Here is a 57,671-nt window from a genome sequence, read left to right on the forward strand (position 1 = left end):
TGCAGAAAATCAAGTTCGCCGTCCCGGTTTACGAACTCCAACCCGTCTATTGTATCCATAATTCCAAGTTATGTGAACTTGGATAGCAATTTTCCGAGGGGATCAGAGGTATTGATTGCTTGCATGAGGGCGTTATCAGACACACGGGTATATATCTCAGTCGTCGCAATGCTGCTGTGGCCGAGAAGACGTTGAACGAAACGAATGTCGACCCCCTCTTCAATCAGAAAAGTTGCAGCTGAATGCCGGAACCGGTGAGGGGTTATCCGCGTGTCGAGTTTGCATTCCCCCGACAGGATTCTCAGTCTTCGTCTCAGAGCCTGCTCGCTGAGGCGCCGGAGATGTTGATTTAGCAGTAGGTAGTCACCGTCATGAGGGTTTTGGGACGCTTCCAATTTTATCCATTGTAACTCGGCGCGCAGATCGGGATTGCCGACATAAACATTGCGCTCCCGGTTACCCTTGCCCTGGATTCGAATGCGGCATCCGTCGTTAGAGATGCTGGGAAGCTTGATGCGAGTTAGCTCGCCAACCCGAACTCCTGTCGAAACCATGAGTTTGATGGCAAGAACGGTGGTACGTGCTTCAGCACGAAGGCGCTCGGTTCCCATTGCGGCTCGGGCACCATCGAACCTATCCATATCCCTTCGATACGCGAGCAAGGTGCGAACATCGACCCGATCCACAGGCCTCGGGAGGCGCTTGGGCGGCCTTAGATCCAGCTCCAGACCCACGAACGGATCGTCATTGGTTTTTTGCTGCTTCTGAAGCCATTTGCAATAAGCTCGTAGCGTCACCATCCGCCGCCGGATTGTCGATTGCTGGTGACGGCGGGTCTCGCGCAAATAGTTGAGATAGGCGACAACAAGAAGGTCGTTTAATTTCGTATCCCTCTGATACTCATGTCGGAAGCGAATGAAACAATCGATATCCTGCTCGTAGGCGGCAAGCGAGTTGGGGCTTAGGTTCCTAATGCCTCTGCAATGCTGCAGGTAGTTGTTCTTTTCGAAATCTAGAATTTCCGCGGTCATGCTGCTTCCCCCTAATGAATGGGGCATTGCTATATGCTTGTTATTAATGGTTTATGGCGAAGATCGGGTAGAGGTGCTTCGGAAAATATGACAGCAAGCATACGTGAAAAGTCATACGCCCACCTGTCCATCTGATTGCGCTAGCTCAAGAAAGAAAAGCGTACTTCATAGCTCGAACTGTCCGGATCTGGCCTGGTTCACAATCTGCTATCTCCAATTTGTATTTCGCTAGACGGTCGGCAACTGCGGCAATTGCCACGCCTGCATCCGGATCATTCATTCTCAAACCATATGCGGTCACGATTTCCTGCGCACGATCAAGGCCGGTTCGGTAGCCGTGGTCAAATAGGACACGATGTGAGAGCACGGTCGTTCCACAATGAGTCCGCATATCCAGGCTGAGCTGATCTTCTTTTGCACTGGCTTGCCTGCGTTTCGCAGAGTGCTCCGCCCTAAGGTGCCATAGTTCAGCGGCGATTTGATCCGCCGTCATGAGTACCGCTGAAATGGCTGAGTTTCTTTCCGGCCTTGCGATAGCATAGACCTCTATCGTGTGCTGGACATCGCGAAGTGCAAGGCGGTAACCGCGAAGGGTGACATAAACGACATCTTGTACCTGTCTATTTGGCTTTGAGCATTTTCTATTCCGGTAATCCTGCACCTGATCGCGAGCCGATTTTTGCGTGCAATTGCGTCGTCTTTGCGTCTCCTACAAGTGTTTCGCCGTCGAGCTTCATCGTCGCTCGCAGGCTGCAAAGGTCTGTAGGATGGACGTGCAACTAAACGGTGATACAGGCCCGCAGCACTCAAGGTTCCTCTCACGCGGCCGGTTCGCGAATTCTGGCCGCAATAGCTTGTGCTGTGACGAGCGTACCAGTTGTGATCTCATGGAAAAGGTCAGTGCATTGAGCGCTCAGACGCTCAATAGTGTCTGGGTTCTGCGATTGGGGGCCATCCAGCCACGCGTCTTCTGGTGGCCCTTTGCCGGTTTACCGCGATCGAGGTTAGGCTAATCCCACTATGCTTCAAAGCCAATAGGGCTGAGATAGCCTAGGTCGAGTGGCGGCGCTTCCGGTTATAGTAGCGTTCGATGTAATCGAACACATCCGCTCTGGCGTCATTGCTATCATTCCTCGTGCGATAAACCGGCAGCCGGCCGGTCTTACCGCCGCAGCATCTCGCTCAACCTCTCCGCGATGTCTCGTTCGCTGCTGAGCGTGCCCGCCTTCATCTGGTCAAGCACATCGTTGATGACACGCATTGTGCGCTCAATCCGAGGACCGGCTTTGCACCAGGGCGGCAGGGTTGCGCCTCGGGGCTTTGGCTGGCCAATAGCTGCCCAGGCGAGCCTTGTTGTCTTGAGCAGTTGGCGCTTGTTCAGGCGCTGGTAACGCATGATCTCCAGCACCATTCCCGTGGCTGACAGCTGAAAGCGCTCCGGCAGGTTGTTGTTGAGCAAGTTCGCGAAGACCTGTGAGGTGCTGCCCGCTGTTTCCTCGGCTGGCGCGTCTGCATCTTCCAGCAGCGGAGCTTCAGACAGTCGCTCGTCGAGCACTGACTGCATCAGTAATATGTCTCGCATCGTGACCCGGCGCCGAATGGATTTCAACTCATCCACGTCGACCGGACCCTTCAAGGACCAGCCTTTGTCTTCATCAATGACAATGTCGTCCGGGTGAGGGACAACCCATATCGGGTGAGCTCCTTTGTGAACCGCCTGCTCGAGGCGTTGTTGCAGCTGCTGCTTGATCCGTTTGCCCTCTGCCACTTCGTCCCGGATCAGCGCCTGATTAAGCGCCTGAGCGTCATTGATGTTGCGCAGCACGTGGCCCAGCGCATGCGGCGAGCCATTGGTTGCGACCTGGAACAGCTTACGAATGACGGCTTCTTCAAGTGTTGCTTCCTGGGCGTGGCCGTCGCTGCGAAGTGTGATCGTCCGGTTGGCCTCCTTGAGCAGGGATTTCTGGAACCGCGTCAGTTCCCGGTTCTCGCTCTTGTTCGGGCCGCCGGGGCGGTCTCCATTTTTTCGTGCCATCACCGACCTCCTTCTGTCGCCGCAACCATGGCGTTGTGGGAGACCGCCCCCCCAGGGGCACAGGTCGCCGTGGAGCCGTGACCAGAAATCGGGGCAGAGCCATTATCACTGCCGTGCGCGTCCTTCCGTTCGATGGCCACTTGCCCAAACGATGTTCCGCTCCCTGCCAGCCGCGCCGGTTCTCCGGTGACTCGCTCGAACCGTCGAATAATGGTGTCGCAATAGAGCGGATCAATCTCGATCAGACGGGCCACTCGACCGCACTGATCGGCGGCGATCAGTGTTGAGCCTGATCCGCCGAACACGTCGAGCACGACATCGCCGCGCTTCGAGCAATCGCGTATTGCATCCGCAATCAGGGCCACCGGTTTGACGGTCGGATGCATCGCCAGTTCTTCATCCCGATTGGCTCCGAGAGAACTGATGCCCGGATAGTCCCAGACATTTGTGCGGTAGCGACCCGTATCCCCCAGACCAAAATTGTTGATGTGGGGCGCATCTCCCTTCTTGAACACAAACACCAGTTCGTGCTTGGACCGATAGAACGATCCCATGCCGCCATTGGTCTTGTTCCAGACGCAGAGGTTCTTCAATTCATCAAAAACCGCATAGCCGGCATCCAGCACCTCGCGCATGTGGCGCCAGTCCATGCATACATAGGCAATGGCGCCATCCTTGAGCTGAGAAGATGCGGCTCCCAGGGACTCCTTGAGAAAAGCCGTAAACGAACTTTCGTCCATCTCGCCTGAGGCCAGGGCAAACTCGCGGTGCTTGATCCGGCCCAATCCGCTGACATGACCATCTATCGGCACATTGTAAGGCGGGTCGGTGAACAGCAGTGTGGCCGGCTTTCCATCACACAGGCGCGCGACATCCTCAGTTGATCGGGCATCTCCGCACAGAAGGCGATGCGGCCCGAGGTGCCAGAGGTCTCCTGCTCGCGTCACGCCAGGTCCTGATCCCCCTGGTTCAATCTGATCCAGGACATTGTCCGGTTTCGAAGAAGCTGTTTGCTCGCCGCCAATGGTCAGATCAATTTCGATTGTGGAAAAGCCCAAACCCTCGATATCGAACTCCAGTTCCATAAGGCCCTGCATTTCGATCGCCAGCAGATCGCGGTCCCAACCGGCATTCTCCGCTAGCTTGTTGTCGGCCAGGATGTAGGCGCGGACTTCATCCCGCGACAAATGTGAGAGCTTGCGAACCGGAACTTCCATCATTCCGATTAGCTTTGCCGCCTCGACGCGGCCGTGACCGGCAATGATCGTATTGTCATCTGCAATCAGAACCGGATTGCAAAACCCGAAGCGCCTTATGCTTTCGGCAATCTGCCGGACCTGCTTCTTCGAGTGCGTTCGGGCATTGTTGGCATAGGGCACGAGGCTGTCGATCGCGCGGGTTTGTTCAAGGCATGCGTCATCGCTTGGCGGATGCATCTGCATTCTCCATTTTCTCCGCCACACGGCGGATGAGGTGTTCGGGATTCTGGCTACGCTGGAACTGGGTGAACAATACCGGAACGTGACCTGACGCTGCAACGGGGTGTTATGCAGAAAGCAAAACTGTTTTCCCCACGCCCAGCTCCCCAATGGCGCTTGAAACAAACGGCCGCCCACGGGCTTTGAAGCCGGTTCGAAAACGATTTATTTTGCGGTGAAGAGTTTTGGACTGAATTGCGCCTAATCGAAATAGAATATTTTTCCAATTCTGCGTCTCTATCTCACAATTATTAGAACGCGGGATGCCGCATCGGGTTCGAGTTCGGGACCGAGACCTGCAGATCAACCATTGTTCCAGATAAGAAGCCGCGTTTTCAAAACGGGGATTCGCGGAGCAGCAAAGCTGCTCCATTCAACTGCAATAACGCGGGAAATCCGGGCTCCCATTGCGATTGCGATCCCGGGAAGTGCCAGACTAATCCCGCCAGCCACGATGCGATCCCACATAACAGCAATCGGATCCCACGTAGCGACAATCCGATCCCACACAACGGCAATTTCATCCCGCGTAGCTGCAAAGATGTCGCCGTGAATTCCCGCTCTACAGTACACAAACGCCGGTTTCCGACTCCAAAAGTTCACACCACATACCCAGGCCGCTCATGGGCATGACTTAGCAAGTCATTGAATTATAGCTTGTTTCGAGGCCTTCTCAACCTCGCGACGTCACGGATATTCTCCATTTCCGCCGTATGCCATCAGAGACCGGTTCGCCGAATAAAAAATGCACCACCAAATTTTTCCATCGTCACAACAGGCCGGATTCAACCACCACAAGTCTGGACTTGTCGCCACATAAGTGCGGATTCTATTGGAGACTACGGCTTTATGTTGAATTACCGCAGTCTGGAGATGAATAGCTGGATGCTTGCAGTGACTGCTTCTTGGCTCCGTTGAGCCTTTCTCTCGATAGTGTGTGGACTAAAAGGGCTGTGAGTGCCTGTGCGAGAGAAGTGAATAAAGGTATCAAGCGGGCGGGAAGCGGACTTGCGGTAGCTTACGCAAACTCATTGAAGTAATGGTGTGGAAGATTAAATTTGTCGACGCCACCAAACTCGACCCAACGCGACATGATTAATATGTTCGGGGCCACGTAAAATCCCAGATGATTGCCTTTTCAGGAAATGCTGCCTTATTGGAGAATGAATAGAATGGGGAAGTATTATTCAGAGGAAGACATCGAGCTTTTTATAGGGGAATGGCGCAAGCAGTTTCCGGAGGGGTTTGAAGAAGCGCTCTCAATCTTGCGCGAGGGTCACGGATTTAGCGACGATGAATTCGAACCAATCCAGAACAAGGCGTTCCGGGAAATACACCAGGTGGCGAAAGTGTTGCCGTTCTTCGCGACTTACAGAGAGAAAAATGGCGGGGGTGCCCAAAGCGATTTAATTTGGGACGTATATCAGCGCTTATTTAAGCTTGTTTCCCTAAAGCGAATATCTGGTGAATCCAAATAGTAGCGGGCCTGTTCATGAGCTGACGGTGTTGTCGACACCGGACTCATGTGGCGACCTGACTTCTGAATCCGCATTTATGTAGCGAGGAGTCCGAGAACCAAATAAGGCAAGCACCCAACTAGCCAATAAAATCAACGAATCAGAATCCGCCCTGATGCGGCGACGAACAAAATTTTTCCATCGCCGTATCAGTCCGATACGGTCTGGAGCCTGCCACGCGCGCTCCTTGTAGTGCCATGCCTGATGATGGCACGGGTCATGGCAACGACCAAGTGCGAACGGCGGGCTACTTGAACAGACCCGCGATTTCGAGCGCTGCGGCGCGACCAATCTTGGTGGGCAGGATCGGGTAGACGTGGATTGCACCCGGCTGCTCCACATATGTCACATCCACCCCTGCAGCTCTTGCCTTCTCGGCAAAGAGGCGGGTGTCGGGGGAGGTGATGTCGCGGGTGCCGGTATAGATCGACAGCGGTCCGAGTTGTCCGAGATCAGACAGGAGCGGGCTGACCAGCGGGTCGGTTGCCGGGAGATCCTTGCGCCAAATCTCGGCCGCACGCTTTGAGCCAGGCTGGGCCAGCCAGGGGTCGGTGGCCTCGACCTTGGCGATGTCAGGATTGGAAAATGTCAGATCCAGTGCCGGGGAAATCAGCACCGTTCGGGCCAATGGCGCAACGCCGCGGTCGCGCAACAGCAAAGCCGCCGAAGCAACGATTTGTCCGCCAGCGGAATCGCCCATGGCCGAGACATTGTCAGCCCCGTGGGTACTGATCAGATCTTCCAGCATTTCGGCAAACCGGGGTACGACGATATCGGCAGTGCCGATTGGCGCCAGCGGATAGATCGGCACAATCACCGTCGCGCCGCCCTGTTCCGCAACGGTCGCGCACAGGCCCCATTGCAACGGGTGAATCTCGTTGATCCAGGCGCCGCCATGGGCATAGACCACGTGATGTCCCGAGGCCCGTCCACGTGGCGTGATCTGGTACACCGGCCAGCCGCTGTCATAGGACACGGAAATGGTCACGCGGCGCTCAAGCTTCTTTGACGGGCCGAACGCGGGCGGGCGGATCATGCGATTTGCGACCAGCTTGTCGACTTCACCCGCATCTGAAAAGAGACGTTTTGATCCTCGTGCTGCCAGCAGTACTCTTACAAGCAGGTTTCCAATGTCGGGCATCGTCGTGTCCTTGTCCAAGATTTCCCGAATCAGCCGGGAGTTGGCTGGAGTGTGCTCATTCTGCCATGCTGAACAAGGGCACCAGCAACAAGAGCAGGACGCCGAGACAGGTTGGGCGCATTGGCGATGCTCGCCGTCCAGAGACATAAGTTGGTGGTTTACGAGGGGCGCGGCCGGATCCTGGATAGGGCGAGGCAGGGCGTTTTTCCGCTACCTTCTGCGCCATTCCCCCGGTGTCATGCCGTAGCGGTTGCGGAAGGCGCGGTGGAAATGGGAGGGGTCGGAGAATCCTGTCTGGGCGGCAATTGTTGCTGTCGGCAGGTGGGCGGAGCCGGAATGGCGCAGCATTCGCGTCGCGGTGGTGAGCCGTTCATGGATGAGGAATGTGCCGAAACTGTCTTCATCGGTTTGAAACAGGCGGTGGATGTAGCGTTCGGAGAGACCGGTCTCGCGGGCGCAGGCGGCGACCGAATAGCCCGGCGTGGTGCAGCGGGCGCGGATGATGCGTTTGACCCTGAGCAATTGGGCCGTGCAGCGAACGCTGTCTCTTTCGTTGGCAAGGGCATTGGCGCCAGCATCGTTTTGCGCGCTGGACTGCCCGCCCGTCAGGTTCAGCAGGGAAACGATCAGGGATTGAAGGGCCACCACATCGGCGTGGTTTCCGGCGGCGGTGGTGTCGACCAGCGTCTGCATGGCTTCCGTGATCAGCCGTCCATAGACCGGGTGGCGGGACAAAAGCTGCGGCGTCTTCCCTGGTTGATCCCCACCGGTCGTGCCGATGCTATCCTTGGGCAGCATCAGAGAGGCAACCTGCAATCGCGGGAAATTATCATGGTGCAGGTTGAAGTTCCGGGAGCTGTCGAACAGGCCAACCTCACCGGGCAGGAGCATGATGTCGGTGCCGTTCTGGGTGATCCGGCAATCGCCCGCGAGCTGGATATTGAGGTAGTAGCAATCCTCGGTGGAGGCGGCGATCTCGGCCCGTCCCCGTTGCACATGATGGGATTGGGCGGAGACCAGGTTCAGCGTGCTGGCGCCGATGCCGTAAGCGTAGTGCGTCGCCTGAAAGCCGTGTCTGAGCGAGCGATCAAGTTCTGGCCGAAGCGGCATGAAAGCAGAGCAGATGCCTTCGTGATAATAGTCGAAGGCCTCGCCCGGATCGACTTCCGTGGTGCGCCAGATACGCGGTCCGGTCACCTGTGCAGCTTCAGACAACGTCTGTTCACCCTGATCCATTGTTCAGAATTTCCCGCCTCGGTAGCGTTTTGATCTTAACGTCAACAGGAGGATTTGAAAATGGCGACCTATGTACTTGTTCATGGTGCGTGGCACACCGGAGAGCTGTTTGAGGATGTGGCCGCACCGATACGGGCCGAGGGCCACACGGTGCATTGCCCGACGCTTGCGGGCAATGGCCCGGGAGATCCGCGCACGATCGGGCTTGATGCGGCAATTGCTTCGCTTGCGGGCTATCTTGAGGACAATGATCTTTCGGAGGTTGTCCTGCTCGGCCATTCCTATGGCGGCATGGTGATTACCGGCACTGCCGACCGGGTGCCCGCGCGCATTCGCCGGCTTGTCTACTGGAACGCCTTCGTGCCCAACAATGGCGAATGCCTCAACGACATGGTGCCGCCGCATTATGTCGCTCTGTTCGACGCGGTCAGTTCGGGCACTACTGACAACAGTGTGATGCTGCCATTCCCGATCTGGCGTGAGGCGTTCATGAATGACGCCAGCCTTGAGCAAGCCGAGGTGGCGTTCAACAAACTCAATGCGCACCCCTACGCGACATTTACCGATGCGATCTCGCTGTCGAAAAACCCGGCCGAGATGGAAATTGCCAAATCCTACATCAACTGCACCGAAGACACGGCGTTGCCGCAAAGCCTCGGCTGGCATCCGCGCCTGTCGGAAAAGCTCGGCCTGTTCAGACTGGTGCAGTTGCCCGGCAGCCATGAACTCTGCTTCACAGATCCTGCGGCGCTGGCTGCGGCGATCATGAAAGCTGGCCGCGACTGAGGGATTCGGGCTCTTGCACGACGGTGTTGAGCGGGGGGAGTCGCGCTACACAGCCATAGGTGCTCGCTCTGTCGGGCGTCAACGAAGCCCGGCGTTGAAACTGACCGCGTGCGTGCAAAAGCACGCGGTCAAACTCCGTTCAGGCCTCTGGGCAGGGCACTTGCGTGGACCGTTTACGTGGACCACTTACTCAGGCGAACGGTTGAGAACGGAAACCGGGGCGACAAGGGTCCAGACCAGTCCTTCCGGGTGGTAATCGATCTCGGTCTTGCCGTTTGTTGATGCACTGAGGTGGCGATCGAGAATCTCTGTGCCAAAACTGCTCTTTTTGGGCGGGACAACCTGAGGTCCACCGGTTTCACGCCAGATGATCCGCAGCTGGTCCCCGGTTTCGCTCGGCAGAATGTCCCATTTCACCTCAACGATGCCGGTTTCCACGCCGAGCGCACCATATTTCGAGGCGTTGGTCGCCAGTTCATGGAAGGCCATGCCGAGGTTCTGAACCGCGTCGGAGCCGAGATGAAATTCGATGCCACTCATCCTGATATTGCTGCCGATGGTTCCAAATTTCTCAAGCTGGCTTCTGACGAGACTGTCCAATGTCACGGTCTTCCAGTTGCCGCTTGTCAGCAGGTCGATCGACTGTCCCAGCCCCGCGATCCGATTGCCGGTCACGGCCACAAGTTCCTTGGGTGACTGGACGTGTTTGGCGCTCTGCCGAACTATCGCCAGCACGATGGAGATCAGGTTCTTGGTCCTGTGGGCAAGCTCGCGCATGACGATGGTCAGCTGCTCTTCCTTGAGGCTGCGATCATAGGACGCGTTGGACAGTGCCCTGGCGATGACATCGAGTTCCCGAATGCGGGTTGTGGTTGGCGACACAATGCGGCCGGCGCCAAGTTCCTTGGCCATGCGAGAGATGTTCCTGACATCGCGTTGCAGTAGCCTTGACGCGACCATCACCACGAGGATGCAGACGCTGAGCAGCACCATTGTTCCGAATATCAGGAACTGCCATGTCTTCAGGATTGAAGCCTGCGCCGAGGCGAGGGGGCCCCATACAACGACCTTCCAGCTGGTGCCGTTGATGGGCGAGTAAGCCAGCACTTCCTCCTCGGGAGACTGAAAGTGCTTTATCTGCGACACTCCCCAAAACTCCGACGAGTCCACGCCCTCGGGCAGTACGTCCCCGCTGTTGCTGATGACCGACGTGTTTCCCTTGGCATCAAGCGCATTTTTCTTGCTGTCGACTATGATGGCCATCCAGCCATCGGATAGCTGCATTTCCGAAATGGCGGCGGCCACTTTTTCGACGTTCATGGTGATGAGCAGAACACGGGCCTTGGGCGACGCGGAGACATCCAGCGGCTTGATGACATTGAAAACCCACTTGCCGCTGGTCTTGCCCACGAAGAACTCGGATACCACAGGCAGACCGGTTTTCAGGGCCTTTTCAAAGCCATCGCGGTCGGAGATCGCTCCAAGGTCGGTGCCGTAATCGACACGCGTATTGAGCAACTGCTTTGCATTGTCATCGACGAGGATGACAAACTGGCCGGAATTGCGGAGCGCAAATTCGCTGCGGCGATGAAATGTCTCGAGATCGCCATTTGCCAGTTCCTCGGTAGAAGACAGCAGATTGACCGTGGTGATCATGCTTTGGATCACCGGTTCGATGGCGCGGGAAATGCTTTGTGCGGAACGCAGGGTTCGACGGTCCACCGCCTCCGCCTCGCTTGTCTGCAATTGCAGAGCGAGAAACCAGAGAAACACGCAGAAAGGCACGATGATGGCGAGCATCGCGGCAACGAGATATGTTGAAATGGAGTAGCGTCGGACCATCGAAAACCCTTGAGTAAAACCCTTGAGTAAAACTCTTTAGAAATTTAGCCCCTAGCGCGGCGCCTACATACACCACCGGTTAATGCTCGGTATACAACATATGTTAAGAACCGCGCCCCGATATGCCTGCTTTCCGGGCTTTCACGCGTGTCCAAAAGTTATGGTGCCCGCGCAACCCGTTACCGCAAGTACGCGGTCCATGCTGGCTGAGTGCGAGAGACCTGCACTTGCTGGTACAATGGCAGGCGTTCTTCAAGTCAAAGAAAGTTAAGTCGCCTGATGCGGTTCATGCGCAATAAGCGCTGTGCTAATCTCTTGAAAATGTTAGCTTTTTTCTTGCCGGTCAAGGCTGATGTGCGGTGCCGAAGGGCAGGACATTGACCTCTGTCTCAGTTTGTGTCGCATGGACACAGACCCTGTTTCGGCCCTGTTTCTTGGCTTTGTAAAGGGCTGCGTCCGCTGCTGCGATTATTGCGTCATGGGTTGGCTGCGAGCTCGCATCGCAGGAGACCAGGCCAATGCTTACTGTCTGGCGAGGTGGAGAGTTGGGGAGGGTGTCCAGATCGGTGAGCCAAACCGCGACGCGAACGCCTTCCGCCGTGATTTTGGCCTGTGCCAGGGTCTGGCCCGGCAAGATCACGACGAACTCCTCACCACCATATCGGGCGACGAGACTGCCGCTAACGGATATTGTGGCACTGATCGCCTTGGAAAGCTGTTGCAGGCACTCATCGCCGGACTGATGGCCATAGGTGTCATTGAACGATTTGAAGTGATCTACGTCGATCATCATCAGCGAGATCGGGGACCCATCCCGTTGAGCGGCTGCAAGGCTCTCGTCGAGGCAAAGGTCGAACTTGCGGCGGTTGGCCAGGCCGGTCAGCGAGTCCTCGTATGCCTTGGTCGCAAGCGCATCATTGGCGATCCTCAAGAGTTCGTTCTTCTCGGTGATTTCCTTTAGAAGCCGGTCGGTAGTCTGTTCTGCTTGCAACTGCCGGACCCGGTTCTTGACCATCTTCATGATGAAGGATGCGAGAAAGTAAAAGTACAGGGGGAACGCAGGGGCAAGGATATAATTGCCATCTGCCAGGGCTGCGGTGCCCATCATGCCCATAATGCACGCTATGTAGATGAAGGCGGTGCCTGGCATCATGTAGGCCCGGCCGGCGGCACCTTGCACGATCGCGCAGGCAACACCGATTATGATGATCTGCGTGGTCAGGGAGGTGTCGTAAAACAATATTGCCCCGGACAGGCCAAAGCCGAAGCTTGACTGCACCGCGCCGATCACGAAAAGACGGGTCCACTTCGGATCCAGTGGTCCCGGGCCGCGAACAACGAAGCGCCGTTCGATCACGATTCGGAACAACAGGCACACCAAGGCAATCAGCGTTGCCAAAGCCCCGGCCCAAACTGCTCCGGTCATGCAAGCACTCAAGCCAGCCAGAGCGACCCCGATAGTGGCTGTGACATGCGGCTTTGCGTTGTAGAGTTCGCGTAGAGCGTCTTCGATCTGTTGTTCGGACGCAATCTCGCTGCCGACAATTTCGAACGGATTCCACATGGAAAGGAAACGCATCATTTCTTCCTGTTCGGTGCGTTTGAACTGCTTACAAGCCGTTCAGATTGCAGCAGAATTTTGAGCGTCCACCGCTTTGGCAAGCATAGTACAAGGCACTGGTAAACAATGCATGAGCCGCCTTCATTTTGTGGCAGCGTGTCCTGCACGAGACGACTCGAACCAACAGATTTGCCGTAGCTCGCAGGACTGGTGTCTGTTCCCGGTCGGCTCGCAGGTGGCGTCAATTGACATTGGCAGGCGAACCGATGAGGGCTGATCATTTGTGCAATAGTCTTTTCTAATATACTCTCAACAAGAGAATATTTGCCTGCTGGTAAGGAGGAGCCTGATCGTGCAAAATTCACAATCAAATGCAAAGTCCGATGCTGCAAATACAGAAGTGGAGGTCGACCGTTCACGTCTCGTTTTGCTTGGTGCGCTCGTCGCCACTACAGTTGCTGTAGTTGGGTGTTCAAGTGGGCGGTCTGGCCGAGTGAATGGCGTCGGTGCGGGCTACGGTGACTAAGTTGACACTTTAGTTTTGCAGGACAGCGCAAGCGCCATCTGGTGTCGGAAATTCAATTGGCTCGGCAACACGCCTTCAAGAGCCAAGCATCCAATGGGCGGCAAGAAGAGGCCCGCCTATTGCAACGACTCGTAGCCATGCCAAAGACGAGCAGCGCTGGAAGCGGGCTCCATTCAACTGAAAGATCACCAAGAGTGAGCTTGCATGCGAAGGGATTTACACCGGCCGCCTGAAATCCCGCTCCGTCTACAATCAGTTTATCCCGTTGGCCTTGGCCACGTAGTCGGCGAGATGCGGCAGGTAGTCTTCGGGGCCATTGCCGCCGGTGTTTACGGCATGGGCAAAGGCGTTCTTGATGGCGCTGGTCATCGGGGTTGCCACGGTGGCGGCGTTGGCCATGGATTCGACGTAGCGGATGTCCTTGTAGGCGTTGTTGATGGTGAACTTGTGAGACTCGCGGTTGCCCTCCAGCGCATAGCCCATGAAGGTCTGGTAGAAACCGCAATCCATGCGCCCGCCACGGATCACCTTGTCGAACTCGGCAATCGGAATGCCGACCTTCTGTGACATCGCCAGAGCTTCGGAATAGATCGCCGCGTAGCCGAGCGAGATGAAGTTGTTGAGCAGCTTCATCCGGTGGCCGTCGCCGACGCCGCCGATGTGCACGATCTTGCCGGCCCAGGTGGAGATCACCGGCTCGATGCGGGCAAACACGGCTTCAGTGGCACCGACCATACAGTCGAGTGTGCCTTCCCAAGCCTCCTTCGGAGTGCGGCTGAGCGGCGCGTCGGCGAAATCGACCCCGATGTCGGCGAGCTCTGCGGCCAGGCGTTCGGTCACGGTAGGATCGGATGTCGAACAATCGACAATCACGCTGCCCTGCTTCAGGTTCGGCTTCAGGGCTGCGACTGCGGCTGCGACTTCGGGTGAGCCGGTGAGGCACAGGAAGATGACGGAGCAGCTGCTCGCCATCTCTTGCATGGACTTCGCTTCGGTGGCGCCGCGGGTTACCAGATCATCGACCGGAGCGCGGTTGCGGTGGGCGATCACGGTGAGCGGATAGCCCTTTTCGACAATGTTCCTGGCCATGCCGTGCCCCATCAGGCCAACGCCGATAAAGCCTGTTTTTTCCGTTGTCTGCGTCATGTCCAGCCTCCCAAGCATAAATGTAAGACGCAGCTAACGATAAAAGCGCGTCTGTCTGTCTTGCGATCTTTGCAGCTTGCCAGGGTGCACGCAAGGCGTCAGGGCGTTTGCGGTTGCCCGTGGTGGTCTGACTTGAGGTGGCGATTGGCTGGTTTCAGCGCTATAGCTCTGCGCGGAAACGGCATTGCGCTTGAAGGAGAGAACTGGCGATGAACTACAAGCAGCTTGGGCAAACCGGGATCCAGGTCTCGCAACTGTGCTTTGGCACCATGTCGTTTGGCGGGGATGCCGATGCGGCCGAGTCGGGCCGGATGTTTGCCGCCTGCCGTGACGCGGGCATAAATTTCTTCGATTGCGCCAATGTCTATTCAGACGGAGCGGCCGAAACCATTCTAGGGGAGTTGATCAAGGGCACACGCGACGAGCTGGTGATCACGTCGAAATGCTTCGGGCCGATGGGCGATGACATCAATGCGCGTGGCGGCAGCCGGCGCAACATCCTCCAATCGGTGGATGCCAGCCTCAAGCGGCTCGGCACCGACCGGCTCGACATCCTGTTCATGCATCACTGGGACAAGAATGTGCCGCTTGAGGAAACACTGCGCGCGCTCGAGACGCTCGTTGCCAGCGGCAAGGTGCTCCATCTCGGCGCCAGCAATTACGCGGCCTGGCAGATCGCCAAGGGGCTCGGGATTTCTCAGAAGAATGGCTGGCCGCGGTTTGACGTGATCCAGCCGATGTATTCGCTGATCAAGCGGCAGGCCGAAGTCGAGATCTTCCCGCTGGCAATGGCGGAGAAACTTGGCGTGATCAGCTATTCTGCGGTTGCGGCAGGTCTGTTGAGCGGGAAGTACGGCCGGGGCACCCGGCCTGACGTGGGGCGTGTGGTCAGCAATGACAAATACGCAAGCCGCTACCGGGAGGACTGGTTTCTTGATGTTGCCGAGCAGTTCACCAGCCTGGCGGAAGAACTGGGGTTGCACCCGGTCTCGCTTGCCGTTGCCTGGGCCGGTGCTCATCCGGCAGTAACGAGCCCGATCTTCGGTGCGCGCAACGTCGCGCAATTGCAGCCGTCGCTGGCTTCGATCGAGATCGAAATGACGCCTGAATTGCATTCAAGGATTGCAGCGCTGTCACGCACCCCACCGCCCGCAACGGACAGACTGGAAGAGCAGCGCTAGCCCGATTGCCAAATGAAATGGCCCACGCCGGATTTGCTCCAGCGCGGGCCTGTTTGTCACACCAGTCCGGATCAGGGACGGATGAGAATCTTGCCTGACTTGCCGGGTGTCAGTGAGGCCTTCACCGCATCAGTCACTTTGTCGAGGCTGAATTCACCGCCTGAGGGCAGCTTCAGCTTGCCATGGGCTGCGAGCGTGACCAGTTCTGTGATCAGGCGGACTTTTTCGTCCGGTGCCATCTCGCTGGAAACGCGCGAGCCCCAGAAGCCCTTGACGGTGAGGTGGTTGGTGATCATCGAGCCGGCGCGCAGTTCGAGCGGCACGCCGGTGGCAGTGCCGAACACAACCAGAAGGCCGTTGAGGCCAAGCAGGTCGGCGATGTCAGCGACGATCGGACCACCGACGGAATCGATTGCGGCCTGGGCGCCATTGTCGCCAATGATTTCGCGGGCGCGCTTCTGCCAGCCGTCCTGATCGGTTGAGAGCACATTTTCCATGCCCAGCGCTTCGAGTTCGGCAACGGCTTCAGTGCGGCGCACCAGATTGACGGTCTTGATGCCGCGGGCACGTGCGAGATCAGCAAAGATCTTGCCGACAGCGCCATTTGCAGCAGTTTGTATGACAGTGTCGCCTTCCTTGACGTGTAGGAATTCGAGAAGCGAAATGGCGCTGAACGGCATGGCGACAAGCTGTGAAGCGGCCTCGTCGGCGATCACATCGGGAAGCGGCAGGACGCCAGCGGCGGGGGCGGTAAGGTATTCGGCCCAGGTGCCGATCTTGCCTGCGTTGACGACGCGCTTGCCGATCATTGCGGCATCGACGCCTTCGCCGACGGCCTCAATGGTGCCTACTGCCTCTGAACCGCCGAGAGCGGGGAGCTCGGGTTTGTAGCCATAGGTGCCGCGAATGGTCCAGAGGTCGTGATTGTGAATCGGCGACAGGATGGTGCGGATAAGGACTTCGCCGGCTTTTGGTTCGGGACGGGCGACGTCCTTGACGACGAGGACTTCGGCAGGTTCGCCAAATTTTGTGTAAGTTGCAGCTTTCATAGTGGTATCCTTTGGTGTGTCTGCGATGCGCAGGATTCGAAGATGGAAAAATGGTGGGGCGTCAGATGAAGAAACGGCGCCGCGTATCGGCGAGCGCCTGTTCGAGGGGTTCAGGACGCCTTGACAGTTTGGCTATGATCGCCGCTCCCAGCCATTGGCTGTAGAGCAGGGCGGCAGCGGTATCGGGGTCGTTCTGGGCAATGACCGATCCGTCTTCGACGCCTTCACGCAACAGTTGGGCAAGTCGCTCACAAACGGCGGTGACGCCCTGATCTAGAATCTGCCGCATGTCTTCTGACAGGTCGGCGATTTCGGCTGCCAGCTTGACCACCAGACAGCGGTCGGCCATCGAACCGGCATCGCTTTTCAGCGCTGCGTTGAAGAATGTGTTCATCCGTTCGGCTGCCGGCTGGGGGCGGGCGATGATGGCGTCGAGCGCTGCCAGATAGTCCTCGACATAGTCGGTCAGCATGGCACTGCCGAAGGCCTCCTTGGAGGCGAAATAGTAATAGAACGAGCCTTTCGGCACGCCGGAAGCAGCGAGCAACTCGGTGAGGCCCACACCGCCAAAGCCGTTGGCAAGCACCAGGGCGCGGCCTTCGGTGAGGATGCGGGAGCGGGTCAGTTCTGATTTCTTCGGTGCGGTCATGAGGGCGATGTAGTATATAATAGACCAGTCGTCTAGTCACGTAATCGTGAGCGCCAACGTGGTTGGATCAGCCAAAGGGGGCGGCGGCTGGCCGGTTTCGGTGAAGGGTGAAACTTCAGGCGGCACAGGTTCGCGCCACAGGGTCAGGCTTGTGAACCAAGGCGCAAGAATTCAGGCTGGCGCCGAATTGCAGCCGGTTTCTCATGACCGTCCGATTTATAGGGGCGTGTTTGGCAACCTTTCGCCAAAAACTCAGCCTATTTCTTCTGTTTCGGTTGACAGGATATGGGCCGATTAATAAACATGATTGTCATAGTCAGGTTTTTATCCGGACCAAATGGAGTTTCCAATGGCCAATCTTCCCGTCCGCGTGTTCGCGCTTCTTGCATCAGTGTCAGCCTTTGCTGCGGTGGCACAGCCGGCTTATGCCGATGGCGAGGTGAACATCTATTCGTCGCGCCATTACGATACCGACGAGCGGCTTTACAGCGATTTCACCGAGGCTACCGGCATTGAGATCAACCTGATTGAAGGCAAGGAAGACGAGCTGATCGAGCGCATGAAGGCCGAGGGCGCCAACAGCCCTGCCGACGTGTTCATCACCGCCGATGCAGGCCGGTTGTGGCGCGCTGATCAGGCAGGTCTGTTGTCAGCAGTGGATTCTGAGGTTCTCAACACCCGCGTTCCCGAAAGCCTGCGTCACCCCGAGGGGCACTGGTTCGGCATTTCCAAGCGTGCCCGGGTGATCTTCTATGACAAGGACAAGGTGAGCGAGCCGCCGCAGACCTACGCGGCGCTGGCCGATCCGAAGTACAAGGGTCTCCTCTGCGCCCGTTCGGGTTCCAACATCTACATGCTGTCGCTGCTTGGCGCCTATATCGCGCACAATGGCGATGAGGCCGCAAAGGCATGGGCGCAGGGCCTGAAGGACAATCTCGCGCGTGACCCGCAGGGCGGCGATACCGACCAGCTCAAAGGCCTGGTGTCGGGCGAATGCGGCATTGCGCTCGCCAATACCTATTACTTCGCACGCGGTGTTGCAGGCCAGGTCGACGGTCTGAGCGAAGGCATCGACAAGATCGGCATCGTCTTCCCTGACCAGGATGGCAATGGCGCTCATGTCAACATTTCCGGCGCGGGCGTGACGGCCTATGCGCCGCACCGTGAAAACGCCATCAAGCTGCTGGAGTATTTCACTTCGGATTCGGCGCAGTCCTATTTCGCCAATGGCAACAATGAGTATCCGGTGGTGCCGTCTGTCGCAGCATCCTCGGTTGTCGAGGGGCTTGGCAGCTTCAAGGCCGACACGCTCAACCTCAATGAGCTTGGCAAGAACCAGGCCCGCGCCCAGGAAATCTACAACGAGGTCGGCTACAAGTAAGCTGAAATCGTTTGATCCATACTGCCGGAGATTGACCTCCTGACCCGGCAAACAGAAAGGCCCGGACATTTGGCGTCCGGGCCTTTTTCGTCGGGGAAGCATGACGAAACAAGCGTGTCGCGTTCAAGGACCAGATTGAACGCGACACGCTTGCAAACCATCCTTGTCAGGATGGGTCAGGACGCAGCAGTTGCGTCCCGGATCAGCCGGCGCGGCGCCACATGGTCACCGGTGTTCCATCTGCCAGAGTGCCGGAGAAGTAGTTGATTCCGTCCCGCTTCATCTGGGCAACGGGCTGGCCACTGCCGCTTTCGATGGCCAGTGTGGCATCGTAGCCGGTGAAACTGTATCCGAGCGCAAACCGTGCGACATTGGCGAGGTGCGGGTTGGAGCAGGAAATGTTCTTCATGTTTCCGCCCTTCGCGTCCTTCAGCTTGTAGCCGCTGGTGCGTCCGAATCCCTGGGCGATGACGCCGGCGCCGGTTCTGATCTGGACCTCGCAACCGCAATTTGCGGATCCATCCGTCACCATCCATTTGCCGCCAAGGTCCTGCTCGGTGCGGACAACCTGACTTGCCACGGTGGCGCCGATCACGCCGCCGCCGATCATGTTGCCGAGCACATTGCGGCCGACGTTTCGCACCAGGTTCTTGCCAACAGCATTCTTGGCAAAATCTGAACCTTTCTCAGGCTTGGGCGGCGGCCCCCCGGCGAGAGCCATGGAACACATGGCCGGACTTGCCGTGCTTGCGGCAAAAGCCGTAACTGTTGAAGATGATGCAGCGGAAGCCGCGGATGTGCCTGGCGCTTCAGTCTTCGCCGTCTCGGTGGGCGTTTGACAGGCTGCAAGAAGGGTTAGGAGGCTGATCATCCCAGTGGTTCGCAGTTTCATGTGTTTCCCCGTTGTCGTTTGTCGCCTGGGCCAGCGCACAGGTTTGCGATGCGTTTTCCAGTCGGAAAATCACGCGCCAAGGCTCAGATATTTTTCTATCGATTGGTATTTGTCCCAGACGTAGTAAGCCGCCAGGGGCAGGCATTGGCAATCACCCGATCGGGTGATTGCTAATGAAAAATTGCCCTTTTTGCCGCCCGATTGGGACGTCCGGTTTCAATCAAGGCAAGGGTGAGGGGGGAGATTTCTAACCCTGCGGATCAGCATCGCCAAAAGGCAGGGGAATTGAAAAGCCGGTCTTGACCCGGTCCATCACGACGCTGGTGCGGAACTTGGTGATGTTCTCTTCCGCATAGAAATGGCGCCGGGTGAAGGCTTCGTAGTCGGCCATGTCGCTTGCCGACAGGATCATGAGGAAATCGCTGTTGCCGGTGATATAGTAGCACTGCATCACCTCGGGCGCCGCCTTCATCCTGTCGCGGAACCGGTCGAGATCGGCGGGGCGTTCCGACGTCAGCGAGACCTCGACAATCAGCATCAACCCGCGGCCAAGCTTTGCCGGGTTGAGCACCGCGATGTCAGCATCGATATAGCCTTCAGCCCTGAGCCGTGCGAGGCGCTTGCGGCAGCTGTCAGGCGAAAGATGCACCAGCTTCGACAGCGCTTCGGCCGTGAGGCGGTTGTTGCTTTGAATGGCGTCGAGAATGGCTGCGTCGAATTTGTCCATGCGTGATACTCGCCTGAAATCAGATGCCGGGCCAGACTATTTCGGGCTCTGGTCCGGAATTCGGAGAATAATTGGCATATTGGTCTGAAAACCGGACGGTGGAACGCCAAAATATCCGGGAAGCCAAAGGCGCTTGGCGCTATCCTGCCCTTGTGATCAAATGGAGGAGCGCATGACAAAGGCACTGGACAACCGATTTCGTGGCAAGGGCCTGCCCGAACTTCAGCCGATGCCGGGAGCGGATGCGGGCGCGGTTGCTGCCCTGCTCGCACAATGCCCAAAGCACATGCAGATGCCGCTGGTCGATTGCCCCGAACTTGCCGCCAAGGCTGGTGTTGCGAGGCTGACAATCAAGGACGAACGCGGCCGGATGGGACTTGGCAGTTTCAAGGCGCTTGGCGCTGCCTACGTGATTGCGCGGCAGGCTGCGGCAGCGGGCGGCGATCTGCAAAAGGCCTTGAATGGACGTACATACGTGACCGCCAGTGCGGGCAATCACGGCATGTCGGTGGCGGCCGGGGCGCGGGTTTTTGGCGCACTGGCTGTGGTGTATCTGTCCGGGGCGGTGCCAGAGGACTTTGCCAGACGTCTTCAAGCCATGGGCGCGCAGGTGGTGCGGGCGGGCGCCGACTACGAGGCCAGCATGCAGGCTGCGGTTGAAGCGGCTGAAGTCAATGACTGGACGCTGTTGTCGGACGGCTCCTGGCCCGGATATGTCGAACTGCCGTTCCGGGTGATGGAAGGCTATCGCCAGATCGCAACCGAGATTGTTGACCAGATGTCCGGACAGCCAGGTGACGTGCCTAGCCATGTGCTTTTGCAGGCGGGCGTGGGCGGGCTTGCGGCTGCGGTTGCTGCGGAACTGCGCCTTGCCTGGGGCGACACGCCTGAGATGATTGTGGTGGAACCCGAGGCGGCGCCGGCGCTGATCGAAAGCATACGCGCGGGCCGGGTGGTTGTGACCGACGGGCCGGCCTCCTCCATGGGGCGGCTTGATTGCAAGACGCCGTCGATGCTGGCGCTGGCTGATCTGGCGCGTGACGCCGACCGCTTCATCACGGTGAGCGAAGCCGAGGCGGCAGCGGGTACGGCGGCGGTGGCGGCCCACGGCTTGGCCTCGACGCCTTCGGGTGCAGCGGGCATTGCGGCGCTTCTGGCCGGTATCGAGGGGATCGGGGCAGATGCCCATGTGCTGTGCATCCTGAGCGAGGGGCCGGAGGATGCCTGAAAATTCACTGATCTTTCCTGCTGACGAATACCGCCGCCGGATCAGAGCGCTGCAAGGGGAGATGGCGCGTGCGGGCCTCAATGCTTTGCTTCTGACCGCGCCTGCAGACGTGTTTTACACCACGGGGTTTCTGACCAGGTTCTGGGAAAGCCCGGCGCGTCCCTGGTTTGTCGTCGTGCCTGCAGCGGGGGATCCGGTTGCAGTCATTCCGGCGATCGGGGCAGAGCTGATGGGCCGTTGCTGGATCAAGGACATCCGCACCTGGAACGCGCCGGACCCGGTGGATGACGGTGTGAGCCTGCTGGCCGATACGCTTATGGAACTGGTGCCGGCCTCTGGCCGTATCGGCATTCCGATGGGGCTTGAAAGCCATTTGCGGATGCCGGTTGCCGATTTTCTGCGCCTGCAGGATATGATTGCGCCGCGTCAGATTGCCGATGGCACAGCGGCCGTCTACCGTGTGCGCGAAATCAAATCCGAGGCCGAAATTGCCAAGATCCGCGCCACCTGCACGATTGCAGATGCTGCCTTTGACCGTGTGCCGGGGTTTGTGCGTCAGGGCATGCCGCTGTCTCAGGTGTTTCGCGAGTTTCAGGTGGCGCTGCTCAAGGAGGGGGCTGACTGGGTCAGCTATGTTGCCGGTGCGGCCGGGCAGGGCGGCTATGGCGATGTCATCTCGCCCGCAGATGAGCGCCCGCTGCAGGCGGGGGATGTGCTGATGCTTGATACGGGCGCCGTGCGCGAGGGGTATTTCTGCGATTTCGACCGCAATTTTGCCATCGGGCGCGCCACTGATGATGTCCGCCGGGCGCATGCAAGCCTCTATGCTGCGACTGAAACGGCGCTTGCCAGCTTGCGCCCGGGCATGCTGGCGCGCGATCTGCACCGCATTCTGAGCGAGGCGCTGGAGCGCGAAGGCGCGGTTGTTGGCGGTGGCAGGCTGGGCCATGGATTGGGGCTGACACTGACCGAATGGCCTTCGGTGACCCCGCTTGATACGACCGAGCTGCGCGAGGGCATGGTGCTAACGTTCGAACCCGGCGTCGAGATCGCAACTGGACGGATTCTGGTGCACGAGGAAAACGTGGTCTTGCGCGCGAAAGGCCCTGAACTGCTGTCTCGCCGCGCCCCCGCGGACATGCCGGAGATCATGGGATGAAACAGACAGGCTTTGATCTCACGCATCCGATCGGCTCGAAAGCGACGCTGGGGCTGGTGGTGCTGCAGGCGGATGAAACGCTGGAGCAGGATTTTCGTCGGCTGTTTCCTGATCGCGACATCGCGATCTACGTGAGCCGCATTCCATCCGGCGAAGAGCTGTCGGCCGACTCAATAGCCGCGATGGAAGCAGAACTGCCCCGCGCCGCGAAGCTTTTGCCGCGAGCCGCGCGTTTTGATGCGGTAGCCTATGGCTGCACCTCGGGCACCACGCTGATCGGGGCGGAAGCCGTGATCGAGATGCTGCGGCGGGGCGTGGACACGCCCGTTGTCACCGATCCGCTGACTGCTGCGCTGGCGGCGTTGCGGGCTCTTGGCGTGAAACGGCTCGGCCTTGTGACGCCCTATGTCAACAGCATCTCGGCCCCCGTGCGCGATGCGTTTGTGACGGAGGGATTTGCGGTGGGCGAGACCCTGACCTTCGGCGAAGCTGTCGAGGCGCGTGTGGCTCGAATCGCGCCGGGCTCGATCAAGGCTGCGGCGCGCCTTGCGGCCGTAGGCGCTGACGCGGTGTTCCTCTCCTGCACCAATCTGAGAACCCTTGATGTCATCGATGCGCTCGAGGCGGAACTTGGCATTCCGGTGCTCAGCAGCAATCAGGTTCTGGCGTGGCACATGGCTAAGGCTACATCAGCGCCGGTGGCCGAGGATGCGCCCGGATGGTTGTTCAAAACCGCGAAAAGCGCATAGCCGGTATCTTGAGTATCGGGCGCTCGAAACAGCGCGCCGGGTTCAAGGCAGCCGTGCCGGAAATCAAGTGCAAGGCCGACTATAAGTAAGTCATATTACTTAGACTTTTCTGACATGATCGTCGGTTCCATCCTAAAGAAAAGAGCCGACGAGCCGAGCGGGTTCGGCTAGAGGCTGAAAACGGGTTGTCCGGAAAAGCAATTGCTACCGGTTTGACTGGCTGTGCCTCTCCAAAACGGTTGGTCACCACCCAAGCGCGGCGTCTTCCAATTGTTGCTGTCTGACCCAATTTTCCGATGTATTGGCCCCTGCTGGGTACTTGCGTTGCGAGCATTAGAGCGGTCTAATCGTTGGGCGCATTTCTGGGCCTTCAAGTACGGAAAGTCGGTCTGCGCATCACTGGGAGAGCAGGTGAACCGAGAACTCTACAAGGGCCCGGCAGCGCAGGGAATTGGCCTTGTTTGCGTCACGATTGGCATGATCGTCATCGCAATCTGGTTGCTCCGTCTCGAACAGATCGCCGAAAGCTTTCCAATCGTGCTGGCAATGCAGTTCAACACCGCGCTGTGCCTGGTGTTGCTTGGTACGGCCTTCATCGCTGCGGCCTATGGCTATACACGGGTTGTCTACACGCTGACTATAGCCACCGCACTAATGGCCGTTGTTTCGCTGTATCAATATGTAAGCGGAATCAACGTTGGTATCGATACGCTGTTCAATACCCCCTTTGTCACCGTCGGCGCGAGTTCGCCGGGACGTATGGCGCCCAACTCAGCGATCTGTTTTCTACTTGCTGCCATCGGCATCAGCATTCCCCGCATTCATTTTGCCAGCCAAGCCCGTCTTGCACTGGGATTTGTCGTTGCCGGCATCGCCGCCATTGCCCTGCTCGGCTATGGCGTCCGGCTTGATCGCGCCCATGACTGGTTTGGTCCGGCACGGATGTCTCCGCACACAGGTTTCGGTTTCCTGGTAATCGGTTCGGGCCTCATCTATCTGGGTGTTGAGCGAAGCGGAAACCATGTTCGGCTTGTCGCTTCCGCCATAGCGGTGGTGGCCTATCTTGCAGTTCTTCTCCTGACCCATCTGGAGTTTCTGGCCCAGGAATTGCACCACCGCGAGCAGCTTGGTGCCGACCACAGCGTCGAAACGCTTCAGACGCTGTCAACGCTGGTGCTGGTTTCTGGTATCCTCTACCTGGGCCTTACCGGTTATGCCTTCTGGTATTCACAGCGCTACCGCCGCAGCGCCGCGGCTCTGGCGGCCAGCGAGGCGCGACTGGCAGCCGTTATCGACACCGCCGTAGATGGCATTGTCACGATCGACAGAAACGGCACGATCCTGACGGTGAACCGCGCCTGCGAGGACATGTTCGGCTACCGGCGCGAAGAAATGATCGGCGAGAACGTCAAGATGATGATGCCGAAGCGATACAGCGACGAGCATGACGGCTATCTCGACAGCTACCACCGTACCGGTCAGGCAAAGATTATCGGCATTGGCCGCGAACTGGAGGGCAGGCGCAGCGACGGATCCGTGTTTCCAGTCGAGCTGGCGGTAGCCCGCATTTCTCTTGCCGATCGCGTGATCTATAGCGGCATCGTGCGGGACATCACGGTGCGAAAGCGCTTCGAGGCGGAAATTCTTGAAGCCAATGCCGAGCTCGAGGAATTCGCCTATCGCACGTCGCACGACCTGCGCTCGCCGGTCGCCTCGTCGCTGGGGCTCGTGCATATTGCCAAGGACCTGTTGCAGAACGGCGAACACGGTGTGCTCGTCACCACGCTTGATCGCCTGGAGCGAAATTTCAAGCGCCTAGACGGTCTGATCCAGAACATCATCGCCGTCACCCGCACCCGTTTGATGGTGGAGGAGGTTGCTCCGATATCGGTTCGCGCGGTCGTGGATGAGACGCTCGATGAACTCTCCCATCTCGATGGCTTTTCGGACATGGCAATTGATGTCGACATTGATCCGGAGCTTCAAATCATCAGCAAGCCGATCAAATTCCAGATGATCATAGCCAACCTGCTGTCCAATGCGATCAAATACAAAGATGCCGATGAGCCGAAGCCGGTTTTGGTCATTTCGGCGAGCCGCCAAAACCGCCTGGTCCATATCGCCTTTGCCGACAACGGGCTCGGTATCCCGCCGGACGCCCGGCCCATGCTGTTTGAAATGTTCAAGCGGTTTCACCCCGAAAAGGCATTTGGCAGCGGGCTGGGACTCTATATTCTGAGAAAGAGCACCGAGGCTCTCGGCGGAAACGTGACCTTTGAACCACAACAAAAGGGCAGCCGCTTTGTCGTCGAACTGCCTGATGGAGATGCCAATGCCGATGCAGACAGTATTGATCGTCGATGACGATGAGGCCGACCAGTTCATTTGCGAATACACGATCCGCAAATTCGATCCGTCCATCAAAATGATTGCCGCCTTCAATGGGCGGGAAGCGCTCGACATTCTGCACCAGAGCATGCCTGATGCCATCATACTCGACATCAACATGCCGATCATGAACGGCTTCGAGTTCCTGGCACACTACGCAGTGGAGTTTGAGCACCATGTTCCGGTGGTGGCGATGCTGACCAGCTCGCTTCTCGGTGCGGATCGTGAGCGCGCGCTTCAGTATGATTTCGTCAAGACCTACTTCGAAAAACCACTCACAATTGATCAACTCCAGATCATGAGGGACCTGCTTGAGTAGGGGGTAAGGGCATTGCGTCTAGCTGAGCTTTGCTCTGGCATTGGTTCGGGTGCCTGACCTGGTCCGCTCAGGCCGAGGGCACCAGCGCATCGGCCCTGGGCTGGACAACCTTCTGCGGGCGGCCGGATTTGCCGATCGTGTGGCAGAGTAATATCACCGGCAGCAGGCCAAAGGCGACGATCATCAGCGAGGGAAGGGCAGCCTGGTTGAGGCGCTCGTCGGAAGCGAGGCGGTAGGCCTGCACAGCCAGCGTATCGAAATTGAAAGGGCGCATGATCAGCGTTGCCGGCAGTTCCTTCATGACGTCGACAAAGACGATCAGCAGCGCGGTCAGCAGGCTGGGGCGGAGCAGCGGCAGATGGATTTCAAGCAGCATGCGACCTGAAGTGCGGCCAAGGGTGCGCGCCGCGGCGTCGATGTTGGGCTTGATCGCAGAGATGCCGGTGTCAAACGCGCCAAGTGCTGCAGCGATGAAACGCACCATGTAGGCCACCACCAGGAGCCCGATCGAGCCGGTGAAGAACAGGCCGGTGGAGAAGCCCAGGTTGACCCGCGCCCAGGCGTCGACTGCGTTGTCGAGGGCTGCGAAGGGGACCAGCAGCCCGACCGCGATCACACCGCCGGGGACGGCGTAACCGATGCCTGCAGCAGCGGCCGAAAAGCGCGCGGCCAGGCTCGGCGCGATGCGGGCGCAAAAGCCGATGATGATGGCGCAGGTCACGGTGACAAACGCGGTGATGCCGGCAAGCGTCAGAGAGTTCTGCACGTAACCCAGATAGCGCGGCGAAAACGGCGATTTGCCGGCGCCGATCGCCATGTCGGTGAGCACCACAAGAGGAATGGCAAAGCCGATGGCGACCGGAAGAACGCAAGCGGCAAAAGCTGCTGCGGCGCGCCAGCCTCCGAGGTTATGACGCTCCATGGTCTCGATGCGCGAGCCTGCGGGAAAGCGCTTGGCAGCGCCCCGCTGAGCGCGTTCGAGGAGCGCGAAGGTCAGCGCCACCACAAGCAGGCAGAGCGCGAGTTGCGAGGCGGCCATTCGGTCGCCCATGGAAAACCAGGCCGAATAGATGCCCGTGGCGAAGGTCTGGACGCCGAAATGCGCCACCGTGCCAAAATCGGCGATGGTTTCCATCAGCGCCAGGATCACGCCACCGGCAATGGCCGGGCGGGCCATCGGCAGGCTGACGCGCCAGAAGGCCGACCAGGGCGTGTGGCCAAGCGTGCGGGCGGCGAAATAGGCGGTGGGCGACTGCTTGAGGAAGGCTGCGCGAGCGAGCAGGTAGACATAGGGGTAAAGCACGAAGATCAGCATCATGGCTGCGCCGCCAAGAGAGCGGACTTCGGGGAACCAATAATCTTGTGGTCCCCAGCCGGTGATCTTGCGGAGTGCGGTCTGCACAGCGCCCGGATGATCGAGCAAGTCGGTGTAGGCGTAAGCCAGCACATAGGCAGGGAAGGCGAGCGGCAGCGCCAGCACGATCTCGAAGGTGCGGCGGAAGGGGAAGCTGCAGGTGGTGACCAGCCAGGCCGTCGCCGTGCCCACCACGCCGGTGCCGATGCCGACCAGAACCACCAGCTGCACCGTGGTCCAGGCATAGCGCGGCAGCACCGTCGCCATCAGGCTGTTCCAGGTGTCGAGCGTGCCGGAGACGGCCGCAAAGGCAACCGCGACAATCGGCGCGAGACACAGGAGCGAGACGATCCAGGCTGCAGATTTAAGTGCGCGTTCGCCCACTGGCGGGTTCTTCCTTTTGCGTCTTGTCTGTTGCCTCAAAAGGCGGTCCGTGGCGTTTGCTGCGCTCCGACATCCGGTGTTTGACAGCTGCAGACACCTCGGTCAAAGATTGTGGAGTAATTCATACAGGTTTTAGCGTCAACTGGCAGCCCGGGCTGGCTGCAGTGCGTGAGTGTCGAGAACGTCCATGATTGTCTGCCAGTGCAACATCCTGTCGAAAGACGAGATCGAGGCGGCCGTCGAAAAACTTCTGACCGACGACCCCTGGCAATTGATCGTGCCGTCGAAGGTGTACCATTTCATGCGGATCCGCGGCCGCTGTTGCGGTTGTTTTCCGGAAGTTGTGGAGATCATAGGGGCTGTCACCGAACGGGTTAGGGCGGGCACTCATAGATCAATCACTGGCTGATTACAGGCAAGGGCACGGGGCTGCGGCAACTGCGCCGCATTGACGCGCTCACAGCCATTGCTTAAGTCAGTCTGACAGACCGAACTCTGGCGCGCCTGATCAATGTGCGCCTCACTTCAAAGGCAGATGACGTCATGGATCTTCGCCCAGTCACCCCGAATTATTCCGTCGCAGGACAGATTTCCGTCGAGGATCTGGCCGCCATCAAGGCCGCCGGCTTCCAGTCGATCGTCTGCCACCGCCCCGATGGCGAAGCGCCGGACCAACCGAGCTTTGACAGCATCAAGCAGGCGGCCGAAAGCCTCGGCATGGAAGCGCGTCACATTCCTGTGGGCCCCATGGGCGTGACAGCGGACGCTGTGCGGGAAATGGTCGACGCCATCGAGGAATTGCCGCAGCCGATGCTCGGCTATTGCCGCTCGGGCGCCCGCTCGACGGCCATCTTCCAGCATACCGAACATCTCAGGAGCTGAGTGCGCTGCCTGGCAGGGTTTTCCGTGAGTGGACAAGAGCTGGGCCGTAGCGCATGAATTGCGCTGTGGATTTCCCAATCTCGCAAGGATAGCTAAGCTATGCCAGGCAAACGAAAGAGGACCCGGCGCGCCCTTCTTGTCGTGATCGCGGCAACCCTTGCCTATACAGCGCTGGCTTACGGAGTTGTTCCCATGGTCTGGACACTCTTCTCCGGGTCAGTGGTCGATTTTTCGGATGACTTGCCCCGGTTGACCGAGACCGGTGATCACCATGCAGGCGACCCTCTCAATGTGGCGTTGATCGGAACCGAAGCTGCGGTGAAATCGGCCATGGAGGCGGCAGGCTGGTTTGCTGCCGATCCGCTCGGCTTCAGAAGCGATCTGGAGATTGCGGCAGATATCATCCTGGAGCGCGCCTATGTCAGCGCTCCCGTCAGTCGGCTGTTCTTGTTCGGGCGGAGTGAGGATCTTGCATTTGAGAAACCCGCAGGACCGGATCCTGACCAGAGGCATCATGTGCGGTTGTGGCTATTGCCCCCGCATCCGGAGCGGCCGTCGCCAGTCTATATCGGCGCTGCGGCGTTCGATCGGGGTATCGGCCTGAGCCACGCGACCGGGCAACTGACGCACCACATAGCGCCTGATATCGACCAAGAACGCGACACGCTGAAAGCCGACCTGACGCAGGCAGAGGACCTGGAAGACAGTTACATCGTTCCCGGTTTTCACGACGTCCGGTCGGGACGAAACGGCGGCGGCGACCCCTGGTCAACCGATGGTGATTTGTGGGTCGGGGTATTGCGGGCGCGGCCTTGAGCGGCTCAGGACTTGCCTTCCCGGGAGCAAGCAACGAAGCCTTCTTGACGGGTACGACGGGCGCGGTGATGGCGCTGCCACCTGAGAAAGCCGAGATAGGCTATCTGCGCCAGCTGCCGGATGAGAGGCGTGCGGAACAGGAACGCAAACCACTTGAGCACCGGCAGTCTCTGCCAGATCGCGGCGAAGGCATCGACACCGATGTGCCAAGGTGCGTTGGTCTCGCGTGCATGAAAGCGGCCCAGCAGATCCTGACGGGACTTGCCGGCGGGCAACTCGCTGTCGGCGAGCGCGACGATGTCGATCCAGTCGATCTGGCTGTCCCGATCAATTCGGCTATATAGCGCCACTTCCTGGCGGCAGACGGGACAATCGCCGTCATACCAGACGGAAAGCGGGGGTGTTGGCTGTGATCTGTTCATAGCCAACAAAATGGCGCTCGCTGCCGCCGGGACAAGGCCCGAAAACCTGTCTTGCGCTACTTCTTGACCCCGGTGCCCGAAATCTGGGACAGCGTCCGTGTGGGCGTGATCGCCTGCTGGTCGAGCTTGATCTCGATGATCGCCGGGATGCCACTTGCCCGGGCGCGCTCAAACGCTGGAGCGAAGTCGGCGGTTGTTTCCACCGTCTCGCCATGGCCGCCATAGGCGCGGGCCAGAGCTGCGAAATCCGGATTTGTGAGTTCCGTGGCGCTGACGCGGCCGGGGTAATCGCGCTCCTGATGCATGCGGATGGTGCCGTACATCGAATTGTTGACGACGATGACGATGATCGGCAGCTTGTGCTGCACGGCGGTGGCGAATTCCTGGCCGTGCATCATGAAGCAACCGTCGCCGGCGAAGGCCACGACCAGCCGCTCGGGAAACGCCTGCTTGGCGGAGACTGCTGCAGGCACGCCGTAGCCCATCGAGCCCGAGGCGGGAGCTGCCTGTGTCGCGAACTTTCTGAAGCGGATGTAGCGGTGCACCCAGGTGGCGTAGTTGCCTGCGCCATTGGTCAGGATGGCATCCTCGGGAAGTTCATTGCGGAGCCAGTCGATGATCGGGCCCATATGCACGTCGCCGGGTCCGGTTTCAGGTGGGGTCGACCAGTCGAGATAGGACTTGTGCATGTCTGCCGTCCGCGCACCGCGCGCTGGTGTGGTGTCGATATCGAGGCCCGCGAGTGTCTCGGCAAAGGAAGTCGGGTCGGCGTTGATGGCCAACTGCGGGCGATAGACGCGGCCGAGTTCACCGGCGTCGGCGTGGACATGGACCAGCGGCTGCGACGGGAACGGCACGTCGAGCAGGGTGTAGCCGGAAGACGGCATTTCCGAAAAGCGTCCGCCGATCAGCATCACCAGATCGGAGTTCTTGATCTCGCTCGCAAGCGCCGGGTTGATGCCGATGCCGACGTCGCCAGCATAGCAGGGATGGAGATGATCAAACAGCATCTGGCGGCGGAACGAGCAGCCGACGGGCACCTGGGCGCGTTCGGCGAAGCGCTCGACCTGACGCACGGCGTCTTCGGTCCAGCGGGTGCCGCCGAGTATCATCACCGGCCTTTCGGCACGTGAAATGAGCCTCGCAAGTTCCTTCATCTCGGGCGCGCCGGGACGAATGACGGGAACCGGGTTTGGCAGGATCGACGCCGGCGGATTTTCAACCACCTCGCGCAGTACATCTTCGGGCAGCGCCAGTACCACGGGGCCGGGGCGGCCGGACATGGCCACGGAGAAGGCGCGGTTGACGAATTCCGGGATGCGGGCCGGATCGTCGATCTCGCCGACCCATTTGGCGAATTCGGTAAAGGCGCGGCGGTATTCAACTTCCTGGAAGGCCTCGCGTTCGCGGGCGTCACGCTGGACCTGGCCGATGAACAGGATCATCGGGATAGAATCCTGCCGGGCAATGTGCAGACCGGCTGTGGCATTCGTGGCACCGGGGCCGCGGGTGACAAAGCAGATGCCGGGTTTGCCGGTGAGGCGGCCCCAGGCGTCGGCCATCATCGCGGCGCCACCCTCCTGACGGCAGACTGTGACGCCGACGCCGGAATCCACCAGCGCATCGAGCACGGCGAGATAGCTTTCGCCGGGCACGCAGAACAGACGCTCGACGCCATTGGCCTTGAGTGTGTCGACAATCAGCTGGCCGCCGGTTTTCATGTGCGTGTTCCTTTTGATTTGATGTCTGCGAGCTCGGTCAGCACTTCGTCGGTATGCTCGCCCAGACGCGGACTTGGCCTGTCATAGTGAAGTGGCGAGGCGGGCAGAATGATTGGGGCGCGAACCGAGGGGATTTCGGTTCCGGCCTGATCGGTGAGGTCCATCCTGAGCCCGCGTGCAACGATCTGCGGGTCGGCAAACATCTCTTCGATGTTGTTGATCGGCCCGGCCGGCACAGCATTGGCATCGCAGGCCGCGAGAAGATCGAGTTTTTTCCAGCTGGCAAGCGCTGCGATCAATTCTGCGCGCAGTCGTACCCGGTGCTCGACGCGTGACGGGTTGGTCTGGAACTCCGGATCGGCGCCAAGCCCGGTTGCGCCGAGCAGCTTGCAGAAGCGCTGGAACTGGCCGTCATTGCCGACCGCGATGATGACATGGCCGTCTGACACCGGGAATACCTCGTAGGGAGCAATGTTCATGTGGGCATTGCCCATCTGCACCGGCGGTGTGCCCGAAACCAGATAGTTGAGGTTCTGGTTGCCGAGGATTCCGGCCTGGGTGTCAAACAGTGCCATGTCGATCATCTGGCCTTCGCCGGTTTTCTCGGCGTGGCGCAGTGCCGCCTGAATGGCGATGACAGAGTAGAGCCCGGTGAAGACATCGGAAATGGCGACGCCGGCCTTTTGCGGCTCGCGGCCGGGTTCGCCGGTGATCGACATCATGCCGGTCATGGCCTGGATGATGAAATCGTAGCCTGCGCGCGGCGCATAGGGCCCTGTCTGGCCGAAGCCGGTGATCGAGCAATAGACGAGCCTGGGATTGGCTGCTTTCAGGCTGTCATAATCGAGGCCGTATTTCTTCAGGCCACCGACCTTGAAGTTTTCCAGCACCACATCGGCGGTGGCAATCAGATCACGCGCGGTCTGAGCGCCCTCGGGGCTGGCAATGTCGAGCGTGATCGAGCGCTTGCCGCGATTGGTGGAGTGGTAATAGGCCGCCGACAGGTTCTCGCCGTCCGCGCCAGTGACGAAGGGGGGGCCCCAGCGGCGGGTATCATCGCCGCCTTCAGGGTGTTCGATCTTGATCACGTCTGCGCCGAGATCGGCCAGCAACTGTCCGGCCCAGGGTCCGGCAAGAATGCGCGCCAGTTCGATGACACGAACTCCGGCAAGCGGGGCAGCGCCGGATGGGGTTGCGTCCGGGGTTTCAGTCATGGGTTTTGCTCTCGGTTGTCTGCAGGGTCACAGATGCAAACATGGTGATGATATCGCGGGTTAAAAGATCGGGAAAAATGGTCAGCACTCCGGTTCGCGATTGTCTGTTAGCAGGTTTGGGCGGAGCGTGTCACGCCTGCGGCGATCCGTTGAATGCGGCCTGGTGATGGTTCGCCGCCAGGCTTGTGGCGGTCCGATTTGATCCTGGATTACCTTGCGGCCGGGAGCGCCCGATCCAGCCACGCCAGGAAATCGTCCACCGTGCGATCCCGGTTGATCTCGTTCAATGACTCGTGCCTTGTGCCGGCAAGGATTTGCTTCGTAACGTTGGTCAGCCCTGCCTTTTGCATCTCTTCGGCAAGCCAGGTCACGGCCTCGCCCTTGTCAGTTGCCGGGTCCTCAGCGCCACCGATCAGGTGGACAGGCAGCGTTTTTGGCAGTTTGGCGAGATTTGCTCCGTTTCCTCCTGCGTAAATCAGCTTGAAGACATCCTGCCACATGCTCACCGTGGCATCCCAGCCGCTCAAAGGATCGATAATATAGAGATCGACCTCGACTGTGTCGCGCGACAGCCAATCGAAATCGGTGCGGCGGTCGGGCATGGCATCGGCCCATGTCTGAAACGTGAGTTTCGGCAAAATGGCGCTCGGGGTGTCGGACCCCTTGAACATGGCCTCGAACCTGAGAGCGATCTGACCGGCGCGCCCCGCCAGTCCGGCGTTAAAATTGGAATTCCAGACCGCAAGTGCCGCGCTGGCGGCGGGATGCGTCTCGGCGAAATTCAGCGCGATCAGGCCACCCATGGAATGGCCGAAGGTGACGACCGGCAGCCCCGGGTGGCGTTCGGCGATCAGCGCATGAATGGCTGCGACATCGGCAATCACCTTGGCTGCGCCGTCCCTGGTGGCGAAGGCACCGGGGATCGAGTCCGGTGCGCGGGTGGCGCCGTGGCCGCGATGGTCGTGCGCATAGACGTGATAGCCGTGTGCGGCGAGCACCCGGGCAAAGCGTTGGTATCGGGCCGCGTGTTCTGCCAGGCCATGGTTGATCTGCACAACGCCGCGCGCCACATCGTGTGCCGACAAATGCCTGACGGCGAGTTTGGCGCCTGTCGGGCTTTGATGGGCAAACGGGGTGAAGTTCTCATTGATCATGACAGTCAGATGACTGGCTGCAGGCTGGATCGTCAAGCGGGAAAGCGGAGGGGACTTTCTTTTCAGGCTGCAGCGCTCAATCTCGACACCTCCAGCAAACCGCTCGCGCTATGGTGCTCCCTGTTCAATCGGCAGCTAAAGCAATCGATAAACGGGTGAAGAGTTCAGTATCTCGTGGCCATTGCGGGAGCACAACGTGGCGGCAGATTAATCTATTTTCAAGGCGCTTGGGACATGATCGCGCCATGTCTGCAAACGAGATCATATCTGGTGACGACGTCGACCGCAGGGTGCGTCAGCGCGCCGGCGCAGGCCTTGGTTTTGGCGTGCGGTTTTTCATCGTCTATCTGACCGGGCTGATCATGGTTCTGGCCGACCTTGCCGACGGCAAGATCTTTCATGACGATGTCGACAATCACATGCGCGCGTTGCAGATCCGCACGGTGATGTCGTCCGCAGGGCACTGGTTCGACCTGACGCTGCCGATGATTGCAACGCCGGATGCCTATGTTTCGCCGTGGTCGCGTCTGATTGACCTGCCTTATGTGGTGATTGCCAAAATTCTGGAATCGTTCCTGCCGCCCAGTGCCGCGCTCGAGTGGGCCTTCCTGATCTGGCCGCCGCTGATGCTGGCGATTTTCAGCTGGCTTTGCGTCCTGATCATCGCGCGGCTGCTCGGAGGTTTTCAGCTTTCAGGCGTGCGCTATTCGCTCGTGCTTGCGCTGACCATGGTGCTGATGGTTACTGCGGTACTTGAATTTGCCCCCGGCCGGATCGACCATCACAATGTGCAGATCATCACGATGCTTGCCGTCTTGCTGGGACTGCTTCGCTGGGACCGGGCGGGCGGCTGGTTGATCGGGGCGGGCAGCGCGCTGTCGGTCGTCGTTGGGCTGGAATGCCTGCCGTTTGTGGTGATTGCGTTTTCTGGTCTTGTTGTTTGTTATCTGTTCGCCGTGCGCGGAGCGGAGCAGGTGCTAGCCGGCGCTGCTGCAGCCATGCTTGCGACAAGCGTTGTATGTGCTGCGGCCTTTCTGGGGCCGAATGTGGCGTTGGCGCAGTGCGACGCGTTTTCTGCGCCCTATCTCATGTTGATGATTGGTGGGTCGCTCATTCTATTTGCAGCATCTAGAGGTGCTGCCTCGGCGGCGCTGCCTGTCAAGCTGCTGGTGCTAGGCCTGCCGACGGCGGCTCTCCTCGGCGCCGTCGCCTGGCTCTATCCGTCGTGTCTGCAGGGGCCGTACCAAGTGATCGACCCTCTGTCCCGGGCGCTGTGGTTCAACCGGATCTGGCAGGAGGAGAGCTTCCTCCTGTTCTACCGCAAAGGCCAATATGAAGCCGTGCTCAATCTCGCGCTGCAGGCGATGATGATTGCTTGCGCAGTGCCGTTTATGTGGGCCAGGGCCAAACGCGATCCCGGCCTTGTCATCAGCCTGCTGATCGCTGCTGCGGCGCTTGTCCTTACCCTGATCGTGACGCGCTATATCCGGTTCCCTGCGGCTCTGGCGCCGTTGTTCCTGCCAGCCATCATCGCGCATCTGATATCTGGAGAGAGCGTCTTGCAGCGGCGTTGGGCGGGCGGACTTTCTGCTGGCGTTATCGGCACGGCAAGCTTGCTTTATGTCACCGTGCCGCCGATCGAGTGGTCTTTCGACAGCGTTGATTTCATGAGTTTCGACGAATGCAAGGATCAGGATTTCTCCGTTCTGTCGAAAGTTGCGCCCGGCCGTATCGCCGTTCCGCTCGGTCTCTCGATGCCGCTTGCGGAGGTTCTGCCGGATGGGTTCTCTATTGCCAATGTGCCGTTTCATCGCGCCGCTCCTGGCATGAAACGCATGTTCGAGACCTTTACCACTGCCGATCCGGATGTGCGTCGCGCGGCCCTTGCGCCATTTGACTATCTGGCGGTCTGTCGGTTCAAGCTCAGATCCGAAGACGGGGATACGGCGCTTTACGCCACGCTGTCGGCTGGCGGGGACTGGCCAGGGCTGATCCGTATCGCGCCTGAACGGGAAACCGACTTCCAGCTCTTCCGCATCGACCACGTGACCCTTCGCTGATCTGCAATATTTTCATGGCGGATGCTTATGGCTCTCGGGCCAATGCGGAGCGATCAAACCGGAATTGGCGTCAGAACTGTTGCATAATCGGCGTTTTTCATGCGGGCGTGGCCGATGCAGACCATCAAACAGCTTCCATTTCGAAATGAACCGCTTTAGGTGAATGCCAACGAGCATGGAGTGCCGAAACGTGAGCGATCTGACCCTGAACGAAGCCATCGACAATATTTACGTGTCGATCAAGAACGACAACGAAGATCTGGATACCCAGGTTGCCGCGCTCAAGGCCGTGATGAAGCGCGACGGCGTCAAGGAAGCGGTTTTCGAGCCGGGCAAGCTGGCGCAGTCCAATCGCCAGGGACGCAAGATCATGCAGTCCTATTTCAAGAAGAAGGGCGTTGCCGTCAGTTTCTCTGCCTAGGTCAACTCCTGTTGCCTATGTGCCCCTTCGGACGGTTTCGCGTTTGCCGATGATCTGACCGTGACATTCGGTAATCGCATCAGCCTGACAAGGCTTTCTTTCCGTCCAGCATTGTCTAATGTTGCTCATCTGTAGATGGTGACGGTGGATGTGCCGTCAGATGAATCTGGGGATGGCGCGAAGTGTCCAATGAAGATCCGATGGATGCCGGTGACCTTGATGCGTTGCTGGGGGATGACGAAAAAGCGTCAACCCAGGCATCCATAAACCAGTCAGGCGCGCGTCGCAGCGCGCGCGCTGGCTGGGGCATGCTTGTGTTCGTGCTGGGTGTTGCATGCGGGATTCCGGCGGCGATCTTCATGCCCGGCTTCCTCACCGATCACGGTTCTGTGGTTCTGGGAATAGTGCTCGGCGCGCTGCTTTTTGTTCTCGTCATCCTGTCACTGATCTTCGTGTTCCGGCAGCCGTTGTGGCGCTGGGTATTCAAGCGCTCTGAAGTGGAGGTAACCCGTTTTGCCGGCCCGCTTGCTGATGTCGCGCGCTATGCCGCTGGACAGCGGGTTGAGGAGGCAACGCAGGCCGCGCGGGATTTCGCCGAAATCGCGCTGGCCAGATATGCCTGGATTACCACCCGTAGATGGCTTGTGGCCTCAATCACCGGGCTGATTGCTGCGATGGCGGCACTGGCAGGATCGGCACTGCTGTTTGAGCAGAACAAGCTGCTCAGGGCACAATCCGGACTGCTGGTCGAACAGAACCAGCGGATCGATTTCCAGAATGCATTGATCGATACCCAGATCCAGTTGGCTGAAGCCGAACGCAGCGCCCAGATCGGTCCTGAAGTGGTGGAGATTGGCGCGCTGATCGGCGCTGAACGGCAGAGGTTCCTCGATAGTGGTGGCAATATCGAGAATTTCGACCTGTCGGACCTGACCAGTTCGACGCGTGGCCGCATCATAGCGGCAAGCCTTGTGGCGCGGCCTTACCGCTACCTGGCGCCGTCCAACGCAAACCCGCGCGACACCGATGGACTGATGCGCACGGCGCTTGCCCGGCGCCCAGACGCTGTGGCCAATCGATCGGTGCTCGACAGCGGGCCGACTCGCCCTGACACCGAGCGCCTGGTCGACCGTCCGGTCAGTCCCGAGCGCGGTGATCTTCTGACCATGCTGACGGCGAATTCGATTCTCAATACCGAGGCGCTGACCTTTCTGGGGGCCGACTTCTCCTTTGCGGAATTTCGCCGCGAAGTGGCTGGCGCGCTTTCGATGCGGCATGCGCGACTTGCGTTTGCAGACTTCTCCTGGACGCGGATGGTCGACTGCCAGTTTGGTGCGGCGCAGCTTGATCATGCACGGATCGAAAACGCAGTTGTTCGCGGTTCCGACTTTTCGTCGCTGGCAGCCGCCGACGTGATCGAGCCCTTCAGCGCGGACGGTTTTGACTATCTGCCGACCAGCATGGCCGGGATCAGCTTCAAAGGCAGTGTCATTCACCAAACCGGTTTTGCCCGCATCAATGCCATTGCGCCGGTGTTTGATGGCGCGGTGGTGGCGATGGCGGATTTTGGCGAAGCGTCCATTGGCGGGGCAAGCTTCCGCGACGGGATGATCATCGACAGCGTGTTTGACGGCGCCAGCCTGTTATCGATGGATCTTGAAGGCGCCATCGTGTTCGACCAGACATTCCTGCAAATGCTCAAGCAGGCTGCCCAACCCGGAACCTTCGTCGCCGAACGCTGGAAGCTGTCGCCAATCCCGGCGGGCGAGGTGGCTGAACATCCGCGCTATTTCGAAATGACCAACCATGTGCCTGAAAGCGCCTATGCCGGTGTGCAGGCCTGGCGCATCAGCCGTGTCGAGCGCCCGACGGAATAAGCTGCCGGCGTGCTGATCTGGGGAGTTCGGCTCCCGCCTCATTGCCCTTCCGCCCCATTTCGCATAGACAGCGGTCAACAATCCCAATCATGTCTGGAGCGCATCGTGGCAAGACAGTTTATCTATCATATGGCGGGGCTCAATAAGTCCTTTGGCGCCAAGAAGGTCCTCGAGAACGTTCATCTGTCGTTCTACCCGGATGCCAAGATCGGTATTCTCGGCCCCAACGGCGCCGGTAAATCGACGGTTCTGAAAGTCATGGCCGGGCTCGATACCGAGTTCACCGGCGAGGCCTGGCTGGCTGACGGCGCAACACTCGGTTACCTGCCGCAGGAGCCCAAGCTCGACGCCTCCAAGACGGTGCTGCAGAACGTGATGGAAGGCGTGGCCGAGAAGCAGGCCGTGCTCGACCGCTACAACGAACTGATGATGAATTATTCCGACGAGACCGCCGACGAGGGCGCGAAACTGCAGGACATCATCGACGCGCAGAACCTGTGGGATCTCGACAGCCAAGTCGAAATGGCGATGGAAGCGCTGCGCTGCCCTCCGGCTGATGCCAGCGTCGAGGCGCTTTCAGGTGGTGAGATGCGTCGTGTGGCGCTGTGTGCGCTGCTGCTTCGCCAGCCTGACCTTCTGCTGCTTGACGAGCCGACCAACCATCTGGACGCGGAAAGCATCGCCTGGCTCGAGAAGCACCTTCGGGAATATCCCGGCGCCGTGATCATGATTACCCATGACCGCTACTTCCTTGACAATGTCACGGGCTGGATTCTCGAGCTCGACCGCGGCAAGGGCATTCCCTATGAAGGCAACTACACCGCCTATCTCGATGCCAAGTCCAAGCGGATGAAGCAGGAGGGGCGCGAAGATGCTTCCCGCCAGAAGTCGATCAGCCGCGAACAGGAATGGATTGCCTCTTCGCCAAAGGCGCGGCAGGCCAAGTCCAAGGCGCGTATCCGGGCTTATGACGAACTGGTCAAGTCGGCCAATGACCGGCGTCCGGGCGAAGCCCAGATCATCATCCCGACCGGCGAGCGGCTCGGCAACCAGGTGATCGACGTCGAAGGCGTATCCAAGGCCTATGGCGAGCGTCTGTTGATCGATGATCTCACCTTCAAGCTGCCTCCCGGCGGCATTGTCGGCGTGATTGGCCCCAACGGCGCCGGCAAGACCACGCTGTTCCGGATGATCACAGGGCAGGAGAAGCCCGATACAGGGTCTATCACCGTCGGCGATTCGGTCGATCTCGCCTATGTCGACCAGAGTCGCGATTCGCTCGATGGCAGCAAGAGCGTCTGGGAGGAAATCTCCGGCGGAAACGATATCATCAAGCTCGGCAAGCACGAGATGAATTCCCGCGCCTATTGCTCGACCTTCAACTTCAAGGGCGGCGACCAGCAGCAGAAGGTGGGCACGCTCTCGGGCGGTCAGCGCAACCGTGTGCATCTGGCGAAGCTTCTGAAATCCGGTGGCAACCTGCTGCTGCTCGATGAGCCGACCAACGATCTCGACACCGAAACGCTGAGTGCGCTTGAAGAAGCGCTCGAGAACTTCGCTGGCTGCGCCGTTATCATCTCGCATGACCGCATGTTCCTCGACCGGCTCGCCACCCACATTCTGGCATTCGAAGGTGACAGCCATGTCGAATGGTTCGAAGGCAACTTCGAGGATTATGAGCAGGACAAGATCCGCCGGCTCGGCGCGGACAGCGTCAATCCGAAGCGGGTGACGTACAAGCCGTTGACGCGGTAGGTTTCTGCTGGTTTCCGAACTGAAAGTATTCAATCAGGCCTTGAGTGGCCTGATTGAAGCGCTGTTGAATTGCGCCGCCGAGAGCATTACACTTTGTGCAAAGGAACGCTGCGATGATCCAACTCGATCTGCCCGACGAACTTGAGCAATTGCTGGCCCGCTTTGCCGATGAGATCGGCATGAGCAGTGAAGAACTGGCGTTGCTTGCGATCAAGGACCGGCTTGAGGATCTGGAAGATCTAGCGGCTGCAGAAGCTGCGATTGCCAACGATGATGGCGAACGCATCCCCTTGGCTGACATCCTTGCGGAGTTTGGTAACAGCACTGACGAGAATGGAAATTCGCTTTACGCCGCAGAATGACCTGGGTTGTCTCCTTCACACAATCAACCCGGAAACAGTTATCGAAACTCAGCCATGCGGATCGTATTCGCGTGCTTGCTTTTCTCAATGAACGAGTTGCCGAACACCCCGATCCTCGTGAGCTTGCCAAGCGGTTGCAGTGCAAGAGCGAGGAGCTCTGGAGATTCCGTGTTGGCGATTTGCGGATCATTGTGCGGATTTCACAAGGCATAATGACGGTCCTGGTCATAGAGATCGGGCACCGGAGGGAGATCTATCGTTGACCACCATCCTCATCACCGGAACCAATCGCGGCATTGGACTTGAGCTGGCCAAGCAGGCGCTGGCAAAGGGCTGGACGGTTTATGGCTCGGCGCGGACTGTCGTCACAGATTCAGATGCGCATATCTGCGACCACCCCAGGTTTCATGACATGGTGTTTGACGTCACCGACCATGCGGCGGTGCGGGCGGCGGCGGCCGGTCTAGCCACGCCGATCGATATCCTGATCAACAATGCCGGCACGATCGGGCCGGAGCGGCAATCTACGCTGGATATGGATTTTGATGGGTTTGCCGAGACGTTTGCAATCAACACGCTGGCGCCGCTCGCAGTGGTGCAGGCCTTCCTGCCCAATCTCAAGCTGAGCGCAAACCCTCGTATTCTTACTGTTACGTCGTGGATGGGCAGTCTCTCGCATGCGAGTTCCGACCGGATCGCCTACCGTGCGTCGAAAGCGGCGGTCAACAAGGTGATGCAGGGGTTGGCGACAGATCTGAAGCCGATGGGCATCGCCGTTGCCAACCTGCATCCGGGCTGGGTGAGGACCGATATGGGTGGGGCAGGGGCCGATATCGATGCGGCCACAAGTGCGGGCGGCATTCTCAAGATCGCCGAGGCTTTGACGCTCGACGGCACAGGCAAGTTCTACAATTACGATGGTTCACCGCTCGCCTGGTGAGACGCGATCGTCACTCGATACGGCAGCAGAACGGGTAGTACGGAGCGGAGAGGCCGGGCGCGCCGGTGGGGGTGAAGGTGAAGTCGCGCACGGCGTCGCTTTCCTCGGTGCAGCCGCCCGGAGTGTAGGCGATTGAGCCTGTGACCGGATGGCTGGTTTCAAGCTGCCAGGGGTTCTCCGACGCAAAGCTGATGCTGCCGGGCGTTCTCTGGATGCCGTCGCCTGAGAATGCGTCGAGGAAAGTTGCGCTCATGCCGCCATCGCACTTGAGTACCACCCCCCAGTTCGGTTCGGAGCCGGCGCAGATCATGGACTGCCCGGTCTCGAGAAGGCCGTTGCAGGAGAGGTCGGCGGCGTAAGAGGTGGCCGTGGGGCTCAAGGCAAGAGCCAGAGCCAGACAAGCGGATCTTGAAAGAAAAGTGGCATGCATCATCGATGATCTCCCTGATCAATGGTTGCAGCTCCCCGATGGGTTATCCTATCACAGTTTTGCGGCAGGGAGAATTGGTGTGCCGTCAGGGTTGCCGGCGACCCAACGGATGCCGTGGTGTATGGTCCGCGTGGTCACATGTGTTCACGCATTTTGATTGGTCCATCAGCGCTGCTTTCGGTACTGCTTTGTCCTTGTTCAGTCATTTCCGGAGCGACCGATGACCCTGCCTATGTTTCCCACCGAAGGCCCAGTCTTGCCCGAGATCCGTCCGGCGCGGCGGATCAAGGGCACCGTGTCCGCGGTTTTGGCAGCCCTTGGAGGTGATTTCCCGACCGGGGACGTCACATCGTTGGCAATGGGATTTGATGGCGTCGAGGGCGATTATCATGCCGGGCCGACCCGCAAATCGGGTGGCCGCGAGCCATGGTATCCGCGCGGCACCGAAATGCGCAACGAGCGGCAATTGTCGATCGTGGCAGCCGACGAGCTCGCCGTTGCAGCGGCGCAGATGGGCATCGACCGGATCGAACCCGCGTGGATCGGCGCCAATCTGGTGATCGACGGCATTCCGCTGCTCTCGATGCTGCCACCGCGAACACAACTGTTTTTCGAAGGTGGGGTGACGCTGAGGATCGACGGCGACAACGGGCCCTGCCGGATTGCCGGGGCTTCGATTGCAAAGAATTTTCCCGATATGGACGAGACGTCGCTGGCGCTCTCCTTCGTCAAGGCCGCCAAGCGCCGCCGCGGCGTCGTGGCCTGGGTGGAAAAGCCAGGTGTCATCACCAACGGCGAAGCGGTGACCGCACATATCTGGGAACAGTGGATTTATCCTGCAGGCTGATCGCTCGCTGCAGCATTCCGGCCAAATCATCGTTTGGGGCAAAGTCCCGGCAACAGGCAAGCCAGAACGACAATTTGTTTTGTCGCTGCGACATTGCGCTTGCCAGAAGCTCAAGAATGACATAAACATATCTTTATATCATTTTTGAGGTTTTTAGATGCTGTCCCTTTCTCCCCTCACTCTTGAGGAATGCGTCGAGGTTCTCAAAGCCGCCGGCGAGCCGACACGGTTGCGCCTGATCGCGCTCTTGAGCCACGGCGACCTCACTGTCAGTGAAATGACGGAAGTGCTGAGCCAATCGCAACCCAGGATCTCGAGGCATCTCAAGTTGCTGGGTGAAGCAGGGCTGGTCGAGCGCTACCAGGAAGGCGCCTGGGCCTATTTTCGGCTGACACGCGATGGCGTGCGGGCGAAGCTTATGCAGCAGGCCCTCAATGCGACTTCATCATCGGATGCCCATCTGGCGCGAGATGCCGAGCGGCTGGCGACAGTTAAACAAGCGCGCGCAAGCCGGGCCGAGGCCTATTTCTCGGCCAATGCGGAAAGCTGGAACGATCTTCGAAGCCTTCATGTGTCCGATGAAAAGGTGGAGGCAGAAATCCTCAGGCTGATCGGGCGCACTCCGTTTGACGGACTGCTTGATCTGGGTACCGGGACAGGCCGGATGCTGGAACTGCTTGCCAGCAGCTATCGCCGGGCGATCGGCATCGATTCAAGCCGCAGCATGCTGTCCATTGCCCGGGCGCAGCTCGACGATGCCGGCATTACCCACGCTTCGGTGCGGCAGGGTGACATCTTCAATCTACCGCTCGAGCGCGAAAGCTTTGATGTGGTGACCATCCACCAGGTCCTGCATTTTCTGCATGATCCGCTGCCGGCGATCACGGAAGCTGCGCGCATGCTCAGGCCGGGCGGCCGGGTTGTGGTGGTCGATTTCGCCGCGCACGACCATGAAGAACTTCGTCTCGAGCATGCCCATGCCCGGCTTGGCTTCAGCCAGCGCCAGGTTGCGGACTGGCTCGAGCAGTCCGGGTTGAGCGTCGAGAAGATCGTCGATCTTCCACCCGATTCGGCCGATACGCGCGCGCTCACGGTCACCATCTGGCTCGCTCGCGATCCGCGCCTGTTGATTGCCGCCGATACCACGTCTTCCAGCACAGGAACCGCCTGATATGAACAGCTCCTTCCGCTCCAGCGCAGAAACGCTTTCCGAACGGATCAAGGTCTCTTTCGAGTTCTTCCCGCCCAAGAACGGCGACATGGAGAGCCAGCTCTGGGAAAGCATTCAGCGGCTCGCGCCATTCAAGCCTGATTTCGTGTCTGTCACCTACGGGGCAGGCGGCTCGACGAAGCAACCGACGCTGAACACCGTCACCCGGATCAGCAAGGAGACAGCACTTGCGCCTGCGGCGCATCTGACCTGCGTGGGCTCGGACAAGGCGACTGTTGATGCCGTCGCACGTGAATTTCAGGCCGTCGGCGTCAATCATTTCGTCGCACTCAGGGGCGATCCGCCGGAAGGCGTTGGCGCTGCCTACGAGCCGCACCCGGAAGGCTATGCCAATGGAGCGGAGTTGGTGGCGGGTCTGCGCGCAATCTCCGATTTCGAGATTTCCGTATCGGCCTATCCGGAGCGTCATCCTGAAAGCCCGGATTTCGCCACCGATATCGACATGCTCAAGCGCAAGGTTGATGCCGGCGCCACTAGGGCGATCACGCAGTTCTTTTTCGACAACGACATTTATGAGCGCTATGTCGAACGGGTCAGGCGCGCAGGCATCTATATCCCGATCGTGCCGGGCATTCTGCCGATCCATAATTTCGGCCAGGTGGCGCGGTTCTCAAAGCTCTGTGGCGCCTCGGTGCCTGATTTGCTGGCGCGGCGGTTCGACGGGCTTGAGAAGGATGCAGAGACGCGGGCGCTGGTCGCTGCGGCGGTCGCAGCCGAGCAGGTCAACGACCTTGTCGAGCGCGGGATCGACGATTTCCATTTCTACACAATGAACCGGGCCCAGCTGGTCTATGCGATCTGCCACATGCTGGGACTGCGGGGCGATGACAGCAGCGCGGTGGGTGCTGCTGCCTGATCAGCCAATAGGCTCAACAGCCCCGCCTCAGGCTCGGCCTCGCCCTCTTGGGCGTAGGGGTAAGCAGACCGGCTTAACGATGAAAGGGCGGGAGTGTCGAAACGCTCCCGCCCTTTAACTTTTGACTTTATTCAAAGCCCTTCACGGTCAGATGAAGAGCATTGCTCCAACAAATATGAACGCTGCACAGATCACAAGGGCATTGAGCGACTGCGTAAATCCCATGGTGGTCCTCCATCGCGTCTACAGCCAAATGATAGTCATGGCTTGGGCTCCATGAAAAGGAAAATCGTTGTTGCAGTGCAGCTAAAAACGGGCAAAATCATCCTCTTCTCGTCCATACCCATTTGAAATAAAACATTTATTAGCAAGTAAAGAATCTGTTAAGAAACTGTCAAATACTCCTTAATGGGGAATAAATTGCGCCAAACAACCAAGTGGGCCTGCCGCAATTTTGCCTTAAACTCAACCGCCGTTTTATGCCCAAAAAGGCCTGGTGGCGTGCTCTGAACCGTGCCAACAGACTGGCATCATTGCAGTAAACGCACTTGTCAGAACGTCGGCCAGAGCTGGTCAGGTGCGAAACGCCTTTTCGAGCCTGGCGGCAACACCAAGCAGGCGCTTGTCCTGACCAAAGCGGGCGATGGCCTGGATGCCAAGCGGCATGCCTGCACCATCACTCAGGCCCGGAATATTGATGGTTGGCGTTCCCATCAGCGTCCAGAGTTTGTTGAAGCGCGGATCACCCGTTGTCTGAAGTCCAAGCGGCGCTGCACCGGGAGCGGACGGCGTGAGGAGGATATCGACTTCGCCAAACAGGGCCCGGGTTGCGCCGCGTCCGCGTTTGACCAGCCTGCGGGCAGCGTCATAGTCCGCCGGCACAATCGCCTGGCCGCGTTCGATGGTTTGGATCAGGACGGGGCTTAGCTGATCGCGGAAGCGGGCCAGATCGGGGCCGCAGGAAAGACCCGCCTCATGATCCTGAATGGTTGCGTGGGCGTCGCGGGCATGGGCCATCGCCTCGGGTTCGCCGATCTCACCGACATCGAAGCCGGCATTGGCTGCCAGATCCGCAGCCCTGGTCAGAGCGTCGCGCATTGCCTCATCGGCGCCTTCGAGCTGGCCACAGCGATAGAGGCCGACGCGGATGCCTGCCGGATCGATCTCGTGCTCGCCCGCCGGGACGGCAAGATCGCGGCCGGTCAGCAGGGCTGCCAGCAACGCTACATCCTCGACGCCTGCCGCAAACAGGCCGACGGTGTCGAGCGAGGGGGCGAAATGCTTCATGCCGGTCGCCTGAAGCATGCGGTAGCTCGGCTTGTAGCCTGTGACGGCGCAGAACGCTGCCGGGCGCACCACCGAGCCGCCAGTCTGCGTGCCGATGGCAGCCGGGATCATGCCTGCAGCCACCGCAGCCGCGGAGCCTGAGGAGGACCCGCCAGGGGTGTGGGCGTGATTGTGCGGGTTGACGGTTTCTGCCGGCTTGAAATAGGCGAATTCTGTGGTCGCGGTCTTGCCGATGATCGTGGCGCCCTGCCTGCGGGCGAGGTCGACAATCGCCGCGTCGACGCGGGGTTGATAACCCTCATAGGCTAGCGATCCATAGGATGTGGGCTGATCGAATGTGTCGAAAATGTCCTTGATCCCGATCGCAATTCCGGCGAGCGGGCCATCGGACTGGATCGAGGGGCTGTCGGCTACATGGGCGAAAGCCTTGATGCGGTCGTCCTTGCGGGCAATGGCGTCGCGGCAAAGCGCCACCATCAGCTCAGGATTGGCCTTGCCCGCGTCGCGTGCCTTGACCAGCGCCGCCAGGCTCATCATGCGATTGATTTCCATCTTGACCCTCTCAGAGCGGAAAGGCCGTCAGACCTGTCACACCCGTTTTATGCCGAGCCGGTTGTCCAGTGACAAGAGGCCAAGCGCAATCAGCCCAAGTCCAAGCGCTTCGGTAAGCGAGAGGGTTTCTCCCAGAAACAGGATGCCAAGCAGAATTGCGGCAGGTGGCACCAGCAACGTGACCAGCGAGGCAGACGTGGCACCTGCGACGCTCAAGATGCGGAAGAACACGACATAAGCGAAGGCTGTTGACACCAGCGCGAGCGCCAGCATGGCCGCGATCACATCGACCGGTGGTATGGGCAACGTCCATGGGCGATCGACGATGAAGGCCAGAGGCAGCATGATCAGGGTCGAAGCGGTCAGCTGGCCGGTGGCGGTGACGCGTGGCGAGATGCCCTTGAAGCGCTTGCCGAAGGATGCTGCGAAGCCGTAGGAGATCGCGGCGCCGACCACGGCGAGCTTGGCCCAGAGCGGGCTGTCAGTGAGCCCCAGTGCCGCGGGGCCAATCAGCAGTACCATGCCCACAAGCCCGAGCGCGCAGCCGATCAGCTTGGCCGGAGTGATCTTCTCGTCGGTGGTAAAGACTTGCGCGACCAGCACGGCCCAGAGCGGGGTCGTGGCGTTGAGGATGGAGGCGAGGCCGGAGCCGATCTTCGTCTGGCCCAAAAAGATCAGGGTGAAGGGAATGGCGTTGTTGATCAGTCCCAGAACCAGAAGTTCGCGCCATCGGCTGAACAGGGTTTGGTAGAATCCGGGCATCCGGCCGAAAGCCAGATGCAGCGCAATGGCTGCAAGGCTCACACGAAACAGCACGAGCGTCATGGGTGGCACATGCTGCACGGCAATGCGGCCAAAGAAGAACGATCCACCCCATATCAGGCCCAGCAGGATGAGGAGGCCCCAGGTGGCGAGATCCATGGAACGATTGGCAGTCTGGGGCATTGAGGTTTCCTAGCTGGGCGGTTCCGCTGATTGCCATGTTCCGCGACCGCGCACCACCCGAAATCGGCTTTGCCCCATCCGCTGTCATTTGCCGGTTGTCTGACCGGTTGATACTGTCCCGGCCCAACCTGGAGACCACAATGCAAAGATTCGCCACCGGAACCGAAGCAGCACTCGATCTCAGGCCGGATCATCCGCTCTATTGTTTCAGACCGGAGGTGCTCAAGCAGGATGCTCGACAGTTCATGAAGCTGTTTCCCGGCGACACGGCTTATGCGGTGAAGACCAATGGCGAGCCGATGGTGCTGAAGACGCTGGTCGAAGCCGGAGTGAAGATCTTTGATGTCGCTTCTCCGGGCGAATTCGAGGCGGTGCGTAAGGCCTCCAGGACAGCCGAGATGCTCTACATGCACCCGGTCAAGGCGCAGTCTGACATCCGCCTTGCGCTGGAAAAATACGGCATACGTGTGATGTCGCTCGACCATGAGGATGAGATTGCCAAGGTGCTCCGGATCGTCCGTGCGCTCGATCTCGATCCGGGCTCGATCAGCATCTTCGTGCGGCTGCAGACCAAGGGCCATGCGATGTACGAGCTGTCGAAGAAGTTCGGTGCGGCGCCCGGTCATGCGGTGGAACTGGTGCAGCGGCTGCACAAGATCGGTTTCAAGGTCGGGCTGTGCTTTCACGTTGGCAGCCAGGTCGAGGAAGCGGAGTCCTATGAGCTGGCGCTCAAATCCGCCGACTGGGTGCGCAACCGCGCCGGCGTGCCACTGGTCGGGCTCGATGTCGGAGGCGGGTTTCCGGCGGTCTATGGGCATAACCCCAACCGCAAGGTCAAACCGATGCCGCCGCTTGAGGACCTGATGGGCGAACTCCGCTCCAACATCACCGAATGGGCCTTTGATGACATGCCGCTGGTGGCTGAACCGGGGCGGGTGGTGGTGGCGCGGGCATTTTCGCTGATCGTGCGTGTGCTGCTCAGGAAAGGCCGCAGGCTTTACATCAATGACGGTATCTGGGCCTCGCTGTCGGACAGCTGGACCGGCAAGATCACGCTGCCTGCCCGCTTCATCCCGGATCCGGCGCGGCGTATCCGCAAGGGCAATGCCGAGAACGTTGTGCCGTTCAAGGTGTGCGGCGCGACCTGCGATTCCGTCGACATCCTGTCACGCCCTTTCTGGCTGCCCGAAACGGTGGATACAGGTGACTGGATCGAGATCGGCCACATCGGAGCCTATTCGCTGTCGCTCAGAACACGCTTTAATGGGTTTTATCCCGATGATTTTGTCGAAGTGACAACGCCGTTTGACGGCGAGGGGGCGGACGGATTTGCCAGTCTGGAGACAATGGCGGATTGAACCCGGGGGGTAAGCACGTGCTGATCAGTCACATGGCAAAACCCGTATAAACAGCGCAGAACTGCGACCGGCTCAGACGCTTATTGATCAGATGCCGATCACGCCATCACGGCGGTCGCACGGAGCCAGGGAGCATTTCGCCATGCCAAAACTGATCCGTTTCGTGCTTGTCAACACCGCACTCGGGGTCCTGATCGGCTGGGCTGTGGCTGCAGCGGTGGTGTATTTCAACATCAACGGGTTCGGTGACCTGATCTGGGGGTCATCGAGCCGTACCGCAGCTCTTTTCATTCTGCTGGTTTCGTTCGGTTCCACTTTCGGATTCGCGGTCATGGCTACTGCGGTGATGCTGATACCGGTCGACAAAGACGAGTTCGACAAATTGTGACCGAACTGTCTGACGCTTGTTCTTTGTCCTTGCGCTCTCAGCGATAAAGCAGCGTTGGCAGCCACATGGTGAACATGGGGAAGAAAGTTACCAGCATCAGAACGGCAAACAGCGGGATCAGGAATGGTGCGGTCGCGGTGACGCAGCGCTCGAACGGCACCTTCGCCACCCGTGACAGAACATAGAGCACCATGCCGACCGGCGGGGTCAGCAATCCGATCATCAGGTTGAGCACCAGGATCACGCCGAAATGCACCGGATCGACGCCAACGCTGACGGCGATTGGTAGCAGCACCGGCACCAGGATGGTGATCGCCGCCACGGTTTCCATGAAGCAGCCGACGATGAGTAGGATGATGTTGATCAGCAAAAGCACGATGATCGGGTTTTCCGAGACGCCAAGGATGAAGGCGGCGAAGTGCTCGGGCACGCGGTTTGACGTCAGGATCCAGGCGAAGATCGATGCGGCGGCGACGATGAACAGCACAACGGATGTGGTTTCGATCGTGTCCAGCGACACCTTCAGAAAGCGCCTGACGGTCAGCGTCCTATAGACGAACAGGCCCAGGATCAGCGCCCAGGCACAGGCAGCGATTGCGGCCTCGGTGGGGGTGAAAGCGCCCGAGAGAATGCCACCCACAATGATGACCGGCGTCATCAGCGACAGGAAGGCGTGGATGAAGGCCCGGCCCAGAACCGAGAACCTGAAAGCCTGGTCGCGGGGGTATTTGTAGCGGTGGGCGTAGAAGGCCACCATGATCATCAGCGCCATCGCCATCAACAGGCCGGGAATGAAGCCCGCGGCAAACAGTTGTCCGATGGAGGCGCCGGCAACGACCCCGTAGATCACCATCGGCAGCGATGGCGGGATGATAGGGCCGATGGTCGAGGAGGCGGCGGTGATGCCGACGGCAAAGCCCGGATCGTAATTGGCGTCGCGCATAGCCTTGATCTCGATGGCGCCAAGGCCGCCTGCGTCAGCGACTGCTGCGCCTGACATGCCGGCAAAAATCACCGAGGCGCCGATATTGACGTGACCGAGACCGCCTGGCAGCCAGCCGATCAGCGCCTTGGCGAAATTGAAGATGCGCTCGGTGATGCCGGCGCTGTTCATCAGGTTTCCGGCGAGGATGAAGAAGGGTACCGCCAGCAGCGGAAAGGAATCGACGCCGTTGATCATCCGGTGCGCGACGACAAGACCGGGCACATGGCCATCAAGCAGTATGAACACCGCAGAGGACCCGGCCAATGCGATGGCGACGGGAACGCCGAGCACGATCAGCGCGAAGACCATAACGAATAGAAGGGTCAGAAGCATGGTGTGCCTTTGCTCAATGCGCAGGGTGTAACGTTGCCAATGTTAAAAGCGTGGGCGTTCAAAGCGTCGGCCCGATCGCCTTGGCGGTCTCCGGGTCAATCAGGCGACTGGTGCCTGAGCGCAGGTGACGCCAGAACACCACCACCGCATAGACCGTCATGGCGAGGAAACAGGCGGAGATAAACCAGTAGACGGATGATTTCGGAAAGTTGATCGAGACCATCATCTGCTGGGTTTTGCCGGCAACTTGCGTGCAGAGAAAGCCCATGAACGCGTAAAACACGATGGCTACGACATCGATGAAGAACTGCAGCGCCTTTCGCACCGGGCGCGACAGCCAGCGGAAGGCAAGCTCCACAGCAATCTGGCTTTCACGCCGGACCGCCATGACAGCGCCGAGAAAGGTCACGGTGATCAGCAGGAAGCGGGCGATCTCTTCGGTCCAGCCGAGCGAATTGTTGAGCACGTAGCGGGTGAAGAACTGCAGAAAGACCACAAAGGCCAGCGCCCAAAAGACAGTGAGCACCAGTCCGTCATCCCACTGGAAGCCGGTCAGGTCCTCGTCTTCCTCGTGGATCAGCTTGGCGATCGAGGAGTCAGGTGTGGATTTGTCTTCTGTCGACATCAGGCAACCTCCGAAGGGACCGGGACGCGGCGACTATCAGCCGCCGCGCAACGCAACTATCCAGTCGGGGTGCTACTTGATGGCCTGAAGCTTGTCGTAGGTGGCCTGGTCCCAGGTGGCGTCCGGGCCATTGTGCAGCTTCATCGTGGCTTCGCGGAAGGGCGTGCGGTCAACCTCGTTGACGGTGACGCCATTGTCCTTGAACCATTGTACCAGCTCCTTTTCCTTCTGGATGATCTGGTCGCTGGCGCAAGTGGCGGTCTCATCGAGCACACCGTCAAGTGCGGTCTGGTCCTCCGGGCTCATGCCGCCCCAGGTCGAGCCGCTGACAATTGTCATCAGCGCGTCGCTGATGTGGCCGGTCAGCGTGATGTATTTCTGCACTTCATAGAACTTCTTGGCCTGGATCGTCGGCAGCGGATTTTCCTGGGCGTCGACTGTTCCCTGCTGCAGCGCCAGATAGACCTCTGCAAAGGCGATCGGTGTCGGGTTGGCGTCTACAGCCACCGGGAACATCATGTAGAGCGGCGCGTTGGGCACGCGGATTTTCAGGCCCTTCATGTCCTCGGGTGTCTTGATCTCGACATTGGAGGTAACGTGGCGCTGGCCGTAATAGGTCATAGATGTGATGTGGTTGCCCGAGGCTGCCTCGTAGCCCTTTGACATTTCGCCAAAGAGCTCCGAGTTGCGGTACTTGTCCCAATGGTCGAAGTCGCGGAACATGAAGGGCGCGCCGCCAATGGCGATCGGTCCATAGGAGCGGCCGGCAAACAGCTGGCCGGTGTAGATGATATCCACGGTGCCGAGCCCGAGGCCCTCGTTGATGTCGACTTCCTTGCCCAGCGACGAGGCCGGAAAGACCTCGATGTCGTAGCGGCCGTCGGTGGCCTTGGACAGCAGGTCCGAGGCTGCCACGGCGCAGGTGTGATAGGGTTCGCTGACCTCGTAAACATGGGCCCATTTCAGCGTCGTGGGTGCTGCAAATGCGGGCGCGGATGTGGCTGTCAACATTGTTGTTGACAGTGCGGCCAATGCAATATTTTGAAATCTCATGAATTAGTTCCTCCCAAAACCAAGTCGACCTCCACAATGGAGGTCATGCAAGAATTCTCCTCTGCATCACACGGGTAACATCCACATGATGCAAAAAAATATACTGCTCTGCCAGCACCATAGCAAGGACGTTCTCCCGAGGGTTGCAGATGCGACCCCAGAACCGGTTTCAGTGTTCCGACAGGTGCATCCGGTTCGGGCGATCGCAACGGGCGTCCCGCGTAGCCTGACCCGTCCCGTGTGCGACCTGTCTTGCAAATGCTGCAAAGCATACGAGGTTGTCGTGGCACGGAATGACGCATGCAAGGGCAATTCGCAGGCGCGGACGGATTTGTTGTGTTGGCGACCGCGGTGATGCTGATGCCGCTCGACAAGGACGAGTTCGACAACTTTAAGGTCTGACTGAACCTGAGCCCCGGAAATGCAAAATCGCGCGCACCCTCAAGGTGCGCGCGATTTCAATTCGCTCCGTAAGGAACCTCGTATCAGGCGGCGCGTGCTCTGCGCTGCTGATGGTTGACCACTGCGCTGATCTGGAAGCGGGAGATGGCCTGGTTGAGGGTTTGGGTTTCCTCGAAGACCGTGTGCACGGCGGCGGTGGTTTCCTCCACCATCGCGGCGTTCTGCTGGGTCACCTGATCCATCTGGTTGACGGCGGTGTTGATCTCCTGGATCCCGACCGACTGTTCCTGCGAGGAGGTGACCATGGCCTTGACGTTGGAGTTGATCGACTGCACATGACCGCCGATTTTCTGCAAGGCCTCGCCGGTTCGTGTCACCAGGGTCACGCCCGACTGGACGTGGGCTTCGGATTTCTCCAGCAGCGTGTTGATCTCCTTGGCTGCACTTGCCGAGCGCTGGGCCAGTTCCCGGACTTCCTGGGCAACCACGGCAAAGCCGCGGCCTGCTTCTCCGGCGCGGGCTGCTTCGACGCCGGCATTCAGGGCCAGAAGGTTGGTCTGGAAAGCGATCTCGTTGATGACACCGATGATCTGCGCCACCTGCTTGGAGGAGGTTTCGATCTCGCTCATGGCTGTCACGGTGTCCTTGACGATGTCTTCGGATTCGCTGGCAACGCTTGATGCCTCGCCGACCATGCGTCCGATGTCGGTGGCCCGCTTGTGGGCAGCCTGCACGGTTGAGGTGATCTCGTCGAGGGCTGCTGCGGTCTGTTCGAGCGAGGCAGCCTGCTGTTCGGTCCGGCGTGACAGGTTGTCGGTCGAGCTGCGGATCTCATCTGTGCCCTGGCCGATGTTGGTCGAGCTGGTGGAGATGGTGGTGAACGCGGCCTCGAGGCTCTCGATGGAAGTGTTGAAATCCTGGCGGACGGCTTCGAGCGAGCCGGGGAAGGGCTTGGTGATGCGGAAGGCAAGATTGCCATCTGCCAGTTTGCCGAGGCCTTCAGCAAGGGCACTGACCGCTTCCTGCAGCTGCTGCGCCTGGCGGGCTTTTTCCGCCTCGTTTGTGGCGCGTTCCTGCTCGGAGCTGAAGCGTGTCTGCTCGGCTTCATTCTCGAGATCGATATTGCGCAACGCAGAATTGCGGAACACTTCGACGGCCTTGGCCATCGACCCGAGCTCATCCGAGCGCTGGGCGAATGGGACTTCGGTTTTCAAATCACCCTTTGCAAGCACGCCCATGTAATCGGTCATGCTGGCCAGCGGACGGTAAATCAGCGGCTTGCTGATCAGCGCGATTGTCGCGGCGATCACGATCATCAGGAGGAACACGGCCGCCGCCGCCCAGAGGCCGTTGTTGGCGATTGCGTTGTAACTGGTCCGGTCAACCGTGACGAGGGCGACGCCGATTGTGGCCCCGGACACATCTGCGATCGGAAACACGATGCTGGCAAAGACGCCTTCTGTTTCAGGCATTTCCTCAAATGTGACGCGCTTGCCGACCAGGTCCGCCAGGGCAAGTGATTTCACCGGGTCCAGTCCTGCAGGCAATGTTGTTCCGATTTCGGCGAGGGTGCCGTCGCGGAGCGCGAAGATTGCAGCAGGATTGCCGGTGTTGCGGGTGAATTTCTCGACAAAGCCCGAGTGCAGGCTGAGGCCGAATTCCACCGAGCCCAAGTGCTTGCCATCGAGCGAAATCGGAGCAAGGCCACGGATGCCGATGCCTGCGACGCCTGCTTCGAGGCCGGAAAGGCTGGCCTTGGTCGAATTGACCTGAAGCACTGTGTTGCGGAAGCCTGAGAGGTCGTCGCCGAATTTCTCGGGTTTGTGGACCCGCAGGAACGATATGGCCGGGGGAAGATGGAACTGGAACTGGCGGACATCATACTCGTTCTTGAGCATTTCAAACGAGTTCTTGAATTCGGTTGCCAGGCCATCACGATCACCTGCCGCAAAGGATTGCTTGACGCTCTGCTGTTCGGCAACAAGCTTGGCAAGCATGGTGGCCGATCGCTGCGAAGCCGACAGCTCCGAGAGGAATTCGGTCTCGACGCTGGAGAGCTTGTCCTGCATTGCCTGGGATACAAAGCTTTCGCTCAGCGTAATCACGGTTCCCGCAACTGTGACCGCGGAAATCAGGGCTGCACCAAAAAGAAGCGTGTTGAATTTGCTGCTGATATTCATCTTTATCATGGAGATTTCTCTTTATTGCTGCGGTTCAATTACCGAAAACAAAATGGGTACGGTCGGGGATGGATCGTTCGGCGATTTTTGTTTGTCTGTTCCGGCGAATTGAGTTTCGGGACAGACAGAGGATTCAATCAATACATATGCAAATCATAATGTTTTTCCGAATATCCATTGCAAGCATTTCGTTTTGGTAAACGGCGCTGAAAAAAAACACAGAGACAAAGTGTTGGTTGTGATGCCTGGCTTCTGATGCTCTTGTTCTGCCTCACCTCCGCAATCGCAAGTATGGTTGCATCAGTGTTGTCAGTTGCGCGCCCGAGGTCAGGCTTCGTCCAATTCCGATGCTAATGACTTCCCATGAAACGAGATTCTTCCTGTGCCGTTTTGTTTTTGCTGCAAAGCACACTAGGCTGCACAGGCAAGGAGCGACCAATGGAAGATCAGATCTCGGGTGCGGTTGAAGCGGTGGGCGGCGTGGTGGAACAAGCCGTCGCGCAGGTTGTCGAGCAGGCGGTTGGCCAGGGCGGCCATCATGGTGATGCGATGGTGGCGATTGCGATTGCAGTGGCTATCGCAGCCCTTCTCGGCCTCGGTTTCATGCGTTTGAGACAGCCGCCGCTGGTGGGCTTCATTCTGGCCGGGCTGGCGCTTGGCCCGACCGGCTTGGGGGTGATTTCGACCTCCGAGAATGTCTCGCTGCTGGCTGAAATGGGCGTGGTGGTGCTGCTGTTCTTCATCGGTATGGAACTGTCGATCAAGGCGTTTGTGCTCAGCCTCAAGCAGGCGGTGATCGTGGCGGGCGGGCAATTGATTGCCTCGATGCTGCTGGCGGCATTGCTGGCTTATGCGCTGGGCGCCAGTCCATCGGAAACGCTTATTCTGGGCTTCATCATCGCGCTGTCAAGCACGGTGGTGGCGATGAAGATGCTCGATGAGATGGGTGAACTGCGCAGCCCTCCGGGTCGTGTCGCCGTCGGCGTTCTGATTGCGCAGGATCTGGCCGTTGTGCCGATGCTGATTCTGGTCTCGAGCCTTGGCGGGGATGAGTTCGATCTCGGCGATGTGCTGTTCAAGGTGGTGATAGCGGTAGCACTGCTGGCCGGATTGTTGTGGTGGTTCGGCCGTCACCCCAAGCTCAAGCTGCCGTTTGCCGAAGCCATCGAGGACAATGTCGACCTCCTGGCAATCGGATCACTTGCCTTGTGTTTCTCGGCCGCCGCCCTGTCCGGTCTTGCCGGGCTGTCGCCGGTCTATGGCGCTTTTCTTGCCGGTATCGTCATTGGTAACTCGACGCTCCGGAGCCGGATCATTCCGGTGATCGAACCGATCCAGAGCATTCTTCTGGTGGTGTTCTTCCTGTCCATCGGTCTGCTGATCGACCTCGATTTCATTCTCGCCAACCTGGCGCTGGTCCTTGCTGCGGCATTGCTGGTGGTGGGGTTGAAGACGGCGCTCAACATCTTCCTGCTCAGGATGACCGGATCTGACCCGAAGACGGCGCTGCTGGCCGGTCTGTCGATGGCCCAGATCGGCGAGTTCTCGTTTGTGCTCGCTGCAGCGGGCTTTGCGTCAGGTGCCCTGGGCTCCGATATCTACCGCCTGGCGATTGCGGTAACCGCCATATCGCTTCTGGTGTCGCCAATCTGGTTCAACCTGATGGAGCGCGTCGAGGACCTCGCCAGCGAAGGCATTGGATCCTACAAGCAGGCGCTGGCACAGGCCTATGAAGACGAACTTGATGGTGTCGAGAATGTCTTGTGGTCGGCGAGGGCGCGCTACCGTGCACTTCGCTTCGCGCTTTATCAGCGCCGGGCGCGCCGTTCCGCCGGAAAGACGGAGGCGAAGGTTGCGGCTCAACCTTCTGATGAGGTTGAGCCTGCAGTTGAGATGGTTTCAGGCGCCGAAACCGAAACCGGATCCGGCAGTGCCGATGCGGGCCCGACGCCCCCTTCAATCAATCAGGCGGCGACAGGTTCTCTTGAGGAGAGTGGCGAGCCGGCGGCGGAGAAACCCGTTACCAAGAAGCCCAGACCGTGCAAGACGTAACCGACGGCCTGCGAAATTAAATCCGGCTGAGAAGTGTCTCATCCGGCCAGCCGTCTGCGGGCAGGCCCAGGCGCAGCTGCTCGGCGCGCACGGCGGCGCGGGTTCCGCCACCCAGAATGCCGTCGATCTTGCCGACATCGTAGCCGCGGGCGGCGAGTTTTTCCTGCAGCTGCCTCATTGCAGCATCGCCAAGCCCGTTGCCGGGATTGCCGGCGTCATAGGGTTTGGCACCGGCGAGCCTTGTGGCGAAATAGGCAGCCGAGGTGGTGTAGATGAAGCTCTGGTTCCACTCGAGATAGATCGAGAAATTCGGGAACGCCAGGAAAGCGGGACCGTTTCGACCTTGCGGAAACAGCAGGTCGGCGGGCAGGTTCTGTGACGTTGGTGCGCCGTTGCGGAAGCTGACGCCCAATGCGGTCCAGTCGTTCAGCGTCATGCTCTGGCCGAGGCCTGATTTCTCGTAAGGGAAGTTGCCCGAAGGGATCGAGACTTCGGCCAGCCATGGCTGGCCTGCGCGCCAGCCCAGTGCCTTGATGAACTTCGCTGCGGTCATGATCGCGTCTTCGGAGGATTTCTTCAGATTGACGTGGCCATCGCCATCGCCATCGACGCCGTATTCGATGATATCCCTTGGCAGCATCTGGACTTGGCCGATCTCGCCGGCCCAGGCGCCGGTGGTGCCCGCCGGATCGAGATCGCCGTGTCCGACCATCTCGACGGCTGCGATCAGCTGCGGGCGGAACAGTTCCGGCCGGCGGCAGTCA

At 59.3% G+C, this 57,671-nt stretch carries 49 protein-coding genes and 2 pseudogenes (1 of these 51 running past the window's edge); 24 read left to right on the forward strand and 27 right to left on the reverse strand.

Annotated elements, in window-relative coordinates; genetic code table 11:
* Positions 1–68: 68 nt before the first annotated feature.
* The 5 genes and pseudogenes from WNZ14_RS21310 to WNZ14_RS21330 form a co-directional block, all read right to left on the reverse strand.
* Entirely contained in the window at positions 69–1,031 is a 963-nt protein-coding gene (locus tag WNZ14_RS21310; RefSeq protein WP_342870707.1) for a tyrosine-type recombinase/integrase, read from the reverse strand.
* A gap of 145 nt (positions 1,032–1,176) precedes the next feature.
* Positions 1,177–1,692 (reverse strand): hypothetical protein, encoded by a 516-nt coding sequence (locus tag WNZ14_RS21315; RefSeq protein WP_342870708.1) that lies wholly within the window; start codon positions 1,690–1,692, stop codon positions 1,177–1,179.
* A 357-nt stretch (positions 1,693–2,049) separates the two neighbouring features.
* A pseudogene (locus WNZ14_RS21320) lies at positions 2,050–2,195 on the reverse strand (IS3 family transposase); the annotation flags it as partial.
* Positions 2,194–3,066, reverse strand: a complete 873-nt coding sequence (locus WNZ14_RS21325; RefSeq protein ID WP_342870709.1) for a DUF5681 domain-containing protein — start codon at positions 3,064–3,066, stop codon at positions 2,194–2,196. The gene WNZ14_RS21325 and the pseudogene WNZ14_RS21320, both read right to left, overlap by 2 nt.
* Positions 3,066–4,502 carry a DNA methyltransferase gene (locus WNZ14_RS21330; RefSeq protein ID WP_342870710.1) on the reverse strand — a complete coding sequence of 479 codons (1,437 nt, stop codon included), beginning with the start codon at positions 4,500–4,502 and terminating at the stop codon, positions 3,066–3,068. Before WNZ14_RS21330 ends, WNZ14_RS21325 begins: the two co-directional genes overlap by 1 nt.
* Positions 4,503–5,716: 1,214 nt before the next feature.
* Here WNZ14_RS21330 and WNZ14_RS21335 point away from each other — a divergent pair.
* Positions 5,717–6,022: a hypothetical protein gene (locus WNZ14_RS21335; protein WP_342870711.1), complete on the forward strand. Its 306-nt coding sequence runs from the start codon at positions 5,717–5,719 to the stop codon at positions 6,020–6,022.
* A gap of 286 nt (positions 6,023–6,308) precedes the next feature.
* On the opposite strand, the gene WNZ14_RS21340 is transcribed toward WNZ14_RS21335, so the two are convergent.
* Positions 6,309–7,202, reverse strand: a complete 894-nt coding sequence (locus tag WNZ14_RS21340) for an alpha/beta hydrolase (RefSeq protein ID WP_342870712.1) — start codon at positions 7,200–7,202, stop codon at positions 6,309–6,311.
* A 210-nt stretch (positions 7,203–7,412) separates the two neighbouring features.
* Positions 7,413–8,438, reverse strand: coding sequence for a helix-turn-helix domain-containing protein (locus tag WNZ14_RS21345; RefSeq protein WP_342870713.1), 1,026 nt, complete (start codon positions 8,436–8,438; stop codon positions 7,413–7,415).
* Between the two features lie 60 nt (positions 8,439–8,498).
* Between WNZ14_RS21345 and WNZ14_RS21350 the strand changes: the two genes are divergently transcribed.
* Complete coding sequence (locus WNZ14_RS21350; protein ID WP_342870714.1) at positions 8,499–9,224, forward strand: alpha/beta hydrolase; 726 nt, start codon at positions 8,499–8,501, stop codon at positions 9,222–9,224.
* Between the two features lie 186 nt (positions 9,225–9,410).
* Here WNZ14_RS21350 and WNZ14_RS21355 read toward each other — a convergent pair whose 3' ends face one another.
* From WNZ14_RS21355 to WNZ14_RS21365, 3 genes are all read right to left on the reverse strand, one after another.
* Positions 9,411–11,066, reverse strand: coding sequence for a sensor histidine kinase (locus tag WNZ14_RS21355; RefSeq protein ID WP_342870715.1), 1,656 nt, complete (start codon positions 11,064–11,066; stop codon positions 9,411–9,413).
* A gap of 343 nt (positions 11,067–11,409) precedes the next feature.
* Positions 11,410–12,645: a GGDEF domain-containing protein gene (locus tag WNZ14_RS21360; RefSeq protein ID WP_342870716.1), complete on the reverse strand. Its 1,236-nt coding sequence runs from the start codon at positions 12,643–12,645 to the stop codon at positions 11,410–11,412.
* Between the two features lie 760 nt (positions 12,646–13,405).
* Complete coding sequence (locus WNZ14_RS21365; RefSeq protein ID WP_342870717.1) at positions 13,406–14,299, reverse strand: NAD(P)-dependent oxidoreductase; 894 nt, start codon at positions 14,297–14,299, stop codon at positions 13,406–13,408.
* Between the two features lie 209 nt (positions 14,300–14,508).
* Here WNZ14_RS21365 and WNZ14_RS21370 point away from each other — a divergent pair, with 209 nt between their 5' ends.
* Positions 14,509–15,480: an aldo/keto reductase gene (locus WNZ14_RS21370; RefSeq protein WP_342870718.1), complete on the forward strand. Its 972-nt coding sequence runs from the start codon at positions 14,509–14,511 to the stop codon at positions 15,478–15,480.
* A 71-nt stretch (positions 15,481–15,551) separates the two neighbouring features.
* On the opposite strand, the gene WNZ14_RS21375 is transcribed toward WNZ14_RS21370, so the two are convergent.
* Positions 15,552–16,529: a zinc-binding dehydrogenase gene (locus WNZ14_RS21375; RefSeq protein WP_342870719.1), complete on the reverse strand. Its 978-nt coding sequence runs from the start codon at positions 16,527–16,529 to the stop codon at positions 15,552–15,554.
* 61 nt (positions 16,530–16,590) lie between these two features.
* The gene (locus tag WNZ14_RS21380) at positions 16,591–17,178 is read right to left on the reverse strand and encodes a TetR family transcriptional regulator C-terminal domain-containing protein (RefSeq protein ID WP_342870720.1); all 588 of its coding nucleotides are present in this window, start codon (positions 17,176–17,178) and stop codon (positions 16,591–16,593) included.
* A gap of 349 nt (positions 17,179–17,527) precedes the next feature.
* Between WNZ14_RS21380 and WNZ14_RS21385 the strand changes: the two genes are divergently transcribed.
* Entirely contained in the window at positions 17,528–18,559 is a 1,032-nt protein-coding gene (locus WNZ14_RS21385; protein WP_342870721.1) for a Fe(3+) ABC transporter substrate-binding protein, read from the forward strand.
* A 202-nt stretch (positions 18,560–18,761) separates the two neighbouring features.
* Here WNZ14_RS21385 and WNZ14_RS21390 read toward each other — a convergent pair whose 3' ends face one another.
* A complete protein-coding gene (locus tag WNZ14_RS21390; protein WP_342870722.1) occupies positions 18,762–19,280 on the reverse strand; it encodes a hypothetical protein in 519 nt (172 codons plus the stop codon).
* Positions 19,281–19,698: 418 nt separating this feature from the next.
* On the reverse strand, positions 19,699–20,178 hold the full coding sequence (locus WNZ14_RS21395; RefSeq protein WP_342870723.1) for an Lrp/AsnC family transcriptional regulator: 480 nt from the start codon (positions 20,176–20,178) through the stop codon (positions 19,699–19,701).
* Between the two features lie 172 nt (positions 20,179–20,350).
* Here WNZ14_RS21395 and WNZ14_RS21400 point away from each other — a divergent pair, with 172 nt between their 5' ends.
* The 5 genes from WNZ14_RS21400 to WNZ14_RS21420 all read left to right on the forward strand — a co-directional run bounded on the left by WNZ14_RS21400 (position 20,351) and on the right by WNZ14_RS21420 (position 26,021).
* Positions 20,351–21,406, forward strand: a complete 1,056-nt coding sequence (locus WNZ14_RS21400; protein ID WP_342870724.1) for a pyridoxal-phosphate dependent enzyme — start codon at positions 20,351–20,353, stop codon at positions 21,404–21,406.
* Entirely contained in the window at positions 21,399–22,565 is a 1,167-nt protein-coding gene (locus WNZ14_RS21405) for a Xaa-Pro peptidase family protein (RefSeq protein ID WP_342870725.1), read from the forward strand. Before WNZ14_RS21400 ends, WNZ14_RS21405 begins: the two co-directional genes overlap by 8 nt.
* Entirely contained in the window at positions 22,562–23,314 is a 753-nt protein-coding gene (locus WNZ14_RS21410; RefSeq protein WP_342870726.1) for an aspartate/glutamate racemase family protein, read from the forward strand. The genes WNZ14_RS21405 and WNZ14_RS21410 overlap by 4 nt, the downstream gene beginning before the upstream one ends.
* Before the next feature lie 411 nt (positions 23,315–23,725).
* The gene (locus WNZ14_RS21415; RefSeq protein WP_342870727.1) at positions 23,726–25,678 is read left to right on the forward strand and encodes a PAS domain-containing sensor histidine kinase; all 1,953 of its coding nucleotides are present in this window, start codon (positions 23,726–23,728) and stop codon (positions 25,676–25,678) included.
* Positions 25,647–26,021: a response regulator gene (locus WNZ14_RS21420; protein ID WP_342870728.1), complete on the forward strand. Its 375-nt coding sequence runs from the start codon at positions 25,647–25,649 to the stop codon at positions 26,019–26,021. Before WNZ14_RS21415 ends, WNZ14_RS21420 begins: the two co-directional genes overlap by 32 nt.
* 67 nt (positions 26,022–26,088) lie before the next feature.
* On the opposite strand, the gene WNZ14_RS21425 is transcribed toward WNZ14_RS21420, so the two are convergent.
* Positions 26,089–27,759: an iron ABC transporter permease gene (locus tag WNZ14_RS21425; RefSeq protein WP_342870729.1), complete on the reverse strand. Its 1,671-nt coding sequence runs from the start codon at positions 27,757–27,759 to the stop codon at positions 26,089–26,091.
* Positions 27,760–27,946: 187 nt separating this feature from the next.
* Here WNZ14_RS21425 and WNZ14_RS21430 point away from each other — a divergent pair.
* The 3 genes and pseudogenes from WNZ14_RS21430 to WNZ14_RS21440 all read left to right on the forward strand — a co-directional run.
* Positions 27,947–28,114 (forward strand): annotated as a pseudogene (locus tag WNZ14_RS21430) ((2Fe-2S)-binding protein); the annotation flags it as partial.
* Between the two features lie 188 nt (positions 28,115–28,302).
* Positions 28,303–28,641: a TIGR01244 family sulfur transferase gene (locus WNZ14_RS21435; RefSeq protein ID WP_342870730.1), complete on the forward strand. Its 339-nt coding sequence runs from the start codon at positions 28,303–28,305 to the stop codon at positions 28,639–28,641.
* 99 nt (positions 28,642–28,740) lie between these two features.
* Positions 28,741–29,457, forward strand: coding sequence for an LssY C-terminal domain-containing protein (locus tag WNZ14_RS21440; RefSeq protein WP_342870731.1), 717 nt, complete (start codon positions 28,741–28,743; stop codon positions 29,455–29,457).
* A gap of 5 nt (positions 29,458–29,462) precedes the next feature.
* Here the strand turns inward: WNZ14_RS21440 and WNZ14_RS21445 are convergent, their stop codons facing one another.
* The 4 genes from WNZ14_RS21445 to WNZ14_RS21460 form a co-directional block, all read right to left on the reverse strand.
* On the reverse strand, positions 29,463–29,879 hold the full coding sequence (locus WNZ14_RS21445; RefSeq protein WP_342870732.1) for a DUF393 domain-containing protein: 417 nt from the start codon (positions 29,877–29,879) through the stop codon (positions 29,463–29,465).
* Positions 29,880–29,935: 56 nt separating this feature from the next.
* Positions 29,936–31,600, reverse strand: a complete 1,665-nt coding sequence (locus tag WNZ14_RS21450) for a thiamine pyrophosphate-binding protein (protein ID WP_342870733.1) — start codon at positions 31,598–31,600, stop codon at positions 29,936–29,938.
* Positions 31,597–32,814, reverse strand: a complete 1,218-nt coding sequence (locus tag WNZ14_RS21455) for a CaiB/BaiF CoA-transferase family protein (RefSeq protein WP_342870734.1) — start codon at positions 32,812–32,814, stop codon at positions 31,597–31,599. Before WNZ14_RS21455 ends, WNZ14_RS21450 begins: the two co-directional genes overlap by 4 nt.
* Positions 32,815–33,023: 209 nt before the next feature.
* Positions 33,024–33,968 (reverse strand): alpha/beta hydrolase, encoded by a 945-nt coding sequence (locus WNZ14_RS21460; protein ID WP_342870735.1) that lies wholly within the window; start codon positions 33,966–33,968, stop codon positions 33,024–33,026.
* A gap of 245 nt (positions 33,969–34,213) precedes the next feature.
* On the opposite strand from WNZ14_RS21460, the gene WNZ14_RS21465 reads away from it, so the two are divergent.
* From WNZ14_RS21465 to WNZ14_RS21490, 6 genes are all read left to right on the forward strand, one after another.
* Positions 34,214–36,028 (forward strand): hypothetical protein, encoded by a 1,815-nt coding sequence (locus WNZ14_RS21465; protein ID WP_342870736.1) that lies wholly within the window; start codon positions 34,214–34,216, stop codon positions 36,026–36,028.
* A 190-nt stretch (positions 36,029–36,218) separates the two neighbouring features.
* The gene (locus WNZ14_RS21470) at positions 36,219–36,449 is read left to right on the forward strand and encodes a hypothetical protein (protein ID WP_342870737.1); all 231 of its coding nucleotides are present in this window, start codon (positions 36,219–36,221) and stop codon (positions 36,447–36,449) included.
* A 182-nt stretch (positions 36,450–36,631) separates the two neighbouring features.
* Positions 36,632–38,326: a pentapeptide repeat-containing protein gene (locus WNZ14_RS21475; protein ID WP_342870738.1), complete on the forward strand. Its 1,695-nt coding sequence runs from the start codon at positions 36,632–36,634 to the stop codon at positions 38,324–38,326.
* A 105-nt stretch (positions 38,327–38,431) separates the two neighbouring features.
* Positions 38,432–40,081, forward strand: coding sequence for an energy-dependent translational throttle protein EttA (gene ettA, locus WNZ14_RS21480; RefSeq protein ID WP_342870739.1), 1,650 nt, complete (start codon positions 38,432–38,434; stop codon positions 40,079–40,081).
* A gap of 113 nt (positions 40,082–40,194) precedes the next feature.
* On the forward strand, positions 40,195–40,443 hold the full coding sequence (locus WNZ14_RS21485) for a hypothetical protein (RefSeq protein ID WP_342870740.1): 249 nt from the start codon (positions 40,195–40,197) through the stop codon (positions 40,441–40,443).
* 259 nt (positions 40,444–40,702) lie between these two features.
* The gene (locus WNZ14_RS21490) at positions 40,703–41,383 is read left to right on the forward strand and encodes an SDR family oxidoreductase (protein ID WP_342870741.1); all 681 of its coding nucleotides are present in this window, start codon (positions 40,703–40,705) and stop codon (positions 41,381–41,383) included.
* A 10-nt stretch (positions 41,384–41,393) separates the two neighbouring features.
* On the opposite strand, the gene WNZ14_RS21495 is transcribed toward WNZ14_RS21490, so the two are convergent.
* Positions 41,394–41,816 carry a hypothetical protein gene (locus WNZ14_RS21495; RefSeq protein WP_342870742.1) on the reverse strand — a complete coding sequence of 141 codons (423 nt, stop codon included), beginning with the start codon at positions 41,814–41,816 and terminating at the stop codon, positions 41,394–41,396.
* A gap of 217 nt (positions 41,817–42,033) precedes the next feature.
* Here WNZ14_RS21495 and WNZ14_RS21500 point away from each other — a divergent pair, with 217 nt between their 5' ends.
* From WNZ14_RS21500 to metF, 3 genes are all read left to right on the forward strand, one after another.
* Positions 42,034–42,660 (forward strand): MOSC domain-containing protein, encoded by a 627-nt coding sequence (locus WNZ14_RS21500; protein ID WP_342870743.1) that lies wholly within the window; start codon positions 42,034–42,036, stop codon positions 42,658–42,660.
* 157 nt (positions 42,661–42,817) lie between these two features.
* Positions 42,818–43,831: a metalloregulator ArsR/SmtB family transcription factor gene (locus tag WNZ14_RS21505; protein ID WP_342870744.1), complete on the forward strand. Its 1,014-nt coding sequence runs from the start codon at positions 42,818–42,820 to the stop codon at positions 43,829–43,831.
* A gap of 1 nt (position 43,832) precedes the next feature.
* Positions 43,833–44,747, forward strand: coding sequence for a methylenetetrahydrofolate reductase [NAD(P)H] (gene metF, locus WNZ14_RS21510; protein ID WP_342870745.1), 915 nt, complete (start codon positions 43,833–43,835; stop codon positions 44,745–44,747).
* Positions 44,748–45,320: 573 nt separating this feature from the next.
* Here metF and WNZ14_RS21515 read toward each other — a convergent pair.
* Positions 45,321–46,586, reverse strand: coding sequence for an amidase (locus WNZ14_RS21515; protein ID WP_342870746.1), 1,266 nt, complete (start codon positions 46,584–46,586; stop codon positions 45,321–45,323).
* Positions 46,587–46,622: 36 nt separating this feature from the next.
* On the reverse strand, positions 46,623–47,531 hold the full coding sequence (locus WNZ14_RS21520; RefSeq protein ID WP_342870747.1) for a DMT family transporter: 909 nt from the start codon (positions 47,529–47,531) through the stop codon (positions 46,623–46,625).
* A gap of 140 nt (positions 47,532–47,671) precedes the next feature.
* On the opposite strand from WNZ14_RS21520, the gene WNZ14_RS21525 reads away from it, so the two are divergent.
* Together WNZ14_RS21525 and WNZ14_RS21530 are read left to right on the forward strand one after the other, a co-directional pair.
* Positions 47,672–48,889, forward strand: coding sequence for an alanine racemase (locus tag WNZ14_RS21525; protein WP_342870748.1), 1,218 nt, complete (start codon positions 47,672–47,674; stop codon positions 48,887–48,889).
* 142 nt (positions 48,890–49,031) lie between these two features.
* Positions 49,032–49,277, forward strand: coding sequence for a hypothetical protein (locus WNZ14_RS21530; protein WP_342870749.1), 246 nt, complete (start codon positions 49,032–49,034; stop codon positions 49,275–49,277).
* Positions 49,278–49,314: 37 nt separating this feature from the next.
* Here the strand turns inward: WNZ14_RS21530 and WNZ14_RS21535 are convergent, their stop codons facing one another.
* The 4 genes from WNZ14_RS21535 to WNZ14_RS21550 form a co-directional block, all read right to left on the reverse strand.
* Positions 49,315–50,595: a TRAP transporter large permease gene (locus WNZ14_RS21535; protein WP_342870750.1), complete on the reverse strand. Its 1,281-nt coding sequence runs from the start codon at positions 50,593–50,595 to the stop codon at positions 49,315–49,317.
* Positions 50,596–50,653: 58 nt separating this feature from the next.
* Positions 50,654–51,220, reverse strand: a complete 567-nt coding sequence (locus WNZ14_RS21540) for a TRAP transporter small permease (protein ID WP_342870751.1) — start codon at positions 51,218–51,220, stop codon at positions 50,654–50,656.
* Positions 51,221–51,292: 72 nt separating this feature from the next.
* Positions 51,293–52,273: a sialic acid TRAP transporter substrate-binding protein SiaP gene (locus WNZ14_RS21545; RefSeq protein WP_342870752.1), complete on the reverse strand. Its 981-nt coding sequence runs from the start codon at positions 52,271–52,273 to the stop codon at positions 51,293–51,295.
* Positions 52,274–52,758: 485 nt separating this feature from the next.
* Positions 52,759–54,864 (reverse strand): methyl-accepting chemotaxis protein, encoded by a 2,106-nt coding sequence (locus tag WNZ14_RS21550; RefSeq protein ID WP_342870753.1) that lies wholly within the window; start codon positions 54,862–54,864, stop codon positions 52,759–52,761.
* A 429-nt stretch (positions 54,865–55,293) separates the two neighbouring features.
* Between WNZ14_RS21550 and WNZ14_RS21555 the strand changes: the two genes are divergently transcribed.
* Positions 55,294–56,907, forward strand: coding sequence for a cation:proton antiporter (locus tag WNZ14_RS21555; RefSeq protein ID WP_342870754.1), 1,614 nt, complete (start codon positions 55,294–55,296; stop codon positions 56,905–56,907).
* A 16-nt stretch (positions 56,908–56,923) separates the two neighbouring features.
* Here WNZ14_RS21555 and WNZ14_RS21560 read toward each other — a convergent pair whose 3' ends face one another.
* Positions 56,924–57,671 carry the 3' portion of a lytic murein transglycosylase gene (locus WNZ14_RS21560; RefSeq protein ID WP_342870822.1) on the reverse strand. It continues 383 nt past the right edge of the window, so the window shows 748 of its 1,131 coding nt (coding positions 384–1,131); its start codon lies off the right edge, out of view; it ends in the stop codon at positions 56,924–56,926.

Origin of the sequence: Hoeflea sp. AS60, assembly GCF_038900115.1 — a bacterium.
Taxonomy (GTDB): domain Bacteria; phylum Pseudomonadota; class Alphaproteobacteria; order Rhizobiales; family Rhizobiaceae; genus Hoeflea.

Bases quoted from the DNA above. Each gene is read 5' to 3' on its own strand.
- WNZ14_RS21310 (WP_342870707.1), bottom strand. From the start codon at position 1,031: ATGACCGCGGAAATTCTAGATTTCGAAAAGAACAACTACCTGCAGCAT.
- WNZ14_RS21325 (WP_342870709.1), bottom strand. From the start codon at position 3,066: ATGGCACGAAAAAATGGAGACCGCCCCGGCGGCCCGAACAAGAGCGAG.
- WNZ14_RS21330 (WP_342870710.1), bottom strand. From the start codon at position 4,502: ATGCATCCGCCAAGCGATGACGCATGCCTTGAACAAACCCGCGCGATC.
- WNZ14_RS21335 (WP_342870711.1), top strand. From the start codon at position 5,717: ATGGGGAAGTATTATTCAGAGGAAGACATCGAGCTTTTTATAGGGGAA.
- WNZ14_RS21340 (WP_342870712.1), bottom strand. From the start codon at position 7,202: ATGCCCGACATTGGAAACCTGCTTGTAAGAGTACTGCTGGCAGCACGA.
- WNZ14_RS21345 (WP_342870713.1), bottom strand. From the start codon at position 8,438: ATGGATCAGGGTGAACAGACGTTGTCTGAAGCTGCACAGGTGACCGGA.
- WNZ14_RS21350 (WP_342870714.1), top strand. From the start codon at position 8,499: ATGGCGACCTATGTACTTGTTCATGGTGCGTGGCACACCGGAGAGCTG.
- WNZ14_RS21355 (WP_342870715.1), bottom strand. From the start codon at position 11,066: ATGGTCCGACGCTACTCCATTTCAACATATCTCGTTGCCGCGATGCTC.
- WNZ14_RS21360 (WP_342870716.1), bottom strand. From the start codon at position 12,645: ATGCGTTTCCTTTCCATGTGGAATCCGTTCGAAATTGTCGGCAGCGAG.
- WNZ14_RS21365 (WP_342870717.1), bottom strand. From the start codon at position 14,299: ATGACGCAGACAACGGAAAAAACAGGCTTTATCGGCGTTGGCCTGATG.
- WNZ14_RS21370 (WP_342870718.1), top strand. From the start codon at position 14,509: ATGAACTACAAGCAGCTTGGGCAAACCGGGATCCAGGTCTCGCAACTG.
- WNZ14_RS21375 (WP_342870719.1), bottom strand. From the start codon at position 16,529: ATGAAAGCTGCAACTTACACAAAATTTGGCGAACCTGCCGAAGTCCTC.
- WNZ14_RS21380 (WP_342870720.1), bottom strand. From the start codon at position 17,178: ATGACCGCACCGAAGAAATCAGAACTGACCCGCTCCCGCATCCTCACC.
- WNZ14_RS21385 (WP_342870721.1), top strand. From the start codon at position 17,528: ATGGCCAATCTTCCCGTCCGCGTGTTCGCGCTTCTTGCATCAGTGTCA.
- WNZ14_RS21390 (WP_342870722.1), bottom strand. From the start codon at position 19,280: ATGGCTCTCGCCGGGGGGCCGCCGCCCAAGCCTGAGAAAGGTTCAGAT.
- WNZ14_RS21395 (WP_342870723.1), bottom strand. From the start codon at position 20,178: ATGGACAAATTCGACGCAGCCATTCTCGACGCCATTCAAAGCAACAAC.
- WNZ14_RS21400 (WP_342870724.1), top strand. From the start codon at position 20,351: ATGACAAAGGCACTGGACAACCGATTTCGTGGCAAGGGCCTGCCCGAA.
- WNZ14_RS21405 (WP_342870725.1), top strand. From the start codon at position 21,399: ATGCCTGAAAATTCACTGATCTTTCCTGCTGACGAATACCGCCGCCGG.
- WNZ14_RS21410 (WP_342870726.1), top strand. From the start codon at position 22,562: ATGAAACAGACAGGCTTTGATCTCACGCATCCGATCGGCTCGAAAGCG.
- WNZ14_RS21420 (WP_342870728.1), top strand. From the start codon at position 25,647: ATGCCGATGCAGACAGTATTGATCGTCGATGACGATGAGGCCGACCAG.
- WNZ14_RS21435 (WP_342870730.1), top strand. From the start codon at position 28,303: ATGGATCTTCGCCCAGTCACCCCGAATTATTCCGTCGCAGGACAGATT.
- WNZ14_RS21440 (WP_342870731.1), top strand. From the start codon at position 28,741: ATGCCAGGCAAACGAAAGAGGACCCGGCGCGCCCTTCTTGTCGTGATC.
- WNZ14_RS21445 (WP_342870732.1), bottom strand. From the start codon at position 29,879: ATGAACAGATCACAGCCAACACCCCCGCTTTCCGTCTGGTATGACGGC.
- WNZ14_RS21450 (WP_342870733.1), bottom strand. From the start codon at position 31,600: ATGAAAACCGGCGGCCAGCTGATTGTCGACACACTCAAGGCCAATGGC.
- WNZ14_RS21455 (WP_342870734.1), bottom strand. From the start codon at position 32,814: ATGACTGAAACCCCGGACGCAACCCCATCCGGCGCTGCCCCGCTTGCC.
- WNZ14_RS21460 (WP_342870735.1), bottom strand. From the start codon at position 33,968: ATGATCAATGAGAACTTCACCCCGTTTGCCCATCAAAGCCCGACAGGC.
- WNZ14_RS21465 (WP_342870736.1), top strand. From the start codon at position 34,214: ATGTCTGCAAACGAGATCATATCTGGTGACGACGTCGACCGCAGGGTG.
- WNZ14_RS21485 (WP_342870740.1), top strand. From the start codon at position 40,195: ATGATCCAACTCGATCTGCCCGACGAACTTGAGCAATTGCTGGCCCGC.
- WNZ14_RS21495 (WP_342870742.1), bottom strand. From the start codon at position 41,816: ATGATGCATGCCACTTTTCTTTCAAGATCCGCTTGTCTGGCTCTGGCT.
- WNZ14_RS21500 (WP_342870743.1), top strand. From the start codon at position 42,034: ATGACCCTGCCTATGTTTCCCACCGAAGGCCCAGTCTTGCCCGAGATC.
- WNZ14_RS21505 (WP_342870744.1), top strand. From the start codon at position 42,818: ATGCTGTCCCTTTCTCCCCTCACTCTTGAGGAATGCGTCGAGGTTCTC.
- metF (WP_342870745.1), top strand. From the start codon at position 43,833: ATGAACAGCTCCTTCCGCTCCAGCGCAGAAACGCTTTCCGAACGGATC.
- WNZ14_RS21515 (WP_342870746.1), bottom strand. From the start codon at position 46,586: ATGGAAATCAATCGCATGATGAGCCTGGCGGCGCTGGTCAAGGCACGC.
- WNZ14_RS21520 (WP_342870747.1), bottom strand. From the start codon at position 47,531: ATGCCCCAGACTGCCAATCGTTCCATGGATCTCGCCACCTGGGGCCTC.
- WNZ14_RS21525 (WP_342870748.1), top strand. From the start codon at position 47,672: ATGCAAAGATTCGCCACCGGAACCGAAGCAGCACTCGATCTCAGGCCG.
- WNZ14_RS21530 (WP_342870749.1), top strand. From the start codon at position 49,032: ATGCCAAAACTGATCCGTTTCGTGCTTGTCAACACCGCACTCGGGGTC.
- WNZ14_RS21535 (WP_342870750.1), bottom strand. From the start codon at position 50,595: ATGCTTCTGACCCTTCTATTCGTTATGGTCTTCGCGCTGATCGTGCTC.
- WNZ14_RS21540 (WP_342870751.1), bottom strand. From the start codon at position 51,220: ATGTCGACAGAAGACAAATCCACACCTGACTCCTCGATCGCCAAGCTG.
- WNZ14_RS21545 (WP_342870752.1), bottom strand. From the start codon at position 52,273: ATGAGATTTCAAAATATTGCATTGGCCGCACTGTCAACAACAATGTTG.
- WNZ14_RS21550 (WP_342870753.1), bottom strand. From the start codon at position 54,864: ATGATAAAGATGAATATCAGCAGCAAATTCAACACGCTTCTTTTTGGT.
- WNZ14_RS21555 (WP_342870754.1), top strand. From the start codon at position 55,294: ATGGAAGATCAGATCTCGGGTGCGGTTGAAGCGGTGGGCGGCGTGGTG.